This is a genomic window from Pseudomonas sp. ADAK2 TE3594, from assembly GCF_053628675.1.
Window position 1 is genome coordinate 3,984,862 of sequence record NZ_JBRJGV010000001.1, and the last position, 57,671, is coordinate 4,042,532.

The window sequence follows — 57,671 nt, forward strand, 5'->3', positions numbered from 1 at the left end:
AGCGGCCTGGCGACGAGTCTGGACGGTTTCGGGGAAATCCCTCGGCAAATCGCTGTTACCGCCCTCCAGCGTGCGCTGCCAGTAGTCGCGCTCGGCCTTCAAAATATCGCTCTGCCCATAACGGTGCAGGTGTTGCGCCCAGGCTTGGAGCGAGCTGCTTTTACCCGGCAGGACAATTGCCTTGCCTGCCGCCGACGCGGTGTAAGCCTGCTGCAAATCCTCCAGCAGCACCCGCCAGGACACGCCATCCACCACCAGGTGATGGATCACCAGCAGCAAACGTTGTGTTGCGTCAGGCAGGTTCACCAGCACCGCACGCACCAGCCGGCCCTGTTGTAAGTCGAGACTGCGCTGGGCCTCGGAGGCCAGCGCGGGCAAATCGGCAAGGTCGGCCAGTGCCCGCACCCACAACAGGTCTGTGTGGCGCTGCGCCTGGAATGTCGCCTGCCAAGTCTCGCCCGATGCCTGGAAACTCAGGTTCAGCGCATCGTGCTGCTCGATCAGGGCGGCCAATGCGCTGTGCAGATGGGTCGCGTCGAGGGGGATTTGCGGTTGCAACATCACCGACTGGTTCCAGTGATGACGCTGGGGAATGTCGGTCTGGAAGAAGCGTGCCTGGATCGGCAACAACGGCAGATCGCCGCTGACCTTTTGTGCGACGCTGGCCGCCGGTTTGCTCTCGATCAACTTGGCCACCGCCGCCAACTGGCCGATGGTCTGCTTCTCGAACAGTTGCTTGGGGCTCAGCTTGATGCCCTGGCGTTTGGCCCGAGCGATGATTTGCAGGCTGAGAATCGAGTCGCCGCCCAGCTCGAAGAAGTTGTCGGTGCTGCCCACTTGCTCAAGCTTCAGGACATCGGCCCAGATGGCGGCAAGCTTCTGTTCGACCTCACCCACCGGGGCAACAAATTGCTGCGTCGCCAGCTCCGGCGCCGGCAAGGCACGCTTGTCCAGTTTGCCGTTGGCGGTCAGCGGCAGACGCTCCAGCACAACGATCTGCGCCGGCACCATGTACTCCGGCAGGCAGGCCTGTAACTGCTGGCGCAAGGCGTCGACATTCAACGGCAAGTCAGGCGCGGCCACGCAGTACGCCACCAGTTGCAGGCGCGCTTCATCACCGTCCAGCGGCAAGGCCAACACCGCGGCCTCGCTCACGCCGCCGAGGCCCAGCAATACTCGAGCGACTTCCGCCGGCTCCACTCGATAGCCGCGCACCTTGACCTGATCGTCGGCACGCCCGATGAACTCCAGCGCGCCCTGACGATTGCGGCGCACCCGGTCACCGCTGCGGTACACCCGCGCACCGACGCTGCCAAAGGGATCCGGCAAGAAACGTTCGGCGGTCAGCCCCGGCTGTCCCAGATAACCCAGGGCCACACTGTCGCCGCCGATGTACAGCTCGCCCGCCACCTGATCGGCGACCGCGTTGAGTACATCGTCCAGCACGTAGACATGCGCACCCGACAATGGACGACCGACCGGCACGCCGCGGGCACCCGAGTCGAGATCCTTGAGCTCATGGGTCAACACACCGACCGTGGTTTCACTCGGACCATAGTGGTTGATGAACCGGCAGCCCGGCTTGAGTCGCCGCACCTGTTCCAGCAATGCCGGCGAGCAAGCCTCGCCGCCCACGATCAGAGCGTGTTGCGGCAACACATCGGCGGCCCGTGACGCTTGCATCAACGCCGACAAATGCCCCGGTACGATTTTCAGCACGCCCACTTGGTGCCCGGCCATGTAATCGGCAAACCGGTCCGGGTCGAAGCCCAGCTCTTCGGGCAGTACATGCAACAAGCGACCGGAACACAAGGCGCCGAACAGCACGGTAAATCCAAGATCCGCCGCAATGGTCGAGACCAGCGCCATGCTTGCCGCAGGCTCCAGCGCCAGGCGTTCCAGCGCACCGCGCACGTAACTGGCCAGAGCGCCGTGGCTCACCAGCACGCCTTTGGGTTGGCCGGTGGAACCGGAGGTGTGAATCACATAGGCCGCTGCATCCGCCGATACGGTCAGCGAAGGCTTCGTCGTCGGCTGGTCCTGCCAGCGTTCGGGCGCGAAGGCCAGCCCCTGGCAACCGGCGACCGCCAGAGTGCCTTCCCGCGCGTCGCCTGCGGCACACAGCAGGACTTTCGCCTGCGCGCCTTCGAGCATCTGCCACAAACGTGCGTCCGGCGCCTTGACGTCCAGCGGCATGTACACCGCCCCGGCCTTGATCACCCCTAACACACAGGTCAGCCATTCCAGTGAGCGCTCCATCAGCACCGCCACGGGTTGCCCGCTCTGCACACCTTGCGCTCGCAGGTAGTGGGCCAGGCGATTGGCGTCCTGATCCAGCACCTGAAAACTCAATGTCCGCTCAAGGCAGCGTGCGGCCAGCGCCTCAGGCTGTACGGCCACCTGACGCTCCCATTGCTGCAACACCGACTCCGCCGGCTGCCGTGGCGCCAGCGCCGGTTGCACAGGTGTGGTTGCAAGACTGTGCAGCGGCGCCTGCGGGGCGCTGAGCAATTCGCGGAACAGGCCGAGCAGCGTCGGGATAAACCCTTCAATGGTCGAGTGCTGGTACAGGTCGCTGGCGTAGGTCATCTGCCCGTGGATCAGCGTGCCGTCATCGGTGATGTCCAGCGCCAGATCAAAGTGCGTGCCTTGTTTGTCCAGCGGATACTCGGTGACGCTCAGGCCCGGCAGGTTCATCGAACGCTGGGTCTGCATGCCGACGTTCTGGTTGAACTTGGCCTGGAACAACGGGTTATGCCCCAGGGTTCGCTCGGGCACCAGTTCATCCACCAGTTGCTCGAAAGGCAACTCCTGATGAGCCTGGGCACCGAACGATGCTTCCCGAACCCGAGCCAGCAAATCGACGAAGCTGCCGCGCTCATCGACCTGGCAACGCAGCACCTGAGTGTTGACGAAGAAGCCGATCAGCCCTTCGACCTCGGAGCGCCCGCGGTTGGCATTAGGCACGCCGACGCGAATATCGCGTTGGCCGCCAAGACGTGACAGGAACAGCGAAAAACCGGCCAGCACCAGCATGAACAAGCTGATGCCCTGAGCCCGGGCAAAGCCGTTCAACTGCCGGGACAGGTCGGCACCGAAATCAAAGCTCAGGGTCTGGCCTTCGAAACTCTGGGTCAGTGGCCGGGGGAAATCCGCCGCCACGTCCAACAGCGGATGCTCTTCACCCAGCTGCTGACGCCAGTAATCGAGTTGCCGCTCGCCCTCGCCGGCCTCCAGCCAGCAGCGCTGCCAGATCGCGTAGTCGGCGTACTGCAACGGCAACGCCGGCAATTGCGGTTCGCGCTCCAGGCTGAAGGCCTGGTAGCACTGCACGAACTCCTTGACCATGACGTCCATCGACCAGCCATCGGAGACGATGTGATGCATGCTCACGATCAGCACATGTTCATCGCCCGCCAGACGGAACAGGCTGGCCCGCAGCAATGGCCCATGAAGCAAGTCGAACGGTTGCGCAGCCGCTTCCTGAACTCGCCGCGCCAGCTCGGCTTCACGCTCTTGCACAGCAACGTTCGACAGATCGACGCGTTCCAGTGGTACGTCCTGATGGTCGAGGATCACCTGACTCGGCTGGTCGTTGTCGGTCTGGAACACCGTGCGCAACACTTCATGGCGCGCCACCAGATGATCGAAGGAACGCAACAGCGCGGCCTCGTTCAGCTGCCCGTGCAAGCGCAGGCCGGCGGCCATGTTGTACGCGGCGCTCTGTGGCTCAAGCTGCCAGAGAAACAGCAGACGCTGCTGGGCAAACGAGAGCGGAATCACCACGCAGTCGTGACGACTGACCGGCAGTGGCAGCAGGCTGAAGTCCTTGCCCTCCTCGCGCAGTTTGGCGAGAAACAGTCGACGTTGCTCCAGCGGCAAACCGACGAACCTTTTAGCGATACGCTCCGCCATATTGCCGCTCATACTTCAACTCCCTCCAAAGAACTCATGAACTGATCCATGTCGGACCAGTCGTTATCGCTTGCACCGCCGGCCAGCGCGGCCAGCTCCAGGGCCAGATCGCCCAGCAGCGGTGTCTCGAACAGGCTGCGCAACGGCAGTACCACGCCCAACTGGCTTTTGATCCGCGCGATCACTTGCGCGGCCAGCAACGAATGCCCGCCCAACTCGAAGAAATGGTCATCGACACCGACCCGTGGCACTTGCAGCACCTCGATCCAGATCTGCGCCAGCGCCTGTTCGGTGTCGGTTTGCGGGGCGCGATAGCTGCTCTGCAATTGGCTCGGATCGGGGATCGGCAAAGCCTTGCGGTCGAGTTTGCCGCTGGGGGTCAGGGGCAAGCGCGGCAACAGCAACAAGTGACCGGGCACCATGTAGTCCGGCAGGTTCTTCTGCAGCGAGGCCCGGATTTGCTGACGCAGAATCACCTGCTCCGCCGCGCTGCCGAGCACGCTCTGATCGACGACCAGATACGCCACCAGTTGTGGCCCGCCGACTAGAGACAATGCCAGCACCACCGCCTCACGAATCCCCGGGCATTGCTGCAACCGCGACTCGATTTCCCCCAACTCAATGCGGAACCCGCGAATCTTCACTTGGTGATCGACGCGACCGATGTACTCCACCGCGCCATCGTCGCGCAGTCGGGCACGATCGCCGGTGCGGTACAGGCGCTCGCCGACCGCGAATGGATCGGCGATAAACCGTTGGGCGCTGAGCGTCGGCTGCCGGTGATAACCACGGGCCAGGCCCGGCCCGCCGATGTACAACTCGCCCACCGCCCCTTGCGGCAACAGATTCAAATCGTCGTCGAGCACGTACAACCGGCGTTGCTCCAGACCGTGACCGATCGGAATGCCGCGCCACGACACCGCCTCGGCGGTCAACGCGCTGCAATCATGAATGGTCGAGACCACCGTCGCCTCGGTCGGGCCGTAGGTGTTGAGCAAACGCACATGGCCCAGCCCGGCGCGTTGCCACAGGCGCAGCCCGTCCACCGCCATCGCCTCGCCGCCCACGTGAATCTGGCGCAAGGCGCCGAAGTGAACAGGCGGGTTGGCCGCGTAATCCTGCACCACCGAATACCAGTAAGCGGCCGGCAAATCCGCCAGGGTAATGCCTTGTTCGACGATCACCTGATGCAAGGTCGCACTGTCCCACAGTCCGGCATCGCGCAGGACGACACAGGCGCCATGGCACAGCGGCGGGAAGAATTGCTCGACGAAACCGTCAAAACTGCTGGTGGCGAATTGCAGTACGCGATCGCCTTCGCGCAAATCGCTGTAGTCGATCGCCCGCGCGATGAATTCGCTCAACGCGCCGTGGCTGACGGCCACGCCCTTCGGCCGGCCGGTGGAGCCGGAGGTGTAAATCACGTACGCGAGGTTCTGCGGATCCACCGTCACTTGCAGGTTGTCTTGATTCGCAGCGGCGCTGTCCGGTAGCTGGTCCAGACACAGGCAATCGATGCCATCGAGCGCCGGCAGGCTACTCAGCAGTGGGCTCTCAGTCAGCAATAGTTTCAGCCCGCTGTCATCGAGCACATGGCGCAAGCGTTCGGCCGGGGTGTGCGGGTCCAGCGGCACATAGGCGCCGCCGGCCTTGAGCACGGCCAGCAATGCCACGGCCAGTTCCAGCGATCGCCCCAACGCCACACCGACCAGCACATCGGGGCCGACGCCTTTGGCGCGCAACTGATGGGCCAGACGATTGCTGCGAACATTCAATTCGGCATAGCTGAGTGAGGGCGACTGATCGCCGGCCAGAATCACTGCGGTGGTGTCGGGAGTGCGCGCCGCTTGGGCCTCAAACAACTGCGGCATGCCGGGCAGCACCGCCGGGTTGGCGACGGCTTGAATCAAGCGCTCCCGCTCATCCGTGCCGAGCATCGACACCTCGCCCAGCGGTTGTTGCGGATCACGGCAGACCGACACCAGCACGTTGTGCCAATGCTCGGCCAACGCGGCGATGGTCGGTGCGTCGAACAGGTCGGTGGCGTAAGTGAACGCGGCGAACAGTTGCTCGCCCTCCTCTCGGGTGTCGAGCATCAGGTCGCTGGTGGCCGCATGCTGACGCCCGCTGCCGGCCAGTTGCTGCTCACTCAGATAGCCGACCTGCAAACCGCAATCGAGGCGCACGTCCTGCAGATCGGTCACCAGCGGCTGGTGGTTGAACATCACCTGAAACAACGGATTGTGACTCTGACTGCGGGCCGGCTGCAGGGCTTCGATCAACGCATCGAACGGCAGCTCCTGATGGGCCTGGGCGCCAAGCGCCGCCTGACGCAGGCTCTGCAGCAGGTCGCTGAAACGAGTCTTGGCGGTGACCTCGCTGCGCAGTATCTGGGTGTTGACGAAGAAGCCGATCAAGCCTTCGGTTTCACTGCGGGTGCGGTTGGCGATCAAGCCGCCGACGCGGATGTCGGTCTGGCCGCTGTAGCGATGCAGCAAGGTCTTGAAGGCGGCCAGCAACACCACAAACAGCGTCACGCCCTGGCGCTGGGCGAGAGTTTTCAGCGCCTGGCGCAGGGCTCCGTCGATGACTTTTTCCAGGCGCGCGCCCTGGTGGCTGGACTGGGCCGGATAGGCACGGTCGGTGGGCAATTCGAGGATCGGGTGTTCTTCACCCAACTGCGTGCGCCAGTAATCGAGCTGGCGCTCGCGCTCCCCGGCTTCCAGCCAACTGCGTTGCCACAGGGCGTAGTCGCGGTAGTGCACGGTCAGTGCCGGCAAGGTCGGTTGACGCCCCGCGACCAGCCCATCGTAGGTGCGCATGAACTCGTCGATCAGAATGTTCATCGACCAGCCATCGGCAATGATGTGGTGCAACGTCAGCAGCAGCACGTGCTCCTGCTCGGCCAGGCGCAACAAGCGAAGGCTCAGCAGCGGTCCCTGTTGCAAATCGAACGCCTGAGTGGCTTCAGCCATCATGTGCTGCTGCGCCTGCGGCCAGCGCCGTTCTTCAGGCAAGGCACTCAGGTCGTTGATCGCCAGCGTCAGGTCACGGGGTTCGGCTACCCGCTGGAACGCACGTTCGCCCTCCTGGCCGAAGGTGGTGCGCAGGCACTCATGACGCGCGACAAGCAGGCTGAACGCGCGCTCCAGCGCATCGATTTGCAGCGCACCGCTCAGGCGCACCGCCATCGGCAGGTTGTAGGCCGCGCTCTGCGGATCCAGCTGCCAGAGAAACCACATCCGCTGCTGGGCATAGGACAGGCCGTCACGCTCATCGACCCCGACACAGGAGGTCATGGGAAGCTGCGCAAAATCGATGCCTTCGCGGGCCATGCCGGCCAGAAACAAGCGGCGCTTGTCCTGCGGCAGTTCGATAAAGCGGCGGGCGAGTTTCTGTGCGTCTGCGGCATTCATGCATTGGGTCCTTGCTGATCGGCGGCGTGACCAGGAGGCCCGGTCGTATCAACAAGAACGAATGGCTAGCGCGATGATTTAGCGGCACCGACAAACGCGGCCAGTCAGTTGAGGTGCAGAACCTGTGGGAGCGGGCTTGCTCGCGAAGAGGGTGTGTCAGTCGACATTAATGTTGCCGGGTGCACCGCTTTCGCGAGCAAGCCCGCTCCCACAGGTTCCGCACCAGGCATTAGACCGAGCAATGGACAGCGCAACAAAAACGCCGAAGCCGGTGCAAGACCGGCTTCGGCGACAGGACTGTTCAGATCAGCGCGCGTCCTGGGAGTGCCCTTCGGCCATCGCGACGATCACCTTGCGCTTGCCTTCGAAGGGCGCGCGGGCATGGGCCGAGAGCATGTTGTCTAGCATCAGCACATCGCCCTCCTGCCAGGGGAAACTGATGGCACAGTCATCGAGCACCGCACGAATTTCACTGAGCACCTCATCCTCAATGGGCGAGCCGTCGCCGTAGTAGACGTTACGCGGCAGGTCTTCCTCGTCGACGATGTCCAGCAGGGTTTCACGCACCTCCGGCTGCAGGTTGGAAATGTGGAACAGGTGAGCCTGATTGAACCAGACCATGTCGCCGGTCACCGGATGACGCGCCACCGCCTGACAGGTCTGGCGGGTGCGCAATTCTCCGTCATCCTTCCACTCGCAAATGATGCCGTGGGCTTTGCAGTAGGCCTCGGCCACGTCGCGGTCTTCGGTGTTGAACACCTGCTCCCAGGCCACGTCCAGCCCGTTGCCGAAATTGCGCACGTACATCAGGCCTTTGTTGACGAAGCGCTCGCGGATCGCGACAGGCATGCGCCGATAGACTTCCCGGCTGTCGGCAATCGGCGTTTCGCCGCCCAAGGTGGCGGCGATCATGCTGTAGAACCAGATTTTCATCGGCCAGTCCCGGGAGTAGGCCTGCTCGTTGTGCAACGGAATGCTCTGATGCGCCGGGTATTCGGTGGAGGTGTAGACCCCCTGGGTGACGTTGGTGCGCGGCGTCGAGCCGAATTCGTAATTGAGTAGCGGATGGCCGAAGCCGGCAGCGAATTGGCGGAACTGCTCGGCACCGTCCAGCTGGAACCCACGAAACAGAATGCCGCCGTCACGCAGCAAATGCTCATCCACCAGCTCATTCAATTCATCGAACACCGCCAACAGGCTGGTATTCGGCTCGGTCGCTTCCACCAACAGCGGCAAACGACCCCGCGCCGGCAGCAACGGCCGAACGGCAAAACCCACAGCAACACCCATGACGGGCCTCCTGTTAACACTCGATAAAGTGAACCGCGCGCGCTAAAAAACCGGCGCGGCCAGCTGCGCATGACGTCGGTGATGGACTTCCAGATGATTCTTGATAATCCGCAGCACCTTGGCTTCATGCTCATGGATGAAGAAATGCCCGCCGGTCATCATGTCCACCGAGAAACTGCCCAGGGTTTCCTGGCTCCAGCCGATCAATTGCTCAGTAGTGGCCTTGTCTTCCTTGCCACCGAGCACATGTACGGGGCACTTGAGCAGCGGACGCTGCATCGGGCGGAAGCGTCCGCAGAGCATGAAATCGGCGCGCAGGATCGGCAGCGTCAGGCTCATCAACTCCTGATTGGCCAACACTTCCTCGCTGGTGCCCTGGAAGGTGCGCAGTTGTTCGATCAACTGCTCATCACTCTGCGGTTCGGCGAAGCCACGGTCATAGTCACTGCGCATGGTCGGGGCGGCCGTGCCGGAAGCAAACAGCGCCACCGGTTCTGGAGCACCGAGGGCACGAAAGGCGTGGGCCATCTCACAGGCCAGCAACGCCCCCAGGCTGTGACCGAACAGGGCGTAAGGGCCGTGCAAGGACGGTTTGTGTTCCCTGGCCAATTGCAGGGCCAGGGCGCGCATGTCGGTCTGCAAGGGTTCGTCATAACGGGCGCCTCGCCCCGGTAACTCCACCGGCTGCAAGTGCAGCCACGGCGGCAACTGGCGCCGCCAGCGGCTATAGACCATGGCGCTGGCGCCCGAATAGGGCAGGCACAGCAGTGTCAGCTTTGTCACCGCACTTACCTCAATTGGTTATCTGTAAAAGAGAACGGATGGGGCGTGGTGAGAATTAGTCTGTGGGAACGAGCCTGCTCGCACACAGGTATCTGCTGCGGCCAAAGGATTGGTGAGCGACACCAATCATTGTGGGAGCGGGCTTGCCCGCGATAGCAGTGTGTCAGGCGCAGAAAATATTGAATGGGCTGACGCCATCGCGGGCAAGCCCGCTCCCACAGGTAGCTGCTTTGACCAGAGGATTGGTGAACGACACCGATTATTGTGGGAGCACTCATTTGAGATGGCGATAGCTCTGCACCGCCGAACCCAACACCACGGCACCGGCAGCAATCGCCACCCAGAACCCGCTGCGCGCACCGAACGCATCCACCAGCCAGCCCGAACTGGCCGCGCCGATCGCCACGCCGATGCTCAAACCGGTGACCAGCCAGGTCAGGCCTTCGGTGAGCTTGGCCGGTGGCACGATGCGCTCCACCAGCGCCATGGCCACAATCAGGGTCGGGGCAAAGAACAGCCCGGCGACGAACACCGCCAGCGACAGCCCGAAAATATTGGCCGCCAGCAGCAACGGTAGTGTGGTCACCGCCGTCGCCACCCCGCCGTAGAGGAACAATTGCGGCAGCGGCAACTTGGAGCGAAACACCCCGAACGCCAACCCGGCCAGGCATGAGCCGATGGCATACACCGACAGCACAATACTCGCCGCTGCCGGTTGGCCCTGCTGCTCGGCGAAGGCGACACTGACCACATCCACCACACCGACGATGGTGCCCATGGCGACCATCAACAGCATCAGCAACTGAATCTCGCTCGAACGAATGATCGAGCCCTGATGATGTTCCTCATGAGGATGCACCGGCGGCTCGGTACCGCGCTGCAACACAAACGCCGTGACCCCGACCGCGAGCATCAGCAACGCCGCCAACGGCCCCGCCTCCGGGAACGCCACCACGCACAACCCCACCGACAGCGGCGGCCCGACGATAAAGCACACCTCGTCCAGCACCGATTCCAGCGCATAAGCGGTTTGCAACTCAGGGCGACCGCGATACAACTCGGTCCAGCGCGCCCGCACCATCGCCGACATGCTCGGCATGCAACCGGCCAGCGCGGCAAACGCAAACAACGTCCAGTGCGGCGCCTGCAAGCGGGTACACAGCAACAGCATCAACAACGCCCCACCACCGACCAGTGCCGACACCGGCAAGATCCGGCTTTGACCAAAACGGTCCACCAACCGCGAAACCTGCGGCGCACAAAACGCCGTGGACAGGGCAAAAGTCGCCGCGATGAAACCGGCCAATCCGTAACCGCCCTGAAGCTGCGAAAGCATGGTGATCAAGCCAATGCCAGTCATGGAAATCGGCATGCGCGCGAGCATGCCGGCCAGCACAAAGGCGCGTGCGCCTGGGGCGTGGAATAGCTCGCGGTAGGGGTTGGCCATAACATCCTCACGTCCTTTTTGGACGTGCACGGTGCCATAAACCTTTGCGGATCTAAAGATCGTCCGAGCGCGGCCCGAACCTTCACCGATGTCTACAGAAGGGCAATCGACTCGCGACCTGCCCAGCGGGCCTCACCAATAGACCCGGTAGAACCGAGAACATATAAGCGCTGTAACATTTCCGATTCACCCTGATATTTCTGCTAGGTTTTCTTAAAAAAACTTGCCGCACACAAAACCGCCAACTAGATTCGAACTCAACATGAACACCGTCTGAATTTCCCTAGATTGTCTGGTCAGCCGTAACGCCCAGTAGTGAAGACACAAATGGAGTCTTGCTATGGAAGAGTTACTGATTCTGGTCGACCAGCACGATCGCAAAAAGGGCTTTGCGCCCAAACTACAGGCCCACCAACAAGGCCTTCTGCATCGAGCGTTTTCGATCTTCATTTTCGATCAGGCCGGTCGTCTTCTGCTGCAGCAACGCGCCTTCGGCAAATACCATTCTCAAGGCCTGTGGACCAATACCTGTTGCGGCCACCCCAGGCCTGGCGAACGGACGATGGTGGCGGCAAAACGCCGCTTGCAGGAAGAAATGGGCATGACCTGCCCCCTGCGCAAAGTCTCCACCCTGCTCTACCGCGAAAAGGTCTCGAATCAGCTGATCGAGTACGAGTTCGACCACGTATTCGTCGGTATCAGCCATTGCGACCCCGTCGCCAATCCCGAGGAAGCCCATGCCTGGCAATGGCTGCAGCTTTCGCAAATATCCAAGCGCATTGACGCTGCCCCCGAGGGCTTCACCATCTGGTTCCGCCGAATATTCCAGACCACCGGACCTGCCGGAATAAGTGCCTGGAAAGAGCTCGCAGAAACCAGCCGCCAGGCCGTTCCCTTCTCCTGATCACAAGAGACACGCCATGAACAACAGCCACCGGATGGCTTCGGCAACGCTATTGCCGAAAGTTGACCAGACACCTGCGCCCCTGCATGAAGTCGATCTGGTCATCAAGCGCTTGCACTGAATGCCTCTTCAGCGAGCGCACCGGAGCAACGTTCAAGGAAAGGAATCGAGCATGTTCGAATTACTCAAGACCATCGACAGCCCCGTTGATTTGCGAGCACTGCATGTCGCCGCCCTGGGCCCTCTCGCGGACGAACTGCGGTCGTTCATTCTGCATAGCGTGGCGAAAACCGGCGGGCACCTGTCGGCCAACCTCGGCACCGTGGAATTGAGTATCGCGTTGCATTACGTGTTCGATACCCCTAACGACAGAGTCGTGTGGGATGTCGGCCACCAGGCCTACGCCCACAAAATCCTCACCGGCCGACGTGACGCGATGGCGAACATTCGTCAACTCGGCGGAATCTCCGGGTTCCCAAGGCGTTGCGAATCGCCGTTCGACACCTTCGGCACGGCACACTCAAGCACCTCCATTTCGGCGGCGTTGGGCATGGCGCTGGCTGCTCGCAATCAATCGGAAGCACGCCATTGCATTGCGGTGATCGGCGACGGCGCGGTAACCGGCGGCATGGCGTACGAAGCAATGAACAATGCCGGTTTGCACAAGGACTTGCCGTTGCTGGTGATCCTCAACGACAACGACATGTCGATCTCGCCGCCGGTCGGTGCCTTGCGCGAGTACTTCGGGAAACTGAAGCAGATGAAAGGGTCAGGAACCGATGCGACTTTTTTTAAAGCCTTGGGCTTCAACTACACCGGCCCCATCGACGGTCATAACCTCGACGAATTGCTCCCTGCCCTGCACGCCCTGAAAAAACTGCACGGTCCGCAACTGCTGCACATTGTCACGGAAAAAGGTCATGGCTATACACCGGCGGCGGCGAATCCTGTGCTGTATCACGGGCCAGGGAAATTCAACCCGGCACAGGGTATCGATCCAGCGGGGGCCGGCAAGCCCACGTACACCCAGGTATTCGGCGATTGGTTATGCGACGAAGCCGACGTTGACCCAAGGATCGTGGCCATCACCCCGGCGATGCGCGAAGGTTCGGGCCTGGTGGAATTCGAACGACGCTTCCCGGACCGTTACTTCGATGTCGGCATTGCCGAACAACACGCGCTGACCTTCACTGCGGGCCTGGCGGCCGACGGTTTGAAACCGGTGGTGGCGATCTACTCGACCTTCCTGCAACGGGCTTACGACCAGCTGATTCACGATATCGCGATCCAGAATCTACCCGTGGTATTCGCCATCGACCGGGCCGGTATCGTCGGCGCCGACGGCGCCACTCACATGGGTGCCTTCGACATCGCCTATCTACGCTGCATACCGAACCTGACCGTCATGGCTCCGGCGGATGAAAACGAATGCCGACAGATGTTGCACACCGCTCTCCTCCAAAAAGGTCCGAGTGCCGTGCGTTACCCACGCGGATCAGGTAGCGGTATCGCCGCGTCATCGGCATTGAAGGCCTTGCCAGTGGGCAAAGGTGAAATCCGCCGAACCTCGACGCAACACGCCGGTATCCGCATCGCCCTCCTGGCGTTCGGTTCGATGCTGATACCGGCCCTTGAAGCCGCCGAAGCGTTCGACGCCACCGTCGCCAACATGCGCTTCATCAAACCCCTCGATGGCGCCCTCGTTGAGCAATTGGCCCGGGGCCATGACCTGTTGGTGACCATTGAAGAAGGTTGCGTGATGGGGGGCGCCGGCTCGGCGTGTCTCGAACAATTGGCGGCAATCGGTCACTCACCGCCGGTGCTGCAATTGGGCTTCAGCGATCACTTCATCGAGCATGGTGCACCCGAGAATTTGCTGAGTATGTGCGGGCTCGATGCGCCCGGAATCACGCGCTCGGTAGAGGCGTTTTTAAGCACGCATGACATGGGGTTTTCCAACAACCGCGGCGCAACGATCGACGTTTCGTTGTGGGCACGAGCATGAAGTGAATATTCACAAGGAGAGACTAATGAGCACGCAAGCGAAGCAGCCTGCTATCGCCCATAAAATTCGCCTGCCCTATCAGGTCATTCAAGGGTCCAGCGTCGACAGCTACCAGGAAAAGGTTGTGTACACCTATCGTGACAGCCCCGAGGACTGGCGCAAGGCGATCGGCGATCGCCTGATGTTTCAGTTTGGCGTCTACGACGACCCGCGCTCACGGCCGCCAATCTCCCCCGACGAGTCGGGACTGCGCTATTTCGACCGGCAGATGAAGCTGGCGGGGTACGATCGCGGCGACTTGGGATCGGTCAAGCGGATCCTCGATGTCGGCTGCGGCTGGGGCTTCGGTCTCAAGTATCTGGCCGAGCGCTTTCCCGCCTGCCCAAGGCTGGACGGTATCAACGTCAGCCACAGGCAACTGGAGTACTGCGCCAAATATCATGCTGAGCAGGGGCTGAGCGAACGGATCAATCTGTATCTCTGCAATGCTCAGGACATCGATCTTTTACCCGACGCCGACGAACCCTACGATCTGGTCACGGTCCGGGGTGTCATATCGCACTTCCCGAATGATCTCTACGAACGGGCGATGGCGAAACTCGCTTCCCGGCTCAGGCCAGGCGCAACCGTGATCATCTCCGACAATCTCTACAACCTGCCGCTCGACCACTATCAGTCGGACACCACCGACGACGTCGATCGCCTCGCCTGCAAGCATCGCAAGACACCGGGATATTTCCGCCAGGTCATCGAACAGAGCGGCCTCAGCGTGGAGGACATGCGTGTCCTGCCCGAGAACATTGACGTCGCGCGCTGGTTCATGGACGTCAAGAAGAACATCGAAACGCATTTCACGGCGCAAACGATACCGCCGCCGCTGGAAGAACTGCGCGTGATGGCGGTGAATGTCTCGGTGGCGCTGATCAAGGACCAGTTCTCGACCTACAGCGTCATCGCCCGCCGTGCCAAATAGCGAATGCTCCGCGTTGCAGGAGCTCGCCGCGTAAATCACGAGACATTCATTACAGGAGTTCAAATGTCTGATATCCCAGTACAAGAGCTGTCCGACGTCACGAAAATGGAAAGGGAGGACCTCCTCCACGAGTCCTCGCGGCCCGAGATCATCTGCCCTGCCAGCGCCCATCTGATTGACACCTCCACGTCGAACAAGCGTAGCGCCACTGGGGACACGCGCGTCCCACTGCCTTATCCCGACGGCTGGTTTCGCGCCTGCTTCAGCCGCGATCTTAAACGAGGCGCAGTACTCACCGTTCCATTCATGGGGCAAGAGTTGGTGCTGTACCGCACAACCTCAGGCCGAGCCAGTGCCATCGATCCCTATTGTCCCCACATGGGGGCTCACCTCGGACGGGGCAAGGTACAGGGCGAAGAGCTGGTTTGTCCGTTCCATGGCCTGGCCTTCGGTCTGGATGGCAGTTGCCTACACAGCGGGAATGGCGCGAAGCCTCCCAATGCGTGGCTCACCACGCGCCATATGAGAGAAATCAATGGCGCGGTTCTGGTGTGGGCCGACCACCAGAACCGACCTCCAAGCTGGGAAGTGCCGAGTTGGGACTTGAGCGCGTTCGCGGCCCCTCCCCAGCACACCAGCCAGGACCTGAACGGCTACTGCCAGGATACCGGGGAAAACAGCGTCGACTTGATCCATTTCAGCTGGTTGCATGGCCTCACGGAACCCGCAATGACCCATGAGGCGGGAGACTACTGGTTCGAAACCACCCTCACCGCCAGTTGGAAGGGGCAGCCGATGCGCATGCGCATGCGGCAGATTGGCCTGGGTCATGTGCAAGCCGTCAGTGAGATGACTCGGATCGGTTTTCGCCTCACCACGATGCTGTATTCCACCCCGACCGCGCCGATGAAGTGGACCATGAGCTGGATCGACATGATGGAGCTCGAGCTCTTCGAACGCTGGCCCATACCGATCAGGAAAGTGGCATATGCCGTGCTGGCTCCCCTCGCGAAACGTTGGCTGGTGACCTTCACCCAGGCCGACAACCCAATCTGGAACGCACGCACCTACCTCGATCACCCGCGACTGATGACGGGCGACAAAGGGATCGCAACCTTTCGTCGGTGGGCGACCCGGTTCTATCCGACGCAGTTCACCAACGTGCAAGGAGATTCCATCCACCCGATCGCATCGACCGAATTCATGCATTCACCTTTCGTCCAGGAGAGCCCGCTATGAAAGTACACGAGAGTGCGATCGCTATCGACGTCATCCGCAGCGCCACTGCCGACCACTACCAGAGCAAGATCGAAAGCGTCTACGCCGATCCACCAAAAAAATGGCGGAAGGTGATCGGCAATGAGTTCTGGTATCAGTACGGCGTGTTCGACGAGAAGATGGACCCGTGCAGTCTTCCGCTCGACGCGTCCGGGCGGCGGCACATGGAGTACCAGTTCGAGCTGGCCGAACAGGCTGGTGCAGACGTCTCTTCGCAATCCATCCGAAGGGCCATCGACATCGGCTGCGGCTGGGGGCCGGTGCTGAGCTTCCTGGCCAATCGCTACCCAGACTGCGAGCGCATTGACGGTGTCAACGTCAGCCGCCCTCAGTTGGAGTACGCCAGCCAGGTGATCACCCGCAAGGGCTTGGCTGACCGGATTCGGCTGTACCTTTGCAATGCCAAGGACATTGACGCTCTGCCTGACCCGAAGCTGCCCTACGACCTCGCCATTTTCCGAGGCAGTCTCTTCCACTTCACACCGCAGGTGCTGCAGAAAACCATGCAGTCACTGGCGCAGCGCATGCGCACCAACGGCACGGTGATCATTTCCGAGAGTCTCTACAACGTGGACTTGGCAACCTACCAGTCGTTCATCCCCGACAAGGTGGATCGCGCCGCCTCCGGCCATCGCAAGACGCCGGATAGCCTGCACAAAGCTCTGGAGGACAACGGCTTTGAAGTTATCGACAGTCGCGTCACCCCCTCCAACGAGGATGTGCTTCGCTGGTACGCGCTCGTCAAGGGCAACCTTGACGCGCACTACCCCGACAGCAGTAATCCCAATTTCTCCGAGCTGCGAGATATCGCAATCAACTTTTCGGACGCTTTGCGAAAGAACAAGGCGTCTTCATACAGTTTCATCGCGCGCAGGCGCCAGGGAAAGGAGTGAGCCATGAACCATTCTGCACAGTCCCTCGCGTCCGAGGTGAGCTTCTACATCCAGGACATGCACTGCAGCGTGCTCCCGAGAATTCACCCGGACTATCCCATCATCGACGAACTCAATGCCGCCTGGGTCCGCGAGTTCCTTCCGTTCACCGACGAGGCCGCGCGGTTGCGCTTTCTGCGGCTTCATCTTCCCATGTGGGACAGTCTGATATTCCCTATTGGACCGGCCGATCGCCTCGTCCATACCTCATGCGTGACAAGCCTGATCCTGGCCATCGACGATATGCCTCTGGGCCGGCATGCGATGTTCCATGACGGTGAAGTCGCGTTGCTGGAAGGGCATCCTTTCGCCCCTGCCGCACAGGACATCTTTGGCAAACTGCGGCAGCACATGCCCGCGCCGGTGTATCGCCGCTATTGCCAAGCGTGGCAGGCCTGGTTCGAAAGCGTGGAGGAAGAAGCCAGGCTGGTCGCCACCGGCAAGGTGCTGCCATTCGACGAATTCCTCGAGTTGCGCCACTGGAACACAGGCCTCTTGCCCTCTTTTCCTGTGGCCGAGTTTCTGTACGGCCTCGATCTGACCGAGCTACTGGCACAAGACCGCGAACTGCAGTTGGCCATCCGGGTCACCAACGAACACGTCGGTCTGGTCAACGACATCCTTTCTCACCGCAAGGAGCACGCCATCGGCGTGACCCTCAATGCGATGGAAAGCCTGCGCATTGCGCATGGCCGCAGCGCGCAGGAAGCTGCTGACATCCTGTGCCGGCGCATCCGCGAGGCTGACCGCACCCGCGTCGGACTCTGCAAAGTGCTGCGTCGCCGCTACGCCAATCGTCCGGATGCCGATCGTATCGGCATGTACCTGGATGGCCTGGGTCGGATCTGCGCAGGCAATCTGCGCTGGCTGCTGGAAAACGACCGGTACGTGGACAGCCAGGGTAATGGTTGGGACTGGACCCGCTCACGGCTCATTGTTCTCGATCCCGACCCTGCACCTGCCCATTCAGCCATAGGGGCATCACATTATGACAATGTCAAACCTTCCTCATGAAAAGACAACTCCGCAACGGACTTCACTCAGTTGCTCGACGCCTACGTGGCTGCCCGCTATGGCCAGCACCCACAAGCCCGATCAAGACTGCTGGAACTGTTGAAGCCTGCTCCTTCGGTCGTGTCCGACGAACTGCAAAATCCCAGGTCTTTGAAGTGATCTACGCCAGAAAACTCACTCACCAGTGAACTCCTGCCCGATCGCATCGGTCAGCTGGTTAGGCCCTCGGTTCCCGGAGCTCCGCGGTAATGGCTGATCATTCCGAACGACAAAGCGCCATCGACGCCCACGGCATCATTGGCGACATGCGCAGCGCTGCGCTGGTGAACGACAAGGGCAGCGTGGACTTTTTCTGCTGGCCGGAATTCGACAGCCCGTCGATTTTCTGCGCGCTGCTGGACAGCCCCGAGGCCGGCATTTTCCAACTGGCCCCGGACCTGCCCGACGCTCGTCGCGAGCAGATTTACCTGCCCGACACCAACGTCCTGCAAACCCGCTGGCTCAGCGATTACGCGGTGGTTGAAGTCACCGACCTGCTGCCTATCGGCGACAGCGAAGATGATTGGCCAATGTTGATGCGCCGGGTGCGGGTGGTCAGTGGTCAAGCGACGATCCGCATGCATTGTGCCGTGCGTCATGACTATGCCCGGGCTCACACCAAGGCTCGGACACGCGGTCAGAGTGTGTATTTCGAGGCTTCCGGCCAGCCGGCCCTGCAACTGTGTTCGGATCAACCCTTGAGCATCGAGGGCAATGCAGCGGTTGCCGAGTTCATCCTCGAACAGGGCCAGGGCGCCGAATTCCTGCTCGGCGGCGTTGACGATGCACGCTTCAAGGAAGGCGCCGCCGCATTGTGCCTGGAGCGCACCCTGAAGTTCTGGCGCGACTGGATCGGCCAGTCCAATTATCGCGGTCGCTGGCGGGAAATGGTCAATCGCTCGGCCCTGGCCCTGAAGCTGCTGACCTCGCGCAAACACGGTGCCATTCTCGCCGCCGCGACCTTCGGTCTGCCGGAAACGCCCGGCGGCGAACGCAACTGGGACTACCGCTACACCTGGATCCGCGACGCCTCGTTCACCGTCTATGCCTTCATGCGCCTGGGCTTCGTCGAGGAAGCCAACGCCTACACGCGCTGGTTGCGCGGTCGGGTCAGGGATTGTCACGGCAAGCCCATGAAACTCAACATCCTCTACGCCATCGATGGCCGTCAGGAACTGCCGGAAACCGAACTCTCGCATCTATCTGGCCATGGCGGCGCGGTGCCGGTACGCATAGGCAATCAGGCTTACGATCAAGTCCAGCTCGATATCTTTGGCGAGCTGATGGACGCGGTGTATCTGGTCAACAAGCACGGTGAAGCGATTTCCCATGATGGCTGGAAACACACTGTGGAAGTGGTCGATCAGGTCTGCGAAACCTGGCAACAAAAAGATGTTGGCATCTGGGAAATGCGCGGCGAGCAGTATCACTTCCTGCACTCGCGATTGATGTGCTGGGTGGCCGTGGACCGGGCCATCCGCCTGGCATCCAAACGCTCGCTGCCCGCCCCGTTCGCTCGCTGGGACCAGACCCGTCAAGCGATCTACACCGACATCTGGAGCAACTTCTGGAACGAAGAGCGCGGGCATTTCGTCCAGCACATCGGCGGCACCGGCCTCGATGGCTCGATGCTGCTGATGCCGCTGGTGCGCTTCGTCAGCGCCAAGGATCCGCGCTGGATCGCGACCCTTGAAGCCATCGAGAAAACCCTGGTGCGCGCAGGCATGGTCTACCGCTACCGCAATGACGACAGTCAGATCGACGGCCTGCCCGGCACCGAAGGCGCGTTCGCCGCGTGCTCGTTCTGGTACGTCGAATGCCTGGCCCGGGCCGGCCAAGTGGAGAAGGCGCACCTGGAGTTCGAACAATTGCTGAAGTACGCCAACCCGCAGGGGCTGTATGCCGAAGAGTTCGACAGCCATGCCCGGCACTTGGGCAACACACCGCAAGCGCTGACACACCTGGCGCTGATCAGCGCGGCGAGTTTCCTGGATCGGAAGTTGAGCGGGGAGAAAAACTTCTGGCAGCCTTGAGACCGAGTCGCCTGCTTCGCGGGCAAGCCTCGCTCCTGCAAGATCATCCACAACCGCCAAAACTCGTCGGAAATATCCCCTTTTACGACGTTTTTTGTAGGACCGAGGCTACGTCCGATGAACTTAAACACGCACCGTCAGCCACTACTGTCTCTCCGTGGCGAGGGGGCTTGCCCCCGTTGGGGCGCGCAGCGGCCCCTTGAATGCACAACCCCATTCCTCCAGAAGCACCGCATTTGCTGGCTTTACGGCCGCTGCGCAGCCGAACGGGGGCAAGCCACCTCGCCACAGAACCAGATAGGCCGAACCTACAATCACTAAACAAAACCAGCCCAATCAACACGCGGTAACGCATTCCTACATCCGGAAATACCTTGTTGCCAGCGCCTGCTTCCCTCCCTAACATCCACGCTCAACGGGTACAGCGGAGCTGTCCAACAAAACCCGAATTCAAGGAACCAGAATGACCCAGCGTATCCATCGCAGCATCGACACCCCACTCCGATCGGGCCTGAACCGGGATGAATTGTGGGAGGGCCACGACAAAGGCCTGATCAAATGCTGGGAAATCGGCCGCCAACGCGCCGCCCGCTTCCCCGACCTCGCCCAACAATGCCTCACCGGCGAACTCCCGGTGCTGGGCTGGAAAGGTGGCGTCAGCCGCAGCCTGAAAAAACTCGAAAAATACGGATCTCTGAAATACCTCGCCCAATGGCAGGGATTGCGCGGAGAAGATCTGGACATTGATCTGAGCACAGAACGGGCGTTGACCTGCTCCAGGACCAGAATGGCCGTGACGTTTACGCCGGATCGATCGAAGTACTTTAATCAGGTGGCGGACGTGGAAGTCTGAGGAGAAGGACTCAGGTCGAGTTGAATCAGCCCTCTCAAAACAGCCACTCTGGAGTGTCGGGCATAACCTTGCCGAAGAAGCGCCCGAAGCGACCCTCAAGGCATTACTGGATCTGCTGGAGGGCTGACGGAAAAGCGCTCGCGATAGGCTTGCGGTGTCACGCCCATTGCTCGCAAAAAACTGCGCCTAAGCGTCTCTTCACTGCCAAACCCGCATTGCACCGCGACCCGTTTGATCGGCACACCGGTGTCGCTGAGCAGCCGTCGCGCGGTCTCGACCCGAATCAGTTCAATGGCCCGCGCCGGGGTCTGGCCAGTGTCGGCGCGGTAGTGACGGACGAAGCTGCGCTCGCTCATGCCGGCCTGCAAGGCCAAGGTCGGGATGCCGAGGTCTTTGGTGAGGTTTTCGCTGATCCAGGCGTGAAGGTCGTCGAATCGGTTGCCTTCCTTTTGCAGGGACAGGGTCACGCTGAACTGCGACTGGCCCCCCGGACGCTTGAGAAACACCACCAGTTGGCGGGCGACGTCCAGAGCCATGGTTCGGCCGAGATCCTCTTCGACCATCGCCAAGGCCAGGTCGATGCCCGCAGTGACACCGGCCGAGGTCCAGACCGGGCCGTCGTTGATGAAGATCGGGTTGGGTTCGACCTGTAGTTTGGGATGCTGCTGCGCCAATTGCTCGCAACGGGTCCAGTGCGTGACCACCCGCCTGCCATCGAGCCAACCGCTGGCCGCCAGCAAAAACGCCCCGGTGCACACCGACGCCACCCGCCGACACCCCGTCGCGTGCTCACGTACCCAGGCCACCAGTGACTCGTCTTTCGCCGCCGCGTAAACGCCCCAGCCACCGGCAATGATCAATGTGTCGCTGCCCTGTTTCGCCAGCGGCTCTGCCAACAACGCCAACCCCGCCGACGACATCACCGCCCCGCCACCGCTGGCAATCACCGACGGCGCATAGGGCGGCGGCAAACCTTGCTGGCGAGCAATGTCGTTGGCCGAGGCAAACACCTGCAACGGCCCGGTGACGTCGAGCACTTGCACGTTGGCAAAGGCCAGCACATGAATGGTTTTCGGGCTGTTCGGCATATTTGGCGTAATTCGTGGGGTTATTGGCGTATGCGCCAGATCCTACGAGCCTACAGTGAAGCCGTCCACCCCAATCAGGAGAAAAAACGCCATGACGTTGCAGATCGGTTTTCTGTTGTTCCCACAGCTTCAACAACTGGACCTGACCGGCCCTTATGACGTGCTGGCCTCGCTGCCGGACGTGAAGGTGCACCTGATCTGGAAGGATCTGATGCCAGTCACCGCGAGTACCGGGCTGGTGTTGAAACCGACCACCACCTTCGACGATTGCCCGCCGCTGGATGTGATCTGCATTCCTGGTGGCGGCGGCGTCGGGCCGTTGATGGAGGATGACGAAACCCTGGCCTTCATCAAGGCTCAGGCCACTAACGCAAAGTATGTCACTTCGGTTTGCACCGGCGCGCTGGTGCTTGGCGCGGCGGGGTTGCTCAAGGGCAAGCGCGCTACCACGCACTGGGCGTATCACGAATTGCTTGGGGTTCTGGGAGCGATTGCGGTGAACGATCGGGTGGTGCGCGACGGCAATCTGCTGACCGGTGGCGGGATCACCGCGGGGATCGATTTTGCCCTGACCCTGGCGGCTGAATTGTTCGATAAGGACACGGCGCAACTGGTGCAGTTGCAGCTGGAATACGCGCCGGCGCCACCGTTTGCTTCGGGCAGCCCCGAGACAGCGCCGGTCAGCGTGCTGGATGAAGCCCGCAAACGCGCTGCCGCGTCGTTGAAATTGCGCTCGGAAATCACCGAACGTGCAGCGGCGAAACTCGCCCGCCAGTGAAAGAAACGGCTGCGGGCGCTATCGCCCCCGCAGCCAGTCACTCAGGTCGGAAAATCCGTTGCCAGCGATATGGCTTTCCACTGGTTCAAGTCCTGCTGCACCTGAGCGATTTTCTGCTGCGCCAGGTCGACCGCAATCTGGCCCATGAACAAGTGCAGCGGCGGCTCGCTGACGTTGACCGCCTGGATGATTGCCAGGGCAATCTTGTCCGGGTCGCCGGCCTGCTGACCGTCAAGGGTGTTCTGGTGCAGGTCCAGTGACGCTTGCGCGGCGGTGTAATCATCGATCCTGCGCTCGGCAACGGCCAGCGAAGCGCTGGACAGGAACCCCGTACGCACCGGTCCCGGATAAACCACCGTGGCCTTGATTCCCAACTCCTGAACCTCTGCCGCCAGCGCTTCGGTCACGCCACCGAGGGCGAATTTGCTCGCCACGTAACTGCCCCATCCGGCATAACCGCCATCGAAGCCGACAATCGACGAGATATTGATTACGTGCCCGCTGCGCTGCGCCCGCAACTGCGGCAAGGCGTGACGCAAGACATTGAGCGGCGCAAACAGATTCACATCGAAATTGCGCCGCAATTCGCTGTCCGACAGCGCTTCGAAGGTGCCCTGCTGACCGTAACCGGCGCAGTTTACGACTACATCAAGGCTGCCGAAGACTTCAACGGTGCTTGCGATAGCGTTGGCCACGCTGGATTCATTCATCAAGTCGACTTGCAGCGGCACAAAGCGCTCGCTGGCGGCCTGCAGCTCCCCGAGGTTACGGGAAGTGGCGGCGACGCGATCTCCCAAGGCCAATACGTGTTGCGCGAGGGCCAGACCGAGGCCCTTCGAGGCGCCGGTGACAAACCAGGTTTTAGGAGAGTTTTTCATGAGTAGGTTCCTCTGTTTCAGTGCATGACTTGCTCGATAACATCAATGACGCGTCACTCCGGCTGGCGGTACAGCACCATCCCGGCGTGATAGAGCACCCCGTCGCGAAAGTCGCCGTCAGCCGTGAAACCGGTGTCGTCGACGTATTCGATGTGGTCGCCCGCCAGCCAATAGCGGCCCAGATAGGCGCTTTCCCGATGGCCGCGCGCTTCGTCGTAACGCCCGCCGGGCAGCAGTTTGTGGCGGATCACGCCGTCGGCGGTGACCCACAGGCCGACGTATTGGTCTTGGTTACCTGATGGTTTGGTCATTTCAGTTCTCCCGACTTCAATAGGTGGCGATTCAGAACGGACTGGCTGTCGGCCGCACGATCAATTCGCTGACATCCACATCGGCCGGCTGATCGATGGCGTAGGCAATGGCCCGAGCGATAGCCTCGGCAGGAATGGCAATCTTGCGAAATTCGCGCATTTCGGCGCGGCCGCCGGCATCGGAAATGCTCTCGGCCAGTTCGGACTCGGTCACGCCGGGGGAAATAACCGTGACCCGCACATTGCCCCCGACTTCCTGACGCAAACCTTCGGAAATCGCCCGCACGGCGAATTTGGTGGCGCAGTACACAGCCGCGGTCGGGCTGACGGTATAGGCACCGATGGAGGCGATGTTGATGAACTGGCCGCTGTGCTGACGCTGCATCAATGGCAACCCGGCAGCGATGCCGTGAAGGACGCCACGGATGTTGACGTCGATCATCCGGTCCCACTCCTCGACCTTCAGCGCCTCGAGTTTCGACAGGGGCATGACCCCGGCGTTGTTGACGATTACATCGACCCGGCCAAAGCGTTCGACGGCGAAATCGATGAAGGCCTGCACGTCATCGCGGCGGGTGACGTCCACCGCCCTGAACGCTGCGCTCTGGCCAGCCGCATTGAGTTCTGCGACCAGTGTTTCCAGGCGATCGACGCGCCTGGCACCGAGCACCACATGGGCGCCCTGACTGGCCAGAAGACGTGCGCTGGCTTCGCCGATTCCGCTGCTGGCGCCGGTAATGACAACCACTTTGCCTTGAATGTTGGACATGAGTTTTTCCTTGATCTGGAGGCTGGAACATCCCGGATGGGGACGTTGCGACAGGTCCAGATTAGGGACGCTTCGATAGGTTTCGTTAGCCGATTTCTCCTGGGTTCTTGCACGATCCTGTAGGCGTAAAACCGACGCTGGCCGACACGCGCACAATCGGTTTTACTAGCCCCCGACTCAACCATCGGCCAGGGAGACTGTTCAGCATGACGGCTTCTACTTCCGCGAATACCCTGCCCCAGGACGGCGTCGATATCCGGCGCGCCGAACTGGTGAGCCTGATTAAACGCTTTGCCCCGGAATACGGCGTTCACGTCACGCCGATCAAGGACTTGCACCTGATCCGCAGCGACCATCCCACCGAAGACCTGCACACGGTGCACAAACCGGGACTTTGCGTAATTGTCGAAGGACGCAAGGAAGTACGCCTGGCCGCTGAAAGCTATATTTACGACCCGCTCAATTACCTGGTGGTGTCGGTCACCCTGCCCCTGGCCGGCAAAGTGATCGAGGCCAGCCCGGATCGGCCTTATCTGTGCATTCGCCTGGACATCGACCCGGCGCAGATCTGCCGTTTGATCGCCGATGTCAGCCCCATCGGGGTGCCCGGGGTGAGGAACAATGGACGCGGGCTGTTTCTGGACAGGATCGACGCGCCCTTGCTGGATGCCGTGTTGCGGCTCTTGAGGTTGCTGGACACCCCGGATGACATCGCACCCCTGGCACCACTGGCGCAACAGGAAATCTTCTATAGATTGTTGCGCGGCGAGCAGGGTCAGCGTTTGCATGAAATCGCCATCCCCGACACCCAGACCCACCGTATCAGCCGTGCTATCGAGTGGTTGAACAACCATTACGTCGAGCCCTTGAGCATCGAAAACCTGGCGCAGATGATCAACCTCAGCACTTCGGCGCTGCATCACCGCTTCAAATCGGTAACAGCCATGAGCCCGTTGCAATACCAGAAGCAGTTGCGCCTGCAGGAAGCGCGGCGGCTGTTGTTGTCGGAGAACAGCGATATTTCGTCAATCGGCTACAAGATGGGTTACGAAAGCCCTTCGCAATTCAGCCGTGAATACAGCCGTCTGTTTGGCGCCTCGCCGAGCAAGGACATCGCCCGACTACGCGCTCAGGCGATTTAACAGTTTTGTGTACGCCAGAATCAGGCAAATCAAGGGCATAAAAAAACCCGCCTAAGCGGGTTTCTCAAGACCATTGCGACATCCTGTCGGCAGCCATCCTGGCGTATGGTCGATCATCCGTGATCCTGAGCACGTCCTGTGCTGCAGTTGATGGATCCAGATTAAACGCATCGGTGAAGCTTAAAAAGACGACATACCACTGGCTACGTGTAAGCCATTGACCATTCAATGCCTGAAACCTGCATTTGTAGCAGCTGTCAGCTGCTACAAGAAACCAGGTTGCAGTTTTCTAAAGACGAAAAAAAACCCGCCGAAGCGGGTTTTTCCCAAGACCATATCGACTCCCTGTCGGCAGCGATCCTTGCTATGGTCGATCATCCGTGACCCTGGAGCTCTCCCTGTGCCGTAGGAGCGAGGCTTGCCCGCGATGAACGATGACGCGGTCCTGCTTGATACAGCGCGGCGCTCCCTTCGCGGGCAAGCCTCGCTCCTACAGATTGAGCTGGAGGCATTTTCTGCAGACGAAAAAAAACCCGCCGAAGCGGGTTTTTCCCAAGACCATATCGACTCCCTGTCGGCAGCGATCCTTGCTATGGTCGATCATCCATGACCCTGGAGCACTTCCTGTGCTTCAGTTGATGAAGCTAGATTACCCTTCGGATCCAATCCGCAATAGACGACATAGCTACTACCGCGTGTAAGACATTCGCCATAGCCGCCCCTCCGAAAACCCTTAGACGTATCAGTCATCAAGTGCCGAGGTCGCAAGTTTAGCGGCCTGCAGCCATCAGCCGCCCTGACGTTCGTGGGCGTTGGCGTTGGTTTTCAGAAACTCTTCGATATTGCTCATCTGCTCATCCCAACCCCGGCTGTCCATGCGGAACGCCTTGAGCCTGCGCGACTGAGGGATGTGATCGAAACCAGACTCGACGACCGTCAACAACGTGCCTTCGTCCATATCCTGGAGTTCGAACTTAACCAGCGTGGTGGGCTCTTGGGAGTAATCGGTATCGGGTTCGATTGCATATGGGTGCCAGCGAAACGAAAACACCCGCTCCGGCTCGACCCGCTCCACCAGGACATTCCACAGTACGTGTTCGTAGCCGGGATACGTGACTTGCCCCTGGGTCCACTCGCCGGCAACAAAACGCTTACCTTCGAGTGCCACGCCGAACCATTGCCCAAAGGCTTCGGCATTGGCCAGCACGCGCCAGACCTGCGAGCGCGGCACCTTGAGCAGGATTTTCCTTTCGATGCGATCTGATGCTGGGTTCATAAGTCACCTCCTGTATTGAACAGTAGGCCCGTAAAGACCATAAGACCAACCTAAAAGTTGTATCAAACAGGTGCCGCAATCGACATTGCCTGAAATATTCGGCCTCATTTTTGGCCATAAGTTCTGGTTTGAAGGGGGAGTCAGCTGGCTGAAACTGCTAACGTTTGCAACGACGTGGAACCCTTACAAGGAAGATTCATGCAGCCTTCACTCACGGAACGTTATCGCGCAACCCTGCTGGGGCTTGCTTGTGGGGATGCCGTTGGCACCCATGCCGAATTCCAGCCGCGCGGTTCATTCGCCCCTCTGACCGATATGGTTGGGGGCGGCCCGTTCAATCTGAAGCCAGGGCAATGGACCGATGACACTTCCATGGCACTTTGCCTGGCAGAAAGCTTGCTGAACAAAAACGGTTTTGATGCGGCCGATCAAATGGGCCGTTACCTCAACTGGTGGCAATGGGGTTACCTGAGTTCGACCGGCGAATGCTTCGACATTGGTATGACCGTCCGTGAAGCGCTGGCTCATTATCAGGAAACCGGTCTGCCATTCGCGGGATCCACCGATGCCTATACGGCCGGTAACGGCTCGTTGATGCGGTTAGCGCCAATAGTGTTGTACTACTTTCCCGACCTCGACCGGATCAGGAGGTTTTCCGCAGACAGCTCGCGCACGACCCATGCGGCGCCGGAGGCACTTGAATGCTGTCAGTTGCTTGCCGATCTGATCCGCAGGGCATTGCAAGGCGCGTCCAAGCCGGATTTGCAGAGCCTGCCAGAGACGGCCTTCCTGGAACCGAAGGTCGCGAGCATCGCCCGCGGCGACTACCTCGAAAAATCCAAAGACGATATTCGCGGTAGCGGTTACTGCGTTGCATCACTGGAAGCGGCCTTGTGGTGCTTTCACCACACTGACAGTTTTGAAGCCGCCATTCTCGAAGCCGCAAACCTGGGCGACGACGCCGATACCACTGCCGCCATCGTCGGCCAGTTGGCCGGGGCTCACTACGGTGTGCAGGCCATCCCTGACGGGTGGCTTGCGAAATTGCACATGCGCGAAGACATCGAGACCACGGCTGACGCCCTGTTTCGGGCCGCCGCCGCTGCCGACATCTCAGCCACGCAACCAGGAAAAGCCCCATGAATAATCTGCATGGCAGCTGCTTGTGCAAAGCCATCGAATACGAAGTTGATAGCCTCGACATGCCCATCAGTCACTGCCACTGCCACACCTGCCGCAAGGCACACGCAGCGGCATTCGCCTCGACGGCCGGGGTCATGCGTGAGCATTTTCGCTGGCTAAAAGGACAGGACCGGCTAAGCACCTATGAGTCGTCGCCGGGCAAGCTTCGGCATTTCTGTTCGATCTGCGGATCGCATCTGATAGCGGAGCGCTCGGCCCAACCCCTTGTAATCGTTCGCGTGGCGACTCTCGACGATGATCCGAAAATGACACCTCAGGCTCATATCTGGACGTCCCAGGACGTGCCCTGGCTTGAATATGAATCGAATGAGAAGTGTCCAGAGTGGCAGACATAGTTTTCCGGATACACCATAAGGGCTACGTCAGACTCAGAGTTGTTGACTGGCGGCGCCCCGCTACACTGCACCCCAACTTCCCATCACCACTGTGAGCCCACCATGCCCCCACGTTTTCTCCTTGCGTTGACGCCGCTGCTGTTCACCCCCCTTGCGCATGCCATCGACTGCGACAACGCCACTGACCAGTCGACGATGAATCAATGCGCGGCGCAGCAGAACAAGGCGGCCGACAAGGAGCTGAATGCGCTTTACCAGCAGATCACCACACGGCTGAAGGACGACCCCGACGCGAAAAAGCTGTTGGTCGGTGCGCAGCGCTCATGGATTGCGTTTCGCGATGCCGAGTGCAAATTCTCGGCGTCCGGGGTGGAGGGTGGCAGCGTGTATCCGCTGATCTACAGCAACTGCACCACCGAGCTGACCAAGGCGCGGGTCGAGGCGTTCAAGACTTACTTGAAGTGCCAGGAAGGGGATTTGAGTTGTCCGGTGCCTGAGGCTTGATGCTGCGGTGTGCTTGAGGGCCTCTTCGCGGGCAAGCCTCGCTCCTACATTGGGGCTTTGGCGGTACATAAATTGTTTGTCCACCAAAAACCCAATGTAGGAGCGAGGCTTGCCCGCGAAGGCGTCCGCTCAGGCACCACAATTACCGGACAAATACCTGCGCCGTCGTAATCGCCATATCCCCACCCGGCAACTTGATGCTGCCGATCTGCTTCAGGCTATCGGCATCGAAGATCGCCACATCATTGAACGTTCCGGCCAGGTAAATCTTGCTGCCATCCTTGTTGAAGGAAATGCAGTAGTAAGAGTGATCAAGCGTCGCCGCCTGAAGCATTTTCTTTTGCTTGATGTCGTACTTGGCCAAGCGATTGAGCACGCCGAACATCAGGTTCGGGTCCTTGGGTGAGCGCATACCGCTGAAGTAGATTTCCGTCAGCGGGCCGAAGTCGGTGGTTTCGGTCTTGCCGGTTTTCAGGTCGATGCTGAACAGCCCGTAGAGGTACTCGGCGGTGGCCGGGGCCTGCTTCTTGACTTCGGGATACACGCCGCACCGCCAACGCCGTGCGGCGTGACGCAGGCTCAACGGTAAAACGGCGCGTGAATGCCTTTATGAGCCTCGATTTCTTGCCGCATATCAGCCACCAGTGACGCGATCGCGTGGGGGCTATCCAGTGTCCATACCGGAACATGGGTGGCCACCAAATCCACTTTCCCGGTCATGCAATCGCAGACCCGAATTGTCAGGGACTGGTCCGCCTCCATGCTGCAAGTGCACACCGCCGGCAAAAAACTATGTTCAATGATGTTTTGAATTTCCAGGGTTGAAAGGAACATCGCTACCTCCCTCACGCCAGATGTGTGGCCCGGGCAAATGCTCCTTCATTCACCCTTTAGCCCAAAAATTCTAATCCTCAATAGCAGGCGTCTCAAGACCGTAACAGGTTGTTCGTCGTCTCATCAGCTATCGCGATTTGCGACAAAACCCAGGCTGCCGCCCTTCCCCTTGCATCACTCAACCCCCCATGTGCAGCGCGCGGGCGATGACAGGCGGTCGAGGTATGTTCACCACGATCGATCATCGTCGGCCGGGCTTCCACCAGTGCGGTACCCCGCGCGTTGGTGCCGCGCGCCGCTTCGGCCAATCGAGCTTCGCGGTGCAGCTTGGGGGAAGTTGTTTTTATTAGCGTCATCAAGCGCTCCGGATCGGTCCGCCCTGCGCTTTTTAAGTTCAGCGCCCTGTCGCAATCTTTACGTTAACGTCAGGGCTATGGCAAGTGCCTTACAGCGCTTGTGTTTGATCTGGTGGACCGAGTGATCGTTCTTCGCGGGCAAGCCTCGCTCCTACGGGGTTTGTGTTGAACCGCGGAATTGGATTCAACACAGTCCCCGTAGGAGCGAGGCTTGCCCGCTAAAGCAATCTCCCAGACAAATGCAATCTCAGAGCTGCCACACCTGCGGCCCAACAAAAAACGCCCGGGCATTATCCTCAAGACTCTCCAGGTGATATCCGCCCTCCTGCACAATCAGACACGGCAACCCAAGGCTGCGAATCCGCTCGCCCAGCCGTGCAAAGCCTTCTCGCGTCACCGCCACTTTGCTCTGCGGGTCCAGCTCGAAAATATCGAACCCCAGGGACAGCACCAGCACCTGCGCGCCGAACTCCTTCACCGCCGCCAACGCCACTTCCAGCTGCCGCAAAAAGTCCGCCTCACTGGCGCCATGGGCCATCGGCAAGTTGAGGTTGAAACCCTCTCCCGCCCCGACGCCGCGCTCATCGCTGAACCCGGCAACCCCCGGATAGAAGTTGGTCGGATCACCGTGCACCGAGACGTACAGCACGTCATCGCGCTCGTAGAAAATCTCCTGAATCCCCTGACCGTGGTGCATGTCGGTGTCGAGCACCGCAACTCGCTCAAACCCTGTACGCAACACCTGGGCCGCCACCGCTGCGTTGTTCACATAGCAGAAACCACCGGCTGCTTCGGCCCGGGCATGGTGACCGGGTGGACGGCACAAGGCATACGCGGCGGGCTCGCCATCGAGCAACGCCTGGGCACCGGCAATCGCGCTTTGCGCCGACCAATAGGCCGAGCGCCAGGTTTGCTCACCCACCGGACAACTGCCGTCCGCCAGATAACACGCGGCTTGGGCAAGAACTCCGCGCAAGGCATTGGGTTCGCGGACGAAGATGTTCGACATCACCTCATCGCCCCAATCCTCGGGGATTTCCTTCCAGCGTTGATGAGCCTCCTGCAAGAACGTGAGGTACGGCGCACCGTGGACCGCCAGCAGTGGATCGAGCCCGGCATCGGCCGGTTGCTCGACCGTGAAGCCCAGCGCCTTCGACGCCTGCACCAGCCGTTGGGCGCGCTCGGGCACTTCCTGCGGCGTGCGCATCTGCCCGCGGGAGTAGTAACTGCGTGGATGGTGGAGCAATTGTTCGGGATGGAAAAAACTGCGCATGGGGTTAATACCTGTCAGTTAACGTAGATCCTGGAACCGGGTGCGCCCTCCTGTAGGAGCGAGGCTTGCCCGCGAAGGCGGTGTGTCAGTCAACGTCGATGTTGAATGGGCTGACGCCTTCGCGGGCAAGCCTCGCTCCTACAGGGATTGCGTTTATTCGACTTTGCCTGCTCGGCTCAACACCGCGTTGAGCAACACATCGGTGCCCTGACACACATCTTCGGGCAACACGTCTTCGGCTTCGTTGTGGCTCAATCCGCCAACGCAAGGGATGAACACCATGGCCGTCGGACAGAACCGCGCGAGGTGAATCGCATCGTGACCGGCACCGCTGACAATCGATTGCTGAGCGTAGCCCAGCGCGTCCACCGCTTGTTGCACCGCTGCCACGCAATCGGCGTCGAACGGGGTGGCCGGGCTGATCCAGTGCGGGGTGATCGTGAGATTCAGGCCGCGTTCATCGGCAATCGCCTGGAGTCGTGCACGAACCTGCTGCTCCATCGCATCGATGGCTTCGTCGCGGTGATGACGCAGGTCGACGGTGAAATTCACCAGCCCCGGAATGGTGTTGCGCGACGATTTATTGATACTCAACTCGCCGACGGTCGTCAGGCCTTCGGGGGCAAAATCGCTGGCCAGGCCTTCGATTGCCTGGATCATTCGCGCCACGCCGTACAAGGCGTCCTTGCGCAACGGCATCGGCGTAGTACCGGCGTGGGCAGCCATGCCTTCGACGCGCACGTCGAGCCAGCGAATCGCCTGGCCACCGCTGACCACACCAATGCTTTTGGCGTTGTCTTCAAGGATCGGCCCCTGTTCGATGTGCGCTTCAAAGTAAGCATCCACCGCGCCGCCCAGCGGGCGCTCGCCGGCATAACCGGTGCGGTGCAGGGCATCGGCGACGCTGATGCCATCCACATCACGTACCGCCAGCGCCGCATCCAATTCCATGATGCCGGTGAACACCGCCGAGCCGAACATCGCCGGAGTGAAGCGCGCGCCTTCCTCGTTGGTCCACACCGCCACTTCCAGCGGCTTGCGGGTCTGGATGCCGAGGTCGTTGAGGCAACGCACCACTTCCAGACCGGCGAGTACACCGTAGACGCCATCGAACCGCCCGCCTTCGGGTTGAGTGTCGAGGTGGCTGCCCATCATCACCGGTGCAGCGTCCGGCTCAGTGCCGGCGCGACGGGCGAACAGGTTGCCGATGGCATCCACGCTCAGGGTCATGCCGGCTTCGCGGCACCATTGAGCAAACAGTTCGCGGCCCGCCTTGTCTTCATCGCTAAGCGCCAGTCGGCAACTTCCGCCACGAGCCGTCGCACCGATTTCGGCCATGGCCATCAAGCTCGCCCACAGGCGTTCACCATTAATTTTCAACATGCGTTACTCCTGGAAAATATTGATCAAGCGCCTGACGGCCTAAACGCTCAAGACCTGCGACACCGGTTCACCGGCGCGCAGCCGCTCCAACAAGCACGGCTCGGCGCGATCGGACGCCAGCGCGCGTTCGATGACGTTTTGCGCGGTGACCGGATCGAGAAACAGCACGCCGTTGTCATCCGCCAGCACCAGATCCCCCGGATGCACCGTGACGCCGGCACAGTGGATCGGCTGATTGATCTGGCTGTCGCCCCGGCCATGCAACTTGGTGGTCAGCAGGCTGGTGCCGCGAGCGAAGACCGGTAACCCGGCTTCGCGCAGTTCGAGCAAGTCGGTCACCGCGCCGTCCACCACGATGCCCACCGCACCGGCGCAACTCGCGGCACAACTGGTGACCGCGCCGACCGGGGCATGCTGCCAGTCGCCATCGGTGTCGATCACCAGCACATCGCCTGGCTGGATGAGCGCCAGGGCCTGGTTGACCGCGATGGCATCGGCGCCCACCAGTTTCAGGGTCAGCGCACGGCCGACGAGTCTCACATTGGGCACCATGGCTCGCAGTTGCGAGTCGGCAAAACCCTCCTCGAGAAAATGCCCCAGGGTCGGAAAGCTCACCGCTTTGAGCTGCTCGATCAGCTGCGATTCATCCACGTTGCACCTCCTTGGCAATCAACTCGGCCACGCAATCGATTTCCAGCGACACGCCCCACAACGCCACGCACACCGTGGTGCGTGCCGGCGGCGCATGGCCAAGAAACTCGCGATACACCGCGTTGAACGGCTCCAGTTGTGCGGGATCGGTGAGGTACGCGTTTACCTTGATCACATGGCTGAAGTCGGACCCGGCTTCAATCAGGATCGCCTCCAGGTTGCGCAAGGTTTGTCGCACTTGTTCGGGGAAATCAGCGGGCTGGTCATCGAGTCCGCTCTGGGCCGGAATCTGCCCGGCGGTGAACACCAGGTGGCCGCTGACCACCGCTTGGGAGTAAGGGCCGACCGGGCCGATGAAGCCCGGTGCTGACTGAATTCTGCGCATGTTGTTGAACTCCATTAATCAGGCAGCGGCCGATTTGATCGGTTTGCCGAGAGTTGGATCGGCGGCCGGAACTGCCGTCGGAATTTCGCTGATGTCTCGCTTGAAGGTCTCGGTCAGCAACAACAGCGCCACCAACGAAATCAACGCCGCACCAATCATGTACCAGGCCACCGAGGAGCCTTTACCGGTCGCCGCCAGTAATGCGGTGGTGACGATAGGCGTTGCGGCGCTGCCAAGCAGACCGGACAACATGTAGCTGATCGACAACCCGGAATAGCGCACCCGAGTGCCGAACAGTTCGGCGAGGAAAGTCGCGATCGGCCCGTAATTGGCCGCGAACGCGGTCATCAACAGCAGGTAGCCGAAGATCACACAGGGCAACTCTTTGGTGTCCATCAACCAGAACATCGGGAACGCCACCAACGCTTCGGCGACGATGCCGGCAACGATGATCGGCTTGCGTCCGTAGCGGTCCGACAGCGCGCCGAACACCGGCAACATGAAGATGCACCAGGCGCAGGACAGCAACACCACGCCGAGCATCACGCTGCGGCTGAAACCCAGATTCTGCGTGCCGTACGTCAAGCCGAAGGCAACGATGATGTTGAATGACGCCCCGGTCGACATGGTGGCGATTCCGCCCAGCACCACTTGTTTCCAGTACTTGCGAAACACTTCAGCCAGCGGCATTTTCACCTGGACTTCGGCTTCCTTGACCTTGTTGAAGGCCGGGGTTTCAGCGATGTTCAAGCGGATGTACAAGCCCACGGCGATCAGCAGCACGCTGGCCAGGAACGGGATACGCCAGCCCCAAGCCAACAGGTCTTCAGGCGACAGCCACGCCGCGATCAACAGGAAGGCCAGGTTGGCAATCATGGTCCCGGCCGGGACGCCGATCTGTACCCACGAGCCGTACAAGCCGCGTTTGTTGGCGGGCGCATGTTCCACCGCCATCAGCACCGCACCACCCCACTCGCCACCCAACGCCAGGCCTTGAATGACCCTCAGCAGCAACAACAGGATCGGCGCCCAGATGCCAATGGCCGCATAGTTGGGTAATAACCCGATGGCGAAAGTTGCGGCACCCATGGTCAACAGCGAAACCAACAACATCGACTTGCGTCCCAAGCGGTCACCGAAATGCCCGAACAGTGCCGCGCCGACAATCCTGGCCAGGTAGGCCGAAGCAAACGTACCGAACGCCAGTAATGTACCAATCAGCGGATCGAAATCCGGAAAGAACACTTTGTTGAACACCAGCGCCGAAGCCGTGGCGAACACAAACAGGTCGTACCATTCCACCGTAGTGCCGATCACACTGGCCACGGCAACTTTCTTCATGCTAATTGCAACTTCCGGAGGGGCGCCGGACTTTTCTACAGGCGATAGATCGCTCATTACTGTCTCCAGGAGTTCATCAAGAACTCGTATTTAATTGTTTTAACTGGCAGTAAAACGTTCGAGGTGAGGGATTGTTGTTATACGTCGCCCAACTCAATGGGCGAGTTTGCAAGGCGCTTTCTTATTAATAACCGAGTGTTCGGTCCGCACAATTCAATAACGGCTCACCGGTATTTAAACGGCGAAAGTTCTCTGCTACTTGTTCGGCGATACAGTCGTGGGAAGCCGCGGATGCCATGTGCGGGGTGATGGTGACGCCGGGCATTGTCCAGAGACGGTGATCGACCGGCAGCGGTTCTTGTTCGAAAACATCCAGTAAAGCGCCGCGCAGTTTTCCCCGGGCCAGCGCGTGTTCGAGGTCGTCGATATTCAGATGCCCGCCCCGACCACAATTGACCAGCGCGGCGCCATTGGCGAGCCGCTCGAACGTTGCACTGCCGAGGATGCCGCGGGTTTCGCTGGTCAGCGGTAACAGGTTGATCAGCAACTCCAATCCATCGAGAAACGGGTTCAGTTTTTCCGCACCGGCGAACGTCTGTACGCCCGGCAAGTCCTTGCTGCGGCGCGCCCAACCACGAACGTCGTAACCGGCGGCAGCCAGATCCTGGGCGATGGCACTGCCCAACGACCCAAGCCCCATCACCCCGACCTTGAACTGCCTCGCCGCCCGTTGCAGCGGCCGCTCCCAACGCTGGTCCTGTTGCTGCAGCAGCACTTGATCGAAACCACGATGATAGTGAATTGCCGCCCAGCGCACGTACTCGGTCATGCCTTGGCGGTGGCCGGGATCGACCACTCGGCACACCGGCAAGTCCGGACACGACGGGTCGTGATCGAGGTGATCGATACCGGCGGCCACCGAGTGAATGACTTGCAGGTTCGGCAATGCGCCGAGGCTGCCCGGCAAGGGAAACCAGCACGCGGCAATCTGCGCGTTGGCGGCTTGTGGATCATCGGCCAACACCGTGGCGAGTTGCGGCGCACTGCGGGCAAACGCAGCCTGCAATTGCTTGAGCAGCAGGGTGTCACGGGACAGCAAAACCACGGTGTTGATGACAGGGCTCATGACAAATAGGACTCGCGCTGGGATTCGATCAGGGTCAGGGCGGCCTCCCAGGCCAGGTCGATGATGTTGTCCTGTTCATCACGGTCAAACTGTTCGGCGGTATGTGCGCACACTTCCGGGGACGGGTAATGCAGCGCCGAACCACCGGACAGTGCCTGAACCTGCGCCTGACAGGCACGTTCCAGGAAGTGAATTTCCTGGAACGCCTGGGCCACGCCCGAACCGCCGACCAACAAGCCATGATTGCGCAGGATCATCGCCCGGTGCGGGCCCAGATCGGCAATCAAACGCTCGCGCTCATCCAGCGACAGGGCGATGCCTTCATAGGTGTGATACGCCAACTTGCCGTAGAACTTCAGCGCGTGCTGACTGATCGGCAGCAAGCCTTGCTTCTGGGCGGCGACCGCCATGCCGGCAGCCGTGTGAGTGTGGATCACGCAGTTGAGGTCCGGGCGGGCCATGTGGATCGCCGAGTGAATGACGAAGCCGGCGGCGTTGACCCGATGACCTTCATATTCCGGATCGACCACTCGCCCGTCCTGATCGATACGCACCAGGTCCGAAGCGCGCATGCGGTCAAAAATCACCCCGTAGCGGTTGATCAGGAAATGATGCTCAGGCCCCGGAATTCGCAGGGTGATGTGGGTGTCGATCAGGTCGGTCATGCGAAAGTGCGCGACCAGGCGATACAGCGCAGCCAGTTCGCAACGGGCTTGCCATTCAACCGGGCCAATGTGTTCAGGTTTACTCACAAATACACCTCTTTAGCAGCTTGGGTGACGACCGGGTTGGCGCGCAGGCGGGCCAGGCCGCAAACACCGATCAAGGACAGGGCCGACAGCAACGTGAAGAACACCGCCAATGGCAGCCACTGCCCGGAAAACTTGCTCGCCAGCAGCGTGCCGATCAGCGGCGTGGTGCCGCCGGCCAAGGCGCAACTCAACTGGTATGCGATAGAAATGCCCGAGTAGCGCAGGTGCACCGGGAACGCCTGGGTCATGTAACCGGCGATCACTGCGTACAGCGCCGAGAGAATCACCACCGCCAGAGCGATGCCGACAGTCATCAGCACAATGTTCTGTGTGCCCACCAGCATGAACATCGGGTACGGCGTGACCATGCACAGCAATGCGACGAGTTTGAGGAAGCGGCCTTCGCCGATGCGCTCGGCCAGCAGCGCGGAGAGCGGTTGCGAGAGCAGCTGAATGACGGTCACCAGGAACAGGCAATCGAGAATCGTCGAGCGCGGGATGCCCTGATACTGGGTGACGTAAGTGATCATGAACGTGTTGGTGAAGAAGAACCCGGCCGAACCGATGGTCACCGCGGCGGCGGCGAACAGGATCTGCCGCCAGCAGGTTCGAATCACATCCTTCACCGGGTATTTGGCGGTCTCGTTGTTGTCCTTCGCCTTGGCGAATTCCGGCGACTCATGCACCCCGGAGCGGATCATCAGGCCGACCATCATCAGCACACCGCTGGCGAGAAACGGCAGACGCCAGCCCCAGGCGAGGAAGTCCTCTGGTTCAAGGGAGGTCACCAGACGAAAGGCGATCAACGCCAGCAGCAAACCGGCCGGGCTACCGAGTTGCGCGAACGATGCATAGAAAGTCTTGCGCTTGACCGGTGCGTGCTCGCTGGCCATGAGCACCGCCCCGCCCCACTCGCCGCCGACCGAAATGCCCTGGATCAACCGCAGCACAATCAGGCCGATCGGCGCCCAGATACCGGCGCTGGCGTAGCTCGGCAACATCCCGATGCCGGCGGTGGCCAGTCCCATCAACGCCATGGTCACCAGCAGCATTTTCTTGCGACCGAGGCGATCACCCAAATGACCGAACACCATGCCGGCCATTGGGCGAGCGATGAAGCCGACGGCGAAACTGCCGAACGCTGCCAGGGTGCTCATCACCGGGTCGTGGCTGGGAAAGAACACTTGCCCGAGCACCAGCGCCGCCGCCGTGGCGTAAATGTAAAAGTCGTAGAACTCGATGGTCGTGCCAATGAAGGCTGCCGCCGCCGCTCGACGCGGTTGAGGGGTAGTGTGCATGCAAGGACCCTGTGTATTTATAGTTTTGGGCAGGTACTGAAGGCTGTTTACGGATTGCACTCTGTGGCGCTTGTTAGCTTTATCGCTTCCGTGCCAGGATTAGTCAATTTTCAAATTCTTATCTTTACTATTAGCCTTGCTACTACATGGAATTTTTATGCCCTCCATTTCTAACCCTTGGGTTGGTCGCCGCTTTCTGAATGACCGCCTCGACTGGAACCTGTTGCGCACCTATTTGGTGATCGGCCAGGAAGGCAGCATGAGCCGGGCCGCCGCGCGATTGCACATCACGCAGTCAGCCGTCAGCCAGGCGTTGAAACGGCTGGAAGAGCAATTGGAATGTGTGTTGATTGCCCGCAGCGGGCGACGGTTTGATCTGACGGAAACCGGGGAGGAAGTCCTGCGCATTGCGGCAGACATTTATGGAGATATTTCACGGCTGGGCACGGTGGTGGAGAGTCGTAACGATGACGTGGTTGGCAAGATTCGCATCCTTACCGTCAGCGGCGTGCAAGCACGACATTACGACGAGTTCCTCGCCGATTTCCACGAAACACATCCGAAAATCGAATTTGAAGTCGAAGTGATGGGCAGCTCGAACATCATTAGTTCACTGCTGCAAAAGACCGCGACCGTTGGCGTTGGCTTGTGCCGTTTACCGCAGCCGCGACTGGAACAGCGAGTACTGTTTCGCGAGACTTATGCGTACTTTTGTGGGCAGCGCCATCGACTGTTCGGACAAAAGAACCTGACCCTGGAACAGCTCGCGGCGGAGAATTTCGTGAGCTTCACCAGCGACCAGCTCGGGGGCAATCTGTCGCCGTTGACACTGTTTCGCGATCAACAAGGATTCACTGGCAAGATCGTTGCGTCATCAACGAGTTTCGAAGAAATTTATCGTTTGATCTGCGCAGGTTTCGGCATTGGCTGTCTACCGACACACTTGGTGCGCAGGGATGTCGAGCAAGGCTTGCTCTGGCGTTTGCCGCCGGAAGATGGAGTGGTGGATTTCGATATCCAGCTGTTGTGGAATCGCGAGCAGAAGATGAGTCAGGCCGAAACCGTGTTTCTGGAGAGCTTCCAGCACATGCTCAGCATTCGTGAGCCTGTGCTGTGAAGCTTTGATCGTTAGACGTGAGGGTCGCTCGGCGCTTTGCTCGGCACGGCGTATTGCGGCTTCAGGTGGCCGTCCTGATCGAGCAACCAGGCGTCCATGATCTGCCGCACCACGGGACCGGCGACGCGACCACCAGCCTCGCCGTTTTCGATCATCACCGAAATGACAATCTTCGGATGCTCGGCCGGGGCAAAACCGACGAACAAGGCGTTGTCACGGTTACGCTCCAGGGTTTTCGCCCGGTTGTAGCGTTCACCCTGCTTGATCGCCACCACTTGCGCCGTACCACTCTTGCCGGCGATACGGTATTGAGCCCCCGCCGCTGCCGCTCGGGCAATCCCGCGAGCGTCGTGCATCACCATCTGCATGCCGTGGTTGACCTGCTCCCAGTCACGCGGGTCCTTGAGCAGGATGTTCGGCATCGGATGCTCGTCCACCGGCGCTACACCATCCACCGTTTTGGCCAGGTGTGGTCGGTTCCATACACCCTTGTTGGCAATCAGCGCTGTAGCCTGGGCGAGTTGCAGAGGCGTGACCTGCATGTAGCCCTGGCCGATGCCAAGGATCACGGTTTCACCCGGGAACCATGCCTGACGGCGAGTGGCGCGCTTCCAGGCCTGGGATGGCATCAACCCCGCAGACTCTTCGAACATGTCCAGCGAGACTTTCTCGCCGAGGCCGAACATGGCCATGTAGTCATGCAGTCGGTCGATGCCCAGCTTGTGGGCCAGGTCGTAGAAGTAGGTGTCGTTGGAGCGCATGATCGCCGCGTCCATGTCCACCCAGCCATCGCCGCTGTGGTTCCAGTTGCGGTACTTGTGATCGAAGTCCGGGAGTTGGTAGTAACCGGGGTCGAAGACGCGGGTCTGCGGGGTAACGACGCCGGCGTCGAGGCCGGCAATGGCCACTTCCGGCTTGATGGTCGAACCCGGTGCATAGAGGCCGCGCAGTACGCGGTTGAACAGCGGCCGGTCGATGGAATCATGTAGCGCCGCGTATTCCTTGAAGCTGATGCCGGTCACAAACAGGTTCGGGTCGAAGCTTGGCTTGCTGACCATCGCGAGCACTTCGCCGGTCGACGGATCGAGAGCGACCACCGAACCGCGACGATCACCCAAGGCTTCCTCGGCGGCTTCCTGAAGTTTGACGTCGAGGCTCAGAACGATGTTTTTGCCGGGGATCGGATCGGTGTGTTTGAGCACTCGCAGCACGCGGCCCTGAGCATTGGTTTCGACTTCTTCATAACCCACATGGCCGTGCAACTCGGGTTCGTAGAATTTCTCGATGCCGGTCTTGCCGATGGATTGGGTGCCACGGTATTCCACCGTATCAAGGGCTTTGGATTCTTTCTCGTTGATGCGGCCGACGTAGCCGATCGAGTGTGCGAAGTGTGCGCCCATCGGGTAGTGGCGAACGAACTGTGGCTCTACGTCGATCCCTGGCAGACGGAACTCGTTGACCGCCAGCACGGCGATCTGTTCTTCGCTGAGTTCATAGAACAAGGTGACGGGCACGAAGGGGTGCCGGGCCTGCTTCATCGCCTTGTCGAACAGTGTGCGGTCTTCATCTGGCAGGTGCAGGAGGTTGACCACCTCATCCAGCTCTTCTTTGACGTCGGAGGCGCGTTCGCGGGTAATGGTCAGGTTGAAACTGGGCCGGTTGTCCGCCAGAAGCACGCCGTTGCGGTCATAAATCAACCCGCGGGTAGGGGCGATCGGCAATACGTGTACACGGTTGTTTTCGGAGATCGTCGAGTGGTAGTCGTACTCGACCACCTGCAGAACATACAGGCGCACCACCAGCGCGCAGGTAATAGCGACGACGAACAAGGCGCAGGCCATCAGTCTTTTGTTGACCAGGCGCGTCTCTTTTTCGTGATCCTTGATTGGTATTGGTTCAGGCATTTCTGCAGCAGCTCTTTGACTGTAGAGGAGGTGCCGATTCGTAGGCTTGAAATCAGCCCGTGCAAAAGGGCTGCACCATTCCAAAAACGGCATGGCTACTTTAGCGCCGGTTCTCCCGGAACTTCATGAACAATGCAGCTTTACCCAAAATAGCCAGCACGGCACTTTCCTGCGGACAAAACAAAACCCCTACCTGCATACGCAGATAGGGGTTTCGGAATTTAATCTTGACGATGACCTACTCTCACATGGGGAAACCCCACACTACCATCGGCGATGCATCGTTTCACTGCTGAGTTCGGGATGGGATCAGGTGGTTCCAATGCTCTATGGTCGTCAAGAAATTCGGTAGCCAGGTCGTTCTCCTTGCGGATCACGCTCCAGCGAATGGGTATGCGATAGTTTGTGTGTTTGTTCTCGAACTTTCGGTTCGTTTCGTCTTCACACACCGCAATCTGGCGCCTTTTCAGGTCAGCAAATTGCTTGGGTGTTATATGGTCAAGCCTCACGGGCAATTAGTATTGGTTAGCTCAACGCCTCACAGCGCTTACACACCCAACCTATCAACGTCGTAGTCTTCGACGGCCCTTCAGGGGACTCAAGGTCCCAGTGAGATCTCATCTTGAGGCTAGTTTCCCGCTTAGATGCTTTCAGCGGTTATCTATTCCGAACATAGCTACCCGGCAATGCCACTGGCGTGACAACCGGAACACCAGAGGTTCGTCCACTCCGGTCCTCTCGTACTAGGAGCAGCCCCTCTCAAATCTCAAACGTCCACGGCAGATAGGGACCGAACTGTCTCACGACGTTCTAAACCCAGCTCGCGTACCACTTTAAATGGCGAACAGCCATACCCTTGGGACCGGCTTCAGCCCCAGGATGTGATGAGCCGACATCGAGGTGCCAAACACCGCCGTCGATATGAACTCTTGGGCGGTATCAGCCTGTTATCCCCGGAGTACCTTTTATCCGTTGAGCGATGGCCCTTCCATACAGAACCACCGGATCACTAAGACCTACTTTCGTACCTGCTCGACGTGTCTGTCTCGCAGTCAAGCGCGCTTTTGCCTTTATACTCTACGACCGATTTCCGACCGGTCTGAGCGCACCTTCGTACTCCTCCGTTACTCTTTAGGAGGAGACCGCCCCAGTCAAACTACCCACCATACACTGTCCTCGATCCGGATAACGGACCTGAGTTAGAACCTCAAAGTTGCCAGGGTGGTATTTCAAGGTTGGCTCCACGCGAACTGGCGTCCACGCTTCAAAGCCTCCCACCTATCCTACACAAGCAAATTCAAAGTCCAGTGCAAAGCTATAGTAAAGGTTCACGGGGTCTTTCCGTCTAGCCGCGGATACACTGCATCTTCACAGCGATTTCAATTTCACTGAGTCTCGGGTGGAGACAGCGCCGCCATCGTTACGCCATTCGTGCAGGTCGGAACTTACCCGACAAGGAATTTCGCTACCTTAGGACCGTTATAGTTACGGCCGCCGTTTACCGGGGCTTCGATCAAGAGCTTCGCGTTAGCTAACCCCATCAATTAACCTTCCGGCACCGGGCAGGCGTCACACCCTATACGTCCACTTTCGTGTTTGCAGAGTGCTGTGTTTTTAATAAACAGTCGCAGCGGCCTGGTATCTTCGACCGGCGTGGGCTTACGCAGTAAATGCTTCACCCTCACCGGCGCACCTTCTCCCGAAGTTACGGTGCCATTTTGCCTAGTTCCTTCACCCGAGTTCTCTCAAGCGCCTTGGTATTCTCTACCCAACCACCTGTGTCGGTTTGGGGTACGGTTCCTGGTTACCTGAAGCTTAGAAGCTTTTCTTGGAAGCATGGCATCAACCACTTCGTCACCCAGAGGGTAACTCGTCATCAGCTCTCGGCCTTAGAATCCCGGATTTACCTAAGATTCCAGCCTACCACCTTAAACTTGGACAACCAACGCCAAGCTGGCCTAGCCTTCTCCGTCCCTCCATCGCAATAACCAGAAGTACAGGAATATTAACCTGTTTTCCATCGACTACGCTTTTCAGCCTCGCCTTAGGGACCGACTAACCCTGCGTCGATTAACGTTGCGCAGGAAACCTTGGTCTTTCGGCGTGGGTGTTTTTCACACCCATTGTCGTTACTCATGTCAGCATTCGCACTTCTGATACCTCCAGCAAGCTTCTCAACTCACCTTCACAGGCTTACAGAACGCTCCTCTACCGCATCACCTAAGTGATACCCGTAGCTTCGGTGTATGGTTTGAGCCCCGTTACATCTTCCGCGCAGGCCGACTCGACTAGTGAGCTATTACGCTTTCTTTAAAGGGTGGCTGCTTCTAAGCCAACCTCCTAGCTGTCTAAGCCTTCCCACATCGTTTCCCACTTAACCATAACTTTGGGACCTTAGCTGACGGTCTGGGTTGTTTCCCTTTTCACGACGGACGTTAGCACCCGCCGTGTGTCTCCCATGCTCGGCACTTGTAGGTATTCGGAGTTTGCATCGGTTTGGTAAGTCGGGATGACCCCCTAGCCGAAACAGTGCTCTACCCCCTACAGTGATACATGAGGCGCTACCTAAATAGCTTTCGAGGAGAACCAGCTATCTCCGAGCTTGATTAGCCTTTCACTCCGATCCACAGGTCATCCGCTAACTTTTCAACGGTAGTCGGTTCGGTCCTCCAGTTAGTGTTACCCAACCTTCAACCTGCCCATGGATAGATCGCCCGGTTTCGGGTCTATTCCCAGCGACTAGACGCCCTATTAAGACTCGCTTTCGCTACGCCTCCCCTATTCGGTTAAGCTCGCCACTGAAAATAAGTCGCTGACCCATTATACAAAAGGTACGCAGTCACCCAACAAAGTGGGCTCCCACTGCTTGTACGCATACGGTTTCAGGATCTATTTCACTCCCCTCTCCGGGGTTCTTTTCGCCTTTCCCTCACGGTACTAGTTCACTATCGGTCAGTCAGTAGTATTTAGCCTTGGAGGATGGTCCCCCCATATTCAGACAAAGTTTCTCGTGCTCCGTCCTACTCGATTTCATGACCAAGAGATTTTCGCGTACAGGGCTATCACCCACTATGGCCGCACTTTCCAGAGCGTTCCGCTAATCTCAAAGCCACTTAAGGGCTAGTCCCCGTTCGCTCGCCACTACTAAGGGAATCTCGGTTGATTTCTTTTCCTCAGGGTACTTAGATGTTTCAGTTCCCCTGGTTCGCTTCTTAAGCCTATGTATTCAGCTTAAGATACCTAACTTATGTTAGGTGGGTTCCCCCATTCAGACATCTCCGGATCAAAGTCTGTTTGCCGACTCCCCGAAGCTTTTCGCAGGCTACCACGTCTTTCATCGCCTCTGACTGCCAAGGCATCCACCGTATGCGCTTCTTCACTTGACCATATAACCCCAAGCAATCTGGTTATACTGTGAAGACGACATTCGCCGAAAATTCGCGATTAAACTCACAAATTTTACCTTAGCCTGAACAACACCAGTGAAAGTGTCATCCAGTCTATCTTTCTATCACATACCCAAATTTTTAAAGAACGATCTAATCAAAGACTAGAAATCAACATTCACCATCGTCACGATGGAATGCTCATTTCTAAGCTTTCAACAAACAGAAGCAGTAGTGGTGGAGCCAAACGGGATCGAACCGTTGACCTCCTGCGTGCAAGGCAGGCGCTCTCCCAGCTGAGCTATGGCCCCGTATTTCTACAGGCGTTTCCCACACAAAATTGGTGGGTCTGGGCAGATTCGAACTGCCGACCTCACCCTTATCAGGGGTGCGCTCTAACCAACTGAGCTACAGACCCAATTTCGAGCTTTAAGGCCGACCTCACCCTGCTCTTTACCACAAAGCATGGGGTGCGCTCTAACCAACTAAGCTACAACCTGTTAGGGCTGCTTCTTATCGTCTTCTTCAATGAATCAAGCAATTCGTGTGGGAACTTATGGAGCAGCTGATGTCGTCGATTAAGGAGGTGATCCAGCCGCAGGTTCCCCTACGGCTACCTTGTTACGACTTCACCCCAGTCATGAATCACACCGTGGTAACCGTCCTCCCGAAGGTTAGACTAGCTACTTCTGGTGCAACCCACTCCCATGGTGTGACGGGCGGTGTGTACAAGGCCCGGGAACGTATTCACCGCGACATTCTGATTCGCGATTACTAGCGATTCCGACTTCACGCAGTCGAGTTGCAGACTGCGATCCGGACTACGATCGGTTTTCTGGGATTAGCTCCACCTCGCGGCTTGGCAACCCTCTGTACCGACCATTGTAGCACGTGTGTAGCCCAGGCCGTAAGGGCCATGATGACTTGACGTCATCCCCACCTTCCTCCGGTTTGTCACCGGCAGTCTCCTTAGAGTGCCCACCATGACGTGCTGGTAACTAAGGACAAGGGTTGCGCTCGTTACGGGACTTAACCCAACATCTCACGACACGAGCTGACGACAGCCATGCAGCACCTGTCTCAATGTTCCCGAAGGCACCAATCCATCTCTGGAAAGTTCATTGGATGTCAAGGCCTGGTAAGGTTCTTCGCGTTGCTTCGAATTAAACCACATGCTCCACCGCTTGTGCGGGCCCCCGTCAATTCATTTGAGTTTTAACCTTGCGGCCGTACTCCCCAGGCGGTCAACTTAATGCGTTAGCTGCGCCACTAAGAGCTCAAGGCTCCCAACGGCTAGTTGACATCGTTTACGGCGTGGACTACCAGGGTATCTAATCCTGTTTGCTCCCCACGCTTTCGCACCTCAGTGTCAGTATCAGTCCAGGTGGTCGCCTTCGCCACTGGTGTTCCTTCCTATATCTACGCATTTCACCGCTACACAGGAAATTCCACCACCCTCTACCATACTCTAGCTCGTCAGTTTTGAATGCAGTTCCCAGGTTGAGCCCGGGGATTTCACATCCAACTTAACGAACCACCTACGCGCGCTTTACGCCCAGTAATTCCGATTAACGCTTGCACCCTCTGTATTACCGCGGCTGCTGGCACAGAGTTAGCCGGTGCTTATTCTGTCGGTAACGTCAAAACAATTACGTATTAGGTAACTGCCCTTCCTCCCAACTTAAAGTGCTTTACAATCCGAAGACCTTCTTCACACACGCGGCATGGCTGGATCAGGCTTTCGCCCATTGTCCAATATTCCCCACTGCTGCCTCCCGTAGGAGTCTGGACCGTGTCTCAGTTCCAGTGTGACTGATCATCCTCTCAGACCAGTTACGGATCGTCGCCTTGGTGAGCCATTACCTCACCAACTAGCTAATCCGACCTAGGCTCATCTGATAGCGCAAGGCCCGAAGGTCCCCTGCTTTCTCCCGTAGGACGTATGCGGTATTAGCGTCCGTTTCCGAGCGTTATCCCCCACTACCAGGCAGATTCCTAGGCATTACTCACCCGTCCGCCGCTCGCCACCAGGTACAAGTACCCGTGCTGCCGCTCGACTTGCATGTGTTAGGCCTGCCGCCAGCGTTCAATCTGAGCCATGATCAAACTCTTCAGTTCAAACATCTTTGGGTTTTTAAGAAACCCTAAACTTGGCTCAGCAATCGTTGGTTACATCTTTGATTTCTCGCGGAGTAACTTGTGATGCTGATAATCTTGTTGACTATCAGTCTGACTCCACAAGCACCCACACGAATTGCTTGATTCAGTTGTTAAAGAGCGGTTGGTTAAGATCTTTCGTCTCAACCGAGGCGCGCATTCTACAGCAGCCTCTGTTGCTGTCAAGCGGTTACTTTCAGAAGTTTTCAAAGTTTCGCTTGGAAATCTTTAACAACTTCAACCACTTGCGCTTTCGATCTCTCGTTAGCGGGAGGCGAATTCTACAGCGTTACTCGCTGCTGTCAACACCTCTTTTTCTCCGCTTTCGACCGAGATGATCGAACCGTCAATAAGGCGAAAACACACTGCCCTACCAACTCCTTCTGGCTTCGATGAACTGAAGCGTAACCGCTGCCGAAAACTGCGTAACTCTTTGTTTACCAAGGAGTTTTCCGTTTCGACTGCGCCGGAAGTGGGGCGAATTATAGACTTCCAGAATCTGTCGTCAACCCCTGATTTGGTTTTTCTATCAGGATGTTCAAAAACCCTCCTTATATATAGACGCGCCCGCAACGAATGCGCAGTATATTGCCCAACACATAAAACAATACTCTCGCTTGCCACTTCGGACGATGCTACGTAATGAATGACCACCCCCGCAGCCTTGCCTCGACCCTGTTCTCGGTTGGCCTGCTCTTGATAGCCATGGCATCGATCCAGTCCGGAGCGTCCCTGGCCAAAAGCATGTTCCCGGTTATCGGTGCTCAAGGGACGACCACCCTGCGACTGATCTTTGCCAGTGTGATCATGCTGCTGTTGTTGCGCCCATGGCGAGCGAAGCTCACCGCGAAATCCCTGCGCACCGTTATCGTCTACGGAATGGCGTTGGGCGGCATGAATTTCCTCTTCTATATGTCCTTGCGCACAGTCCCTCTGGGTATCGCCGTAGCCCTGGAGTTCACCGGCCCATTGGCAGTCGCTATTTATGCCTCACGTCGAGCGATCGACTTTCTATGGATCGCTCTGGCAGCCTTGGGTTTACTGCTATTGATTCCGACAGGTGCCACGAGCGCAGGCATCGATCTGGTCGGCGCAGGTTATGCCCTTGGTGCTGGTGTCTGTTGGGCGCTGTACATACTGTTCGGCCAGAAGGCCGGTGCTGACAATGGGGTGCAGACCGCTGCATTGGGCGTGATGATTGCCGCCCTGTTCGTAGCGCCCATCGGCATTGTCCACGCTGGCGCCGCGTTACTGACCCCCTCGTTGATTCCCGTGGCCATCGGGGTCGCCATTTTGTCCACTGCCCTGCCCTATACCCTGGAGATGGTCGCCCTCACACGTATACCCGCCCGGACCTTTGGCACATTGATGAGCATCGAGCCTGCGTTCGGCGCACTGTCTGGCCTGTTGTTCCTCCATGAATACCTTTCACTGTCACAGTGGATGGCTATCCTGTGCATCATTCTGGCTTCCGTCGGCGCGACAATGACCATGGGGAGTAGCGCCAAGCCTGCGGTCGCAGCGGATTGAAACAAGATTGACGAAGGTCTGGTATTTACCGCTCAATTAGGCCATGTTTAGGCTACGTAACTCAGTGTCAGACATGGATTTTTTCAGATAGGGATATCAGAACGCTTCAAGCAAAAGCGAATGCAGGCAGACCCAGGCACAGATCCGGGGCCGCAATTAAGGACAGCAATGAAACGAATTTTGATACTGATCGCCATACTTGCAATCACGGGTTGCGCGGCGACCTCGAAACCCCAGACGAAACACGGCAAGAAAGGACTGCATATCAACTGTTCGGGGCTCTCGTCGTCGTGGGACAAGTGCTACACCAGCGCCGCCAATTCGTGCGCGCCCAAAGGTTACAAAGTCATCGCCAAGTCAGGCGACGCGGTGGAGGAGCCCGGTGACTATCCGTTCGGCCTCAACCCTGCCGGCTATACCAGCCGCAGCATGATCGTCATCTGCAAGTAACCCCTTCCTTTCTATCGGGCTTGCGTAGCCCGATAGGCGCTTTGCCCCGATGCTGCTAACGTTCGTCAGTCAATGACCGTTCAGCAAAGGGCGATATCCATGACCACCGCAATCAATAACAAGAAAACCGTATTGGTCGTCGGCGCAGGCGATGCCACCGGCGGCGCCATCGCCAAACGTTTTGCCCGTGAAGGTTATGTCGCCTGCGTCACACGTCGCAGCGCAGACAAACTCCAGCCATTGGTAGAGTCCATCACAGCCAGTGGCGGCGAGGCTCACGGTTTTGCCTGCGATGCGCGTAATGAAGAAGACGTGATAGCACTCATTGAGCAGATCGAAACCGAGATCGGCCCCATCGAGGCGTTCGTCTTCAATATCGGCGCCAATGTGCCTTGCAGTATTCTCGAAGAAACCGCCCGCAAGTATTTCAAGATTTGGGAAATGGCCTGTTTCTCAGGGTTTCTCAACGCCCGTGAAGTGGCCAAGCGCATGGTCACCCGCCAACGAGGCACGATCCTGTTCACCGGCGCCACTGCTGGCTTGCGCGGCGCCGCGGGTTTCGCCGCCTTCGCCGGTGCCAAGCACGGGATTCGCGCCTTGGCGCAAAGCATGGCCCGTGAACTGGGACCGATGAACATCCACGTCGCCCACGTCGTAGTTGATGGCGCCATCGATACCGACTTTATCCGCGACAACTTCCCGGAAAAATACGCGACCAAGGATCAGGACGGCATCCTCAATCCCGAGCACATCGCCGACAACTATTGGTACCTGCACAGCCAGCCACGGGACGCCTGGACCTTCGAGCTGGATCTGCGCCCCTGGAGCGAACGCTGGTAAGCCCTCCTCTACAACAACAAGAAGAGCACATCGATCATGAGCAAAACCGTGGAGTTCTTTTTCGACCTCGGCAGCCCCGCCACTTACCTGGCCCATACCCAACTGCCGAAAATCTGCAAACAGACCGATAGTCAGCTGATCTACAGACCGATGCTGCTGGGTGGCGTCTTCAAAGCTACTGGCAATGCTTCCCCCATCACCGTACCGGCCAAGGGTCGCTACATGTTTCAGGACCTGGACCGCTATGCCAAACGCTATGGCGTACCGCTGACGTTCAACCCGAACTTCCCGATCAATACCCTGATGCTGATGCGCGCTGTCACAGGTATGCAACTACGCCATCCCGACCGCTTTCAGGCGTTTATCGATTGCCTGTTTCACGCCCTTTGGGTTGAGGGATGCAGCCTCGATGATCCAGCGACTGTTGCCACCGTGCTGACGCAAAACGGTTTCGATCCAAACGAGGTGCTGGCACTGACCGCCGATGAGACCATCAAAACCGCCCTCAAGGAAAACACCGAGGAAGCGGTGCAACGCGGTGTATTCGGTGCGCCGAGCATGTTTGTCGGTGATCAGTTGTTCTTCGGCCAGGATCGGCTGGACTTCGTCCTTGAAGCCCTGCGTGCGCAATAGCCAACGCCTGCCTATGAAATGAGCCAGGCACTGGACACAGCGCCTGGATTCAAACAGCTCAAATAGCCGCGGTTCGGGTGTTCAACCATTCGAGGGCCGCACCATTGAGCAACGGGCTCAGGCGTTCACGCACCTCGGCGTGATAACCGTTCAACCACTGCTTTTCGTCTTCAGTCAGCAGCGATGGTTCCAGGCAACGGGTGTCGATCGGGCACAGGGTCAGGGTTTCGAATTTCAGGAACTCACCGAATTCGCTCTTGCCCGCCTCGCGGTTCAAGACCAGATTCTCGATCCGCACACCCCAGCGGCCCGGACGGTAAGTGCCCGGTTCGATGGACGTGATCATCCCCGGCTGCATCGCGGTTTGCGGTGCAGCCGCGGCCTGATAGGCGATGACTTGCGGGCCTTCGTGAACATTGAGGAAGTAGCCGACGCCATGACCAGTGCCGTGACCATAGTCGACGCTTTCGGCCCAGATCGGTGCACGGGCAATAGCGTCCAGCAACGGCGACAGAATGCCTCGTGGGAACTGTGCGCGGGAGAGTGCAATCACGCCTTTGAGCACGCGGGTGCAATCGCGCTTCTGCTCGTCAGTCGGCGTACCCACCGGCACCATTCGGGTGATGTCGGTGGTACCGCCCAGGTACTGGCCGCCGGAGTCGATCAGCAACAGGCCGTCACCCTCGATCACCGCGTGTTCTTCTTCGGTGGCGGTGGTAGTGCGGCATCGCACCGTTGGCGTTGAACGCGGCGATGGTGTTGAAGCTCAGCGACACATAATCCGGACGTCGGGTACGCGCCGCGGTCAGGTGTTCGTCGATGGTCAGTTCGGTGATGCGCTCACGCCCCCAAGCCGCTTCCAGCCAGGCGAAGAATTCGCACAGCGCCGCGCCGTCCTGCTCCATTGCCCGACGAATGTGCTCGGCATCGGCCAGGCTTTTCTGCGACTTGGCCAGGGTGGTCGGGTTCAGGCCTTCGAGCAGCTTCACGTCGCTGTTCAGATTATCCAGCAGACCGGCCGTGACCCGCGCAGGATCGACTTGCAGGCTTGCGCCGCTCGGCACGGCGCGCAAGGCGACGGCCACTTCGCTGTAATCGCGCAGAGTCACGCCGTCCTGTTCGAGAATGGCGCGCAGCTCGGCGCTCACTTTGCTCAGGGCGACGAATAAGGTGGCCTGCTGCTGGCTGATCAGGGCGAAGGACACGAACACGGGATTGAACGACACATCGCCGCCGCGCAGGTTGAACAGCCAGGCGATGTCATCGAGGGTGGCGATGAAGTGCCAGTCGGCACCGCGCTCTTTCAGCACCTCACGCAGTTTGGCGAGTTTTTCGCCACGGCTGACCGTCGCCTGAGGCGGCAAGTGTTGATAGATCGGCTCATTCGGCAGACTTGGACGATCACTCCAGACTTCACTCAGCAGATCGATATCGGTGCGCAGACGTGCGCCGCGCTCTTTGAGTTTGCTGCTCAAAGTACGCGCGGAGGTCACAGCCATCACCGCGCCATCGACTGCGACGACACCGCCTTCAGGGGTTTGCTCGGCCAGCCAATCGAGCGGGCCGGGTTGACCCGGTTGCAGCTTGACCAGTTCGATGCCGCTGCCCTTGAGCTCCTTGCTCGCTTGTTCCCAATAGCGGCTGTCGGCCCAGACACCGGCAAAATCCGGCGTGACGATCAGCGTGCCCACAGAGCCATGAAAACCTGACAGCCACTGCCGTCCCTGCCAATAGCCCGGCAGGTATTCCGACAGGTGCGGGTCGGCCGACGGCACCAGCAGAGCATGAATGCCCTCCCGGCTCATCAGCTCGCGGGTTTGCTCCAGGCGCTGGGGTACCAATCCATTGGTCAAAGGCTGTGTACTCATTGTGTCTCCTGCTAACCACTCATCGTTATTATTCGGTGCCGATCGGATCGGCGCTTAAGGACCTGTCGCCCAGAATGCCGGAGCACTGGCGCAAGCTGCTTTAATCAGGTGTACCGCTTGATCGATATCCTGCTCGGTGGTGAAACGCCCCAGGCTCAAGCGAATGGTGCGACTGGCCGAGCGTGCGTCATGCCCCAGGGCCAGCAGCACATGGGACGGCGCATTGCTGGCGGAATTACAGGCCGAGGTCGCGGAAAACGCGATCGAGGTGCTCAATGCCGCGGAACTGAACTCGCCTTCATTGAAAGTCAGGCTCAAGGTATGGGGAATGCGCTGGGTCAAACTGCCATTGAGACGCACGCCGGGGATGCTCAGCAGCGGTTCGAGCAAGCGTTCACGCAGACGCGCGATGGTGGCTTTCTCTTCATCGAACAATTGCGCCGCCAACGCGAAGGCTGCACCCATTGCGGCAATCTGGTGCGTCGCCAGCGTGCCGGAACGCAACCCGCCCTCATGACCGCCGCCGTGGATCTGCGCCTGCAGACGCTGCTGCGCACGAGGACCGACATACAACGCGCCGATGCCTTTGGGACCGTAGACCTTGTGCGCCGAGAACGACATCAAATCCACCGGCCACCGGGCCAGATCGATCACCACTTTGCCCGCGCCCTGAGCCGCATCAACGTGAAATAACGCATCGCGATCACGCACCACCTGGCCGATGGCCGGGATGTCGTTGATAGTGCCCAGTTCGTTATTGACCAGCATCAATGACACCAGAAAGGTGTCCTCACGCATCGCTTCGCTGACCGCTTGTGGAGTAATCAGGCCTTCGGCATCGGGCACCAGATACGTCACCGCAACGCCTGCGTCCTGCAACTGTTTTGCAGTGTCGAGAATCGCTTTGTGTTCGATCTGGCTGGTGATGATGTGGCCGCCGGACACACCGCGAGCCTGGGCCACGCCCTTGAGGGCAAGGTTGTTGGATTCGGTGGCGCCGGAGGTCCAGACGATCTGTTCCGCCTGGGCGCCCACCAACTCGGCGACCTGGCGCCGTGCTTGCTCGACCGATTGCCGGGCCTGTTGGCCGAAGGCGTGGGAATTGGACGCTGGATTGCCGAAGTTACCGGTGAAACCCAGACACTCGACCATGACTTTGATGACCCGCTCATCCACCGGCGTGGTGGCGGCGTAGTCGAAATACAACGGACGTTTATTCATAAAAGACTCGCAGAGCGTGTTCCGGGATCAGGAAGCTCGTCACTGGAAGTTTCAAAGCGCAGCCTCATGAGCGACGCCGAATTTTCAGAACGACAGCAATACCTGATCGGAGGCCATTAAAGAAGAACAACTTCATTTAAAAGTGCGTAGGAACGCTCCTGAAGTCGAGCTTAACAGGCATCGGGCCACCGGATGAAGCAATGCGTCAGCTAAAACTGTCGAGCAATAACGGATACAGCGAAGCCACCAACAGTAAGGCCATACCCCAGTTGAACAGCCGCAACCAGCGGCGATCGCGCAGCACATTGCGCAGCAGCGTGCCGCAACCGGCCCACACCCCGACGCTTGGCAGGTTGATCAAGGCGAAGACCGCGGCAATCACAATCACATTGGTGAAATAGCCCTGCATCGGTGTATAGGTGCTGATGGCACCGATGGCCATGATCCAGGCCTTGGGGTTGACCCACTGAAAGGCTGCCGCGCCCAAATAACTGATCGGCTTGCCCTCGCCCTGTTCACCCTCGGCGACCGGCCCGGAATGAGCAATCTTCCACGCCAGGTACAGCAAATACGCCGCGCCGACATAGCGCAACACGGTGTAAAGCATTGGATAGGTTTGAAACACCGCGCCCAGGCCGAAACCGACGGCGACCACCAGGACGAAGAAGCCGCAGGTGATGCCCAGCATGTGGGGAATGGTGCGGTTAAAACCGAAATTCACCCCCGAGGCCAGCAGCATGGTGTTGTTCGGGCCAGGAGTGATCGAGGTGACAAGGGCAAACAGGGCAAAGCCCAGCAGCAGGTCGAGCGAGAGTGTCATGGGGGACAATCCATCAGGGTCAGTCAGGTATTGACCCTATCGCACGCCTTGAGCAAAACCCATGGACAGTTGCGTGAAAGTTCGAGCAGTACAGTCGTCGCTCAGCTTGGGCGGCCGTGCAGCTGTACCGCGCGCTCGGCGTTCATCTCGCCTTGTTTGTCGAAACTGAACGATTTTGCCGGCTGGCCGAGCAATTCGGCTTTCTTCGCATGGTACTCCTCAAAGGACAAGCCACGACGATTCAGGGCCTCCAGCGCCAGTTCCCGGGTTTCTTCAACGGTGTAGGGCCGCAATTCCGGTGAAACATGGCTGGCACATCCGGCGAGAACGGAGATGGCGAGCAGCAAGAAAGTGGCGAGCAGAGATTTCATTTCGGACGTCCGCAGATCTGTGTTTGGGGCAATGAACACAGGCTACCCGTGCCGCTCGAAGGGTAGAAATCAACGCTCTCGATAGTGGGTATCGGATCAAAAGATCGCAGCCTTCGGCAGCTCCTACATAAACCTTATATTTCCAAATTGAATATAAATATTAATTTAATGTCTTTTACGGAATAACAGAGATTCTTTATAAACGACTCCATCGCCTCACGCACTGTTGCCCACGCAACTGTTTGCCAGGCAACAGTCAATCAACAAACACCCGGTCAAATCGAACAGCGCCTGCCAACAACCGCGCTGAAAGCCACGGAAAACGGGGCTCCCAAGGATTGGTACAGCTCTTGCTCAACTCGGTGACTCATCACTGCTCGCTGAGCAACTGTTTAAAAAAGGAACTGATCATGTCGCGTCCATTGAAAGTCGTTGCCCTCTCCGGCGGTACCTGGCGTCCGTCTCGCACGTTGGTGTTGACCCAGGCGCTGTTGGCCGAACTGGCCGAGCAGTTGCCGATCGAGAGCAAGCTGATCGAACTGGGCGATATCGCCCGACCTCTGGGCGCCGCGCTGTCGCGTCAGGAACTGAGCGCCGACATCGAGGCCGAGCTGCAAGCGATCGAAAGCGCCGACTTGCTGATCGTCGCCGCGCCGGTTTATCGCGGCTCTTACCCAGGCCTGCTCAAGCACCTGTTCGACCTGATCGACCTCAACGCACTGATCGACACTCCGGTGCTGCTGGCCGCCACCGGCGGCAGCGAACGTCATGCGCTGGTGCTCGATCATCAGTTGCGGCCGCTGTTCAGTTTCTTTCAGGCCCTGACCCTGCCGATTGGCGTCTATGCCACCGAAGCCGACTTCTCCAATTATCAAATAACCAGTGAGCCCTTGAAGGCCCGCATTCGTCTTGCTGCAGAGCGCGCGGCGCCGTTGTTCGGCGTGCACCCCAAAAATCTGCTGAAAATCGCTTAAGGATCTCTTCATGGATGTTTTCTGGTTTCTGCCGACCCACGGCGACGGCCATTACCTGGGCACCACTCAGGGCGCCCGCCCGGTGACCCTCAACTATTTGAAACAAGTGGCCCAGGCTGCCGACAGTCTGGGTTACCACGGTGTGCTGATTCCCACTGGACGTTCCTGCGAGGACTCGTGGGTGATCGCCTCGGCCCTGGTGCCACTGACCGAACGCCTGCGGTATCTGGTCGCGATCCGTCCGGGGATTATTTCGCCGACGGTCTCGGCACGGATGGCCGCGACGTTGGATCGACTGTCTGGCGGCCGCTTGCTGATCAATGTGGTGACCGGCGGCGACCCGGATGAAAACCGTGGCGACGGCAGTTTTCTCGATCACAGCGAACGCTACGAAGTCACCGACGAATTCCTGAAGATCTGGCGCCGCGTGCTGCAAGGCGAATCGGTGGATTTCGAAGGCAAACACCTGCGAGTGCAGAACGCCAAAGCGCTGTATCCACCAGTACAGAAACCTTATCCGCCGCTGTATTTCGGTGGCTCGTCCGATGCCGCTCATGACTTGGCCGCCGAGCAGGTTGACGTTTACCTGACATGGGGCGAACCGCCTGCCGCCGTGGCTGAAAAACTGGCCGATGTTCGAGCGCGCGCGGCGCGAAACGGTCGCACGGTGAAGTTCGGGATTCGCCTGCATGTGATCGTGCGCGAGACGGCTGAAGAGGCCTGGAAAGCCGCGGACAAACTCATCGAGCACATCAGCGACGAGACCATTGCTGCCGCGCAAAAGTCGTTCTCGCGATTTGATTCCGAAGGCCAGCGGCGCATGGCCGCGTTGCATGACGGCCGTCGCGACAACCTGGAAATCTCGCCCAACCTGTGGGCCGGTGTCGGTCTGGTACGCGGCGGTGCCGGAACTGCGCTGGTGGGTGACCCGCAGCAAGTGGCGACGCGAATCAAGGAGTACGCGGACTTGGGGATCGAGAGTTTCATCTTCTCCGGCTACCCGCATCTCGAAGAGGCTTATCGCTTTGCCGAACTGGTGTTCCCGCTGTTGCCCGAGCCATATGCCAGCCTGGCCGGGCGTGGCGTCACCAACCTCACCGGGCCGTTTGGCGAAATGATTGCCAATGATGTGCTGCCGGCTCACGCCAAAGCCTGATGCGATCTGTAGGAGCGAGGCTTGCCCGCGAAGCAAGCACCGCGGTGTATCGGAGGCACCGCGTTATCGTTCTTCGCGGGCGAGCCTCGCTCCTACAGGAAAACGTCGTTCATAAGAGGAACCCCGCGTGACTGCCAAACCACAAAGCGCCCTGTTGTCCCCCTTGCAGACCGCCCGCCAGCTGGCCGACGAGTTTGCCCTGACCGCTGTCGAGCGCGATGAACGCGGTGGTACGCCGAAAGCCGAACGTGATGCCTTGCGCCACAGCGGCCTGCTCGCTTTAAGCATTCCCGTCCAGTACGGCGGCCTCGGCGCCAGCTGGAGTGAAACCCTGAACATCGTGCGCGAGTTCGCCAAGGTCGACAGCTCGATCGCTCACGTCTTCGGCTTTCATCACCTGATGCTCGCCACCGTGCGCCTGTTCGCCCGGCCCGAACAATGGCAACCGTGGTTTGAACAGACCGCGCGCAAGAACTGGTTCTGGGGCAACGCCCTCAACCCGCTGGACACCCGCACCGTGGTGAAAGACCTCGGAGGCTGGCGCGAGTTTTCCGGCAAGAAGAGCTTCTGCTCCGGCGCCAGTGATTCGGAAATGCTGATCGCCTCGGCCGTCGATGAAAGTGCCGGCGGCAAGCTGTTGATTGCCGCGATTCCCAGTGGGCGCAGCGGTATCACGCTG

45 protein-coding genes, 2 tRNA genes, 3 rRNA genes and 2 pseudogenes (2 of these 52 only partly in view) are annotated in these 57,671 nt (G+C 59.3%); 22 read left to right on the top strand and 30 right to left on the bottom strand.

Going from position 1 to position 57,671, the window contains the following annotated elements:
- From AB7M22_RS17585 to AB7M22_RS17605, 5 genes are all read right to left on the bottom strand, one after another.
- Positions 1 to 3,927, bottom strand: partial view of an amino acid adenylation domain-containing protein gene (locus AB7M22_RS17585; protein ID WP_454187252.1) — the 5' portion only. It extends 3,903 nt beyond the left edge of the window; 3,927 of the gene's 7,830 nt are visible here — the first part of the coding sequence; its start codon is at positions 3,925 to 3,927; its stop codon lies beyond the left edge, outside the window.
- The gene (locus AB7M22_RS17590) at positions 3,924 to 7,331 is read right to left on the bottom strand and encodes an amino acid adenylation domain-containing protein (RefSeq protein ID WP_454187253.1); all 3,408 of its coding nucleotides are present in this window, start codon (positions 7,329 to 7,331) and stop codon (positions 3,924 to 3,926) included. The genes AB7M22_RS17585 and AB7M22_RS17590 overlap by 4 nt, the downstream gene beginning before the upstream one ends.
- 306 nt (positions 7,332 to 7,637) lie before the next feature.
- Positions 7,638 to 8,621 (bottom strand): TauD/TfdA family dioxygenase, encoded by a 984-nt coding sequence (locus tag AB7M22_RS17595; protein WP_454187254.1) that lies wholly within the window; start codon positions 8,619 to 8,621, stop codon positions 7,638 to 7,640.
- A 42-nt stretch (positions 8,622 to 8,663) separates the two neighbouring features.
- Positions 8,664 to 9,404, bottom strand: coding sequence for a thioesterase II family protein (locus AB7M22_RS17600; protein ID WP_454187255.1), 741 nt, complete (start codon positions 9,402 to 9,404; stop codon positions 8,664 to 8,666).
- Between the two features lie 274 nt (positions 9,405 to 9,678).
- A complete protein-coding gene (locus AB7M22_RS17605; RefSeq protein WP_454187256.1) occupies positions 9,679 to 10,851 on the bottom strand; it encodes an MFS transporter in 1,173 nt (390 codons plus the stop codon).
- Between the two features lie 340 nt (positions 10,852 to 11,191).
- Here AB7M22_RS17605 and idi point away from each other — a divergent pair, with 340 nt between their 5' ends.
- The 8 genes from idi to AB7M22_RS17645 all read left to right on the top strand — a co-directional run bounded on the left by idi (position 11,192) and on the right by AB7M22_RS17645 (position 20,882).
- Positions 11,192 to 11,755, top strand: a complete 564-nt coding sequence (gene idi, locus AB7M22_RS17610; RefSeq protein WP_454187257.1) for an isopentenyl-diphosphate Delta-isomerase — start codon at positions 11,192 to 11,194, stop codon at positions 11,753 to 11,755.
- 172 nt (positions 11,756 to 11,927) lie between these two features.
- Positions 11,928 to 13,760, top strand: a complete 1,833-nt coding sequence (gene dxs / locus AB7M22_RS17615; RefSeq protein WP_454187258.1) for a 1-deoxy-D-xylulose-5-phosphate synthase — start codon at positions 11,928 to 11,930, stop codon at positions 13,758 to 13,760.
- 25 nt (positions 13,761 to 13,785) lie between these two features.
- Positions 13,786 to 14,733, top strand: coding sequence for an SAM-dependent methyltransferase (locus AB7M22_RS17620; RefSeq protein ID WP_454187259.1), 948 nt, complete (start codon positions 13,786 to 13,788; stop codon positions 14,731 to 14,733).
- Between the two features lie 63 nt (positions 14,734 to 14,796).
- The gene (locus AB7M22_RS17625; RefSeq protein ID WP_454187260.1) at positions 14,797 to 15,972 is read left to right on the top strand and encodes a Rieske 2Fe-2S domain-containing protein; all 1,176 of its coding nucleotides are present in this window, start codon (positions 14,797 to 14,799) and stop codon (positions 15,970 to 15,972) included.
- The gene (locus tag AB7M22_RS17630) at positions 15,969 to 16,904 is read left to right on the top strand and encodes an SAM-dependent methyltransferase (protein ID WP_454187261.1); all 936 of its coding nucleotides are present in this window, start codon (positions 15,969 to 15,971) and stop codon (positions 16,902 to 16,904) included. The genes AB7M22_RS17625 and AB7M22_RS17630 overlap by 4 nt, the downstream gene beginning before the upstream one ends.
- 3 nt (positions 16,905 to 16,907) lie before the next feature.
- A complete protein-coding gene (locus tag AB7M22_RS17635; protein WP_454187262.1) occupies positions 16,908 to 17,957 on the top strand; it encodes a terpene synthase family protein in 1,050 nt (349 codons plus the stop codon).
- Positions 17,958 to 18,205: 248 nt separating this feature from the next.
- Positions 18,206 to 20,029 carry a glycoside hydrolase family 15 protein gene (locus AB7M22_RS17640; RefSeq protein ID WP_454187263.1) on the top strand — a complete coding sequence of 608 codons (1,824 nt, stop codon included), beginning with the start codon at positions 18,206 to 18,208 and terminating at the stop codon, positions 20,027 to 20,029.
- 463 nt (positions 20,030 to 20,492) lie between these two features.
- Positions 20,493 to 20,882, top strand: coding sequence for a hypothetical protein (locus AB7M22_RS17645; protein WP_008013493.1), 390 nt, complete (start codon positions 20,493 to 20,495; stop codon positions 20,880 to 20,882).
- A 95-nt stretch (positions 20,883 to 20,977) separates the two neighbouring features.
- Here AB7M22_RS17645 and AB7M22_RS17650 read toward each other — a convergent pair whose 3' ends face one another.
- Entirely contained in the window at positions 20,978 to 21,970 is a 993-nt protein-coding gene (locus AB7M22_RS17650; RefSeq protein ID WP_454187264.1) for a GlxA family transcriptional regulator, read from the bottom strand.
- A 91-nt stretch (positions 21,971 to 22,061) separates the two neighbouring features.
- Here AB7M22_RS17650 and inhA point away from each other — a divergent pair, with 91 nt between their 5' ends.
- Entirely contained in the window at positions 22,062 to 22,748 is a 687-nt protein-coding gene (gene inhA, locus AB7M22_RS17655) for an isonitrile hydratase (RefSeq protein ID WP_454187265.1), read from the top strand.
- Positions 22,749 to 22,789: 41 nt separating this feature from the next.
- Here the strand turns inward: inhA and AB7M22_RS17660 are convergent, their stop codons facing one another.
- Genes AB7M22_RS17660 through AB7M22_RS17670 form a run of 3 tightly spaced genes read right to left on the bottom strand, consistent with a single transcriptional unit; the run spans position 22,790 to position 24,706 of the window.
- Positions 22,790 to 23,626 carry an SDR family NAD(P)-dependent oxidoreductase gene (locus tag AB7M22_RS17660; RefSeq protein WP_454187266.1) on the bottom strand — a complete coding sequence of 279 codons (837 nt, stop codon included), beginning with the start codon at positions 23,624 to 23,626 and terminating at the stop codon, positions 22,790 to 22,792.
- 53 nt (positions 23,627 to 23,679) lie between these two features.
- Positions 23,680 to 23,937 carry an Atu4866 domain-containing protein gene (locus AB7M22_RS17665; RefSeq protein ID WP_454187267.1) on the bottom strand — a complete coding sequence of 86 codons (258 nt, stop codon included), beginning with the start codon at positions 23,935 to 23,937 and terminating at the stop codon, positions 23,680 to 23,682.
- A gap of 31 nt (positions 23,938 to 23,968) precedes the next feature.
- Positions 23,969 to 24,706 carry an SDR family oxidoreductase gene (locus AB7M22_RS17670; protein WP_454187268.1) on the bottom strand — a complete coding sequence of 246 codons (738 nt, stop codon included), beginning with the start codon at positions 24,704 to 24,706 and terminating at the stop codon, positions 23,969 to 23,971.
- 206 nt (positions 24,707 to 24,912) lie between these two features.
- Here AB7M22_RS17670 and AB7M22_RS17675 point away from each other — a divergent pair, with 206 nt between their 5' ends.
- Both AB7M22_RS17675 and AB7M22_RS17680 read left to right on the top strand, forming a co-directional pair.
- Positions 24,913 to 25,848 carry an AraC family transcriptional regulator N-terminal domain-containing protein gene (locus AB7M22_RS17675; protein ID WP_454187269.1) on the top strand — a complete coding sequence of 312 codons (936 nt, stop codon included), beginning with the start codon at positions 24,913 to 24,915 and terminating at the stop codon, positions 25,846 to 25,848.
- 418 nt (positions 25,849 to 26,266) lie between these two features.
- Positions 26,267 to 26,458 (top strand): hypothetical protein, encoded by a 192-nt coding sequence (locus tag AB7M22_RS17680; protein WP_454187270.1) that lies wholly within the window; start codon positions 26,267 to 26,269, stop codon positions 26,456 to 26,458.
- A gap of 177 nt (positions 26,459 to 26,635) precedes the next feature.
- Here the strand turns inward: AB7M22_RS17680 and AB7M22_RS17685 are convergent, their stop codons facing one another.
- Positions 26,636 to 27,124, bottom strand: a complete 489-nt coding sequence (locus AB7M22_RS17685; RefSeq protein WP_454187271.1) for an SRPBCC family protein — start codon at positions 27,122 to 27,124, stop codon at positions 26,636 to 26,638.
- 198 nt (positions 27,125 to 27,322) lie between these two features.
- On the opposite strand from AB7M22_RS17685, the gene AB7M22_RS17690 reads away from it, so the two are divergent.
- The 3 genes from AB7M22_RS17690 to AB7M22_RS17700 all read left to right on the top strand — a co-directional run bounded on the left by AB7M22_RS17690 (position 27,323) and on the right by AB7M22_RS17700 (position 29,166).
- On the top strand, positions 27,323 to 28,267 hold the full coding sequence (locus AB7M22_RS17690) for an ADP-ribosylglycohydrolase family protein (protein ID WP_454187272.1): 945 nt from the start codon (positions 27,323 to 27,325) through the stop codon (positions 28,265 to 28,267).
- Positions 28,264 to 28,662: a GFA family protein gene (locus AB7M22_RS17695; RefSeq protein WP_454187273.1), complete on the top strand. Its 399-nt coding sequence runs from the start codon at positions 28,264 to 28,266 to the stop codon at positions 28,660 to 28,662. Before AB7M22_RS17690 ends, AB7M22_RS17695 begins: the two co-directional genes overlap by 4 nt.
- A 102-nt stretch (positions 28,663 to 28,764) precedes the next feature.
- On the top strand, positions 28,765 to 29,166 hold the full coding sequence (locus AB7M22_RS17700) for a lysozyme inhibitor LprI family protein (RefSeq protein WP_454187274.1): 402 nt from the start codon (positions 28,765 to 28,767) through the stop codon (positions 29,164 to 29,166).
- Positions 29,167 to 29,308: 142 nt separating this feature from the next.
- On the opposite strand, the pseudogene AB7M22_RS17705 reads toward AB7M22_RS17700, so the two are convergent.
- The 10 genes and pseudogenes from AB7M22_RS17705 to AB7M22_RS17750 form a co-directional block, all read right to left on the bottom strand.
- Positions 29,309 to 29,695 (bottom strand): annotated as a pseudogene (locus AB7M22_RS17705) (quinohemoprotein amine dehydrogenase subunit beta); the annotation flags it as partial.
- A gap of 50 nt (positions 29,696 to 29,745) precedes the next feature.
- Positions 29,746 to 30,000, bottom strand: a complete 255-nt coding sequence (locus AB7M22_RS17710; protein ID WP_123497993.1) for a DUF1652 domain-containing protein — start codon at positions 29,998 to 30,000, stop codon at positions 29,746 to 29,748.
- A 603-nt stretch (positions 30,001 to 30,603) separates the two neighbouring features.
- Positions 30,604 to 31,629 (bottom strand): histone deacetylase family protein, encoded by a 1,026-nt coding sequence (locus AB7M22_RS17715; RefSeq protein ID WP_454187275.1) that lies wholly within the window; start codon positions 31,627 to 31,629, stop codon positions 30,604 to 30,606.
- A 153-nt stretch (positions 31,630 to 31,782) separates the two neighbouring features.
- A complete protein-coding gene (locus AB7M22_RS17720) occupies positions 31,783 to 33,012 on the bottom strand; it encodes a Zn-dependent hydrolase (protein ID WP_454187276.1) in 1,230 nt (409 codons plus the stop codon).
- A 39-nt stretch (positions 33,013 to 33,051) separates the two neighbouring features.
- Positions 33,052 to 33,663 (bottom strand): RraA family protein, encoded by a 612-nt coding sequence (locus tag AB7M22_RS17725; protein WP_454187277.1) that lies wholly within the window; start codon positions 33,661 to 33,663, stop codon positions 33,052 to 33,054.
- Positions 33,656 to 34,048, bottom strand: coding sequence for a RidA family protein (locus tag AB7M22_RS17730; protein WP_454187278.1), 393 nt, complete (start codon positions 34,046 to 34,048; stop codon positions 33,656 to 33,658). Before AB7M22_RS17730 ends, AB7M22_RS17725 begins: the two co-directional genes overlap by 8 nt.
- Before the next feature lie 18 nt (positions 34,049 to 34,066).
- Entirely contained in the window at positions 34,067 to 35,446 is a 1,380-nt protein-coding gene (locus AB7M22_RS17735; RefSeq protein ID WP_454187279.1) for an MFS transporter, read from the bottom strand.
- 127 nt (positions 35,447 to 35,573) lie between these two features.
- On the bottom strand, positions 35,574 to 36,515 hold the full coding sequence (locus AB7M22_RS17740; protein WP_454187280.1) for a 2-hydroxyacid dehydrogenase: 942 nt from the start codon (positions 36,513 to 36,515) through the stop codon (positions 35,574 to 35,576).
- Positions 36,512 to 37,267 carry a class II aldolase/adducin family protein gene (locus AB7M22_RS17745; protein WP_454187281.1) on the bottom strand — a complete coding sequence of 252 codons (756 nt, stop codon included), beginning with the start codon at positions 37,265 to 37,267 and terminating at the stop codon, positions 36,512 to 36,514. Before AB7M22_RS17745 ends, AB7M22_RS17740 begins: the two co-directional genes overlap by 4 nt.
- Positions 37,264 to 38,565: an MFS transporter gene (locus AB7M22_RS17750; RefSeq protein ID WP_454187282.1), complete on the bottom strand. Its 1,302-nt coding sequence runs from the start codon at positions 38,563 to 38,565 to the stop codon at positions 37,264 to 37,266. The genes AB7M22_RS17745 and AB7M22_RS17750 overlap by 4 nt, the downstream gene beginning before the upstream one ends.
- A 157-nt stretch (positions 38,566 to 38,722) precedes the next feature.
- On the opposite strand from AB7M22_RS17750, the gene AB7M22_RS17755 reads away from it, so the two are divergent.
- Positions 38,723 to 39,682, top strand: a complete 960-nt coding sequence (locus tag AB7M22_RS17755; protein WP_454187283.1) for a LysR family transcriptional regulator — start codon at positions 38,723 to 38,725, stop codon at positions 39,680 to 39,682.
- 11 nt (positions 39,683 to 39,693) lie between these two features.
- Here AB7M22_RS17755 and mrdA read toward each other — a convergent pair whose 3' ends face one another.
- The 6 genes from mrdA to AB7M22_RS17785 all read right to left on the bottom strand — a co-directional run bounded on the left by mrdA (position 39,694) and on the right by AB7M22_RS17785 (position 47,090).
- The gene (mrdA, locus tag AB7M22_RS17760; RefSeq protein WP_454187284.1) at positions 39,694 to 41,586 is read right to left on the bottom strand and encodes a penicillin-binding protein 2; all 1,893 of its coding nucleotides are present in this window, start codon (positions 41,584 to 41,586) and stop codon (positions 39,694 to 39,696) included.
- A 225-nt stretch (positions 41,587 to 41,811) separates the two neighbouring features.
- A 5S ribosomal RNA gene (gene rrf / locus AB7M22_RS17765) occupies positions 41,812 to 41,927 on the bottom strand.
- Between the two features lie 153 nt (positions 41,928 to 42,080).
- Positions 42,081 to 44,972: ribosomal RNA gene (locus AB7M22_RS17770) — 23S ribosomal RNA — on the bottom strand.
- A gap of 235 nt (positions 44,973 to 45,207) precedes the next feature.
- Positions 45,208 to 45,283, bottom strand: a tRNA-Ala gene (locus AB7M22_RS17775).
- Between the two features lie 30 nt (positions 45,284 to 45,313).
- Positions 45,314 to 45,390 (bottom strand) — tRNA-Ile (locus AB7M22_RS17780).
- A 161-nt stretch (positions 45,391 to 45,551) separates the two neighbouring features.
- A 16S ribosomal RNA gene (locus AB7M22_RS17785) occupies positions 45,552 to 47,090 on the bottom strand.
- Together the 16S, 23S and 5S rRNA genes with 2 tRNA genes alongside form the textbook arrangement of a ribosomal RNA operon.
- A 681-nt stretch (positions 47,091 to 47,771) precedes the next feature.
- On the opposite strand from AB7M22_RS17785, the gene rhtA reads away from it, so the two are divergent.
- The 4 genes from rhtA (at position 47,772) to AB7M22_RS17805 (ending at position 50,582) form a co-directional block, all read left to right on the top strand.
- A complete protein-coding gene (gene rhtA, locus AB7M22_RS17790) occupies positions 47,772 to 48,659 on the top strand; it encodes a threonine/homoserine exporter RhtA (protein ID WP_454187285.1) in 888 nt (295 codons plus the stop codon).
- A gap of 168 nt (positions 48,660 to 48,827) precedes the next feature.
- Positions 48,828 to 49,109, top strand: a complete 282-nt coding sequence (locus tag AB7M22_RS17795; RefSeq protein WP_008006497.1) for a hypothetical protein — start codon at positions 48,828 to 48,830, stop codon at positions 49,107 to 49,109.
- A gap of 99 nt (positions 49,110 to 49,208) precedes the next feature.
- Entirely contained in the window at positions 49,209 to 49,949 is a 741-nt protein-coding gene (locus AB7M22_RS17800; protein ID WP_454187286.1) for an SDR family oxidoreductase, read from the top strand.
- A gap of 36 nt (positions 49,950 to 49,985) precedes the next feature.
- A complete protein-coding gene (locus AB7M22_RS17805) occupies positions 49,986 to 50,582 on the top strand; it encodes a 2-hydroxychromene-2-carboxylate isomerase (protein ID WP_454187287.1) in 597 nt (198 codons plus the stop codon).
- Positions 50,583 to 50,640: 58 nt separating this feature from the next.
- Here AB7M22_RS17805 and AB7M22_RS17810 read toward each other — a convergent pair.
- The 4 genes and pseudogenes from AB7M22_RS17810 to AB7M22_RS17825 all read right to left on the bottom strand — a co-directional run bounded on the left by AB7M22_RS17810 (position 50,641) and on the right by AB7M22_RS17825 (position 54,862).
- Positions 50,641 to 52,450: pseudogene (locus AB7M22_RS17810) on the bottom strand (aminopeptidase P family protein).
- A 54-nt stretch (positions 52,451 to 52,504) separates the two neighbouring features.
- The gene (locus AB7M22_RS17815; protein WP_454187288.1) at positions 52,505 to 53,671 is read right to left on the bottom strand and encodes an aminotransferase class V-fold PLP-dependent enzyme; all 1,167 of its coding nucleotides are present in this window, start codon (positions 53,669 to 53,671) and stop codon (positions 52,505 to 52,507) included.
- A gap of 205 nt (positions 53,672 to 53,876) precedes the next feature.
- Entirely contained in the window at positions 53,877 to 54,491 is a 615-nt protein-coding gene (locus AB7M22_RS17820; protein ID WP_008006486.1) for a LysE family translocator, read from the bottom strand.
- A gap of 101 nt (positions 54,492 to 54,592) precedes the next feature.
- Complete coding sequence (locus AB7M22_RS17825) at positions 54,593 to 54,862, bottom strand: hypothetical protein (RefSeq protein ID WP_454187289.1); 270 nt, start codon at positions 54,860 to 54,862, stop codon at positions 54,593 to 54,595.
- Positions 54,863 to 55,272: 410 nt separating this feature from the next.
- Here AB7M22_RS17825 and msuE point away from each other — a divergent pair, with 410 nt between their 5' ends.
- The 3 genes from msuE to AB7M22_RS17840 all read left to right on the top strand — a co-directional run.
- Positions 55,273 to 55,836 carry an FMN reductase gene (msuE, locus tag AB7M22_RS17830; RefSeq protein ID WP_008006482.1) on the top strand — a complete coding sequence of 188 codons (564 nt, stop codon included), beginning with the start codon at positions 55,273 to 55,275 and terminating at the stop codon, positions 55,834 to 55,836.
- Positions 55,837 to 55,846: 10 nt separating this feature from the next.
- Positions 55,847 to 56,992, top strand: a complete 1,146-nt coding sequence (ssuD, locus tag AB7M22_RS17835; RefSeq protein WP_454187290.1) for an FMNH2-dependent alkanesulfonate monooxygenase — start codon at positions 55,847 to 55,849, stop codon at positions 56,990 to 56,992.
- 127 nt (positions 56,993 to 57,119) lie between these two features.
- Positions 57,120 to 57,671, top strand: partial view of an acyl-CoA dehydrogenase family protein gene (locus tag AB7M22_RS17840; protein ID WP_454187291.1) — the 5' portion only. It continues 636 nt past the right edge of the window; 552 of the gene's 1,188 nt are visible here — the first part of the coding sequence; it begins with the start codon at positions 57,120 to 57,122; its stop codon lies beyond the right edge, outside the window.

Excerpts from the sequence above, each read along its gene's own strand:
- AB7M22_RS17590 (WP_454187253.1), bottom strand. The coding sequence starts at position 7,331 with ATGAATGCCGCAGACGCACAGAAACTCGCCCGCCGCTTTATCGAACTG.
- AB7M22_RS17595 (WP_454187254.1), bottom strand. The coding sequence starts at position 8,621 with ATGGGTGTTGCTGTGGGTTTTGCCGTTCGGCCGTTGCTGCCGGCGCGG.
- AB7M22_RS17605 (WP_454187256.1), bottom strand. The coding sequence starts at position 10,851 with ATGGCCAACCCCTACCGCGAGCTATTCCACGCCCCAGGCGCACGCGCC.
- idi (WP_454187257.1), top strand. The coding sequence starts at position 11,192 with ATGGAAGAGTTACTGATTCTGGTCGACCAGCACGATCGCAAAAAGGGC.
- dxs (WP_454187258.1), top strand. The coding sequence starts at position 11,928 with ATGTTCGAATTACTCAAGACCATCGACAGCCCCGTTGATTTGCGAGCA.
- AB7M22_RS17620 (WP_454187259.1), top strand. The coding sequence starts at position 13,786 with ATGAGCACGCAAGCGAAGCAGCCTGCTATCGCCCATAAAATTCGCCTG.
- AB7M22_RS17625 (WP_454187260.1), top strand. The coding sequence starts at position 14,797 with ATGTCTGATATCCCAGTACAAGAGCTGTCCGACGTCACGAAAATGGAA.
- AB7M22_RS17630 (WP_454187261.1), top strand. The coding sequence starts at position 15,969 with ATGAAAGTACACGAGAGTGCGATCGCTATCGACGTCATCCGCAGCGCC.
- AB7M22_RS17635 (WP_454187262.1), top strand. The coding sequence starts at position 16,908 with ATGAACCATTCTGCACAGTCCCTCGCGTCCGAGGTGAGCTTCTACATC.
- AB7M22_RS17640 (WP_454187263.1), top strand. The coding sequence starts at position 18,206 with ATGGCTGATCATTCCGAACGACAAAGCGCCATCGACGCCCACGGCATC.
- AB7M22_RS17645 (WP_008013493.1), top strand. The coding sequence starts at position 20,493 with ATGACCCAGCGTATCCATCGCAGCATCGACACCCCACTCCGATCGGGC.
- AB7M22_RS17650 (WP_454187264.1), bottom strand. The coding sequence starts at position 21,970 with ATGCCGAACAGCCCGAAAACCATTCATGTGCTGGCCTTTGCCAACGTG.
- inhA (WP_454187265.1), top strand. The coding sequence starts at position 22,062 with ATGACGTTGCAGATCGGTTTTCTGTTGTTCCCACAGCTTCAACAACTG.
- AB7M22_RS17660 (WP_454187266.1), bottom strand. The coding sequence starts at position 23,626 with ATGAAAAACTCTCCTAAAACCTGGTTTGTCACCGGCGCCTCGAAGGGC.
- AB7M22_RS17665 (WP_454187267.1), bottom strand. The coding sequence starts at position 23,937 with ATGACCAAACCATCAGGTAACCAAGACCAATACGTCGGCCTGTGGGTC.
- AB7M22_RS17670 (WP_454187268.1), bottom strand. The coding sequence starts at position 24,706 with ATGTCCAACATTCAAGGCAAAGTGGTTGTCATTACCGGCGCCAGCAGC.
- AB7M22_RS17675 (WP_454187269.1), top strand. The coding sequence starts at position 24,913 with ATGACGGCTTCTACTTCCGCGAATACCCTGCCCCAGGACGGCGTCGAT.
- AB7M22_RS17685 (WP_454187271.1), bottom strand. The coding sequence starts at position 27,124 with ATGAACCCAGCATCAGATCGCATCGAAAGGAAAATCCTGCTCAAGGTG.
- AB7M22_RS17690 (WP_454187272.1), top strand. The coding sequence starts at position 27,323 with ATGCAGCCTTCACTCACGGAACGTTATCGCGCAACCCTGCTGGGGCTT.
- AB7M22_RS17695 (WP_454187273.1), top strand. The coding sequence starts at position 28,264 with ATGAATAATCTGCATGGCAGCTGCTTGTGCAAAGCCATCGAATACGAA.
- AB7M22_RS17700 (WP_454187274.1), top strand. The coding sequence starts at position 28,765 with ATGCCCCCACGTTTTCTCCTTGCGTTGACGCCGCTGCTGTTCACCCCC.
- AB7M22_RS17710 (WP_123497993.1), bottom strand. The coding sequence starts at position 30,000 with ATGTTCCTTTCAACCCTGGAAATTCAAAACATCATTGAACATAGTTTT.
- AB7M22_RS17715 (WP_454187275.1), bottom strand. The coding sequence starts at position 31,629 with ATGCGCAGTTTTTTCCATCCCGAACAATTGCTCCACCATCCACGCAGT.
- AB7M22_RS17720 (WP_454187276.1), bottom strand. The coding sequence starts at position 33,012 with ATGTTGAAAATTAATGGTGAACGCCTGTGGGCGAGCTTGATGGCCATG.
- AB7M22_RS17730 (WP_454187278.1), bottom strand. The coding sequence starts at position 34,048 with ATGCGCAGAATTCAGTCAGCACCGGGCTTCATCGGCCCGGTCGGCCCT.
- AB7M22_RS17735 (WP_454187279.1), bottom strand. The coding sequence starts at position 35,446 with ATGAGCGATCTATCGCCTGTAGAAAAGTCCGGCGCCCCTCCGGAAGTT.
- AB7M22_RS17740 (WP_454187280.1), bottom strand. The coding sequence starts at position 36,515 with ATGAGCCCTGTCATCAACACCGTGGTTTTGCTGTCCCGTGACACCCTG.
- AB7M22_RS17750 (WP_454187282.1), bottom strand. The coding sequence starts at position 38,565 with ATGCACACTACCCCTCAACCGCGTCGAGCGGCGGCGGCAGCCTTCATT.
- AB7M22_RS17755 (WP_454187283.1), top strand. The coding sequence starts at position 38,723 with ATGCCCTCCATTTCTAACCCTTGGGTTGGTCGCCGCTTTCTGAATGAC.
- mrdA (WP_454187284.1), bottom strand. The coding sequence starts at position 41,586 with ATGCCTGAACCAATACCAATCAAGGATCACGAAAAAGAGACGCGCCTG.
- rhtA (WP_454187285.1), top strand. The coding sequence starts at position 47,772 with ATGAATGACCACCCCCGCAGCCTTGCCTCGACCCTGTTCTCGGTTGGC.
- AB7M22_RS17795 (WP_008006497.1), top strand. The coding sequence starts at position 48,828 with ATGAAACGAATTTTGATACTGATCGCCATACTTGCAATCACGGGTTGC.
- AB7M22_RS17800 (WP_454187286.1), top strand. The coding sequence starts at position 49,209 with ATGACCACCGCAATCAATAACAAGAAAACCGTATTGGTCGTCGGCGCA.
- AB7M22_RS17805 (WP_454187287.1), top strand. The coding sequence starts at position 49,986 with ATGAGCAAAACCGTGGAGTTCTTTTTCGACCTCGGCAGCCCCGCCACT.
- AB7M22_RS17815 (WP_454187288.1), bottom strand. The coding sequence starts at position 53,671 with ATGAATAAACGTCCGTTGTATTTCGACTACGCCGCCACCACGCCGGTG.
- AB7M22_RS17820 (WP_008006486.1), bottom strand. The coding sequence starts at position 54,491 with ATGACACTCTCGCTCGACCTGCTGCTGGGCTTTGCCCTGTTTGCCCTT.
- AB7M22_RS17825 (WP_454187289.1), bottom strand. The coding sequence starts at position 54,862 with ATGAAATCTCTGCTCGCCACTTTCTTGCTGCTCGCCATCTCCGTTCTC.
- msuE (WP_008006482.1), top strand. The coding sequence starts at position 55,273 with ATGTCGCGTCCATTGAAAGTCGTTGCCCTCTCCGGCGGTACCTGGCGT.
- ssuD (WP_454187290.1), top strand. The coding sequence starts at position 55,847 with ATGGATGTTTTCTGGTTTCTGCCGACCCACGGCGACGGCCATTACCTG.